We start from the raw sequence: 56,193 nt of genomic DNA, 5'->3' as shown, positions 1-56,193 counted from the left end.
TCGAAGGCCCGATGCCTGGGCACTACCCCGGCATGCCGGTCCACTACGACCTGCACGTCTGGCTCTGGAAGCACAACCCCGATGGCCTGTTCAACCGGTGGAACCCCCGGGTGTCGTGTCCGGCCGTCTCGGCGCACTCCGCGCCGTCGGCCCACACGGCCCACACGGCCCACTGAGAACGGCTCGGGCCCCCCCCCCGGGAAGGAGCGGGGCCCGAGCCGCAGGCGGTCCCGGTCAGCGGACGAAGACGCCCGCCTGGCTCGCCAGGTCGAGGAAGTACTGCGGCGCGACTCCCAGCACCAGCGTGACCGCGACGCCGAACGCGATCGCCGTCATGGTCAGCGGCGAGGGCACCGCGACCGTGGGCCCCTCCGGCTTCGGTTCACTGAAGAACATCAGCACGATCACCCGGATGTAGAAGAACGCCGCGATCGCCGACGAGATCACACCGACCACGACCAGCGCGCCCGCACCGCCCTCCGCCGCCGCCTTGAACACGGCGAACTTTCCGGCGAAGCCCGAGGTCAGCGGGATGCCCGCGAAGGCCAGCAGGAAGACCGCGAAGACGGCCGCCACCAGCGGGGAGCGGCGTCCGAGGCCCGCCCACTTGGACAGGTGTGTCGCCTCGCCGCCCGCGTCGCGGACCAGGGTCACGACCGCGAAGGCCCCGATCGTCACGAACGAGTAGGCAGCCAGGTAGAAGAGGACCGACGAGACACCGTCCGGCGAGGCCGCGATGACACCCGCGAGGATGAAGCCCGCGTGCGCGATCGACGAGTACGCCAGCAGGCGCTTGATGTCGGTCTGGGTGATCGCGACGATGGCACCGCCCAGCATGGTGACGATCGCGACGGCCCACATGACCGGCCGCCAGTCCCAGCGCAGGCCGGGCAGGACGACGTACAGCAGACGCAGCAGCGCCCCGAAGGCGGCCACCTTCGTCGCCGCCGCCATGAAGCCGGTGACCGGTGTCGGCGCTCCCTGGTAGACGTCCGGCGTCCACATGTGGAAGGGCACCGCGCCGACCTTGAAGAGCAGGCCCATGACGACCATCGCGGCGCCGATCAGCAGCAGCACGTCGTTGCCCATGGTCCCGGCGAGTGCCGGGTCGACGTTGGTGACCGTGCCGTCGACGACCTGCGCGATCCTGGCGTACGACACCGAGCCCGCGTAGCCGTAGAGCAGGGCGATGCCGAAGAGGGTGAACGCGGAGGCGAAGGCGCCGAGCAGGAAGTACTTGACCGCGGCCTCCTGCGACATGAGCCGCTTGCGGCGGGCCACGGCGCACAACAGGTACAGCGGCAGCGAGAAGACCTCCAGCGCGATGAACAGCGTCAGCAGGTCGTTGGCCGACGGGAAGACCAGCATGCCGCCGATCGCGAAGAGCAGCAGCGGGAACACCTCGGTGGTGGTGAACCCGGCCTTCACCGCGGCCTTTTCACTGTCGCTGCCGGGCACGGAGGCGGCCTGCGCGGCGAACGAGTCGACGCGGTTTCCGTGCGCCTCCGGGTCGAGCCGGCGCTCGGCGAAGGTGAAGACGCCGAGGATGCCCGCCAGCAGGATCGTGCCCTGCAGGAACAGGGAGGGCCCGTCGACGGCGATCGCGCCCATCGCCGCGATGTGTGCCTTCGTCGTCCCGTATCCGCCGGCCGCCATCGCGACCACCGCGGCGAAGGCGGCGGCGAGCGCGACGACGGACACGAACACCTGGGTGTAGTAACGGGACTTGCGCGGGACGAAGGCCTCGATCAGCACCCCGACGAGCGCCGCCCCGATGACGATCAGGGTGGGCGACAATTGCCCGTATTCGATCTTCGGCGCGTCGATCTTCGCGATCGGCTCCGCCGCGGTTGTCCACAGGCTGTGGACGGCTGCTGCGCTCACTTGGCCGCCTCCACCTCGGGCTGGGGGTCCTTTTTGTGTACATCCGACATGGTCTGCTGGACCGCGGGGTTGACGATGTCGGTGACGGGCTTCGGATAGACGCCCAGGAAGATCAGCAGAGCGATCAGCGGAGCGACCACCAGGAGTTCGCGCACCCTGAGGTCGGGCATCTCGGCGACCTCGGCCTTCACCGGGCCCGTCATCGTCCGCTGGTACAGGACGAGCGTGTAGAGCGCGGCGAGCACGATGCCGAAGGTGGCGACGATGCCGACGGCCGGGTAGCGCGTGAACGTGCCGACCAGGACGAGGAATTCACTCACGAAGGGCGCGAGCCCGGGAAGGGAGAGGGTCGCGAGGCTGCCGACCAGGAAGGTGCCGGCGAGCACCGGGGCGACCTTCTGCACCCCTCCGTAGTCGGCGATCAGACGCGAGCCGCGCCGCGAGATCAGGAAGCCCGCCACCAGCATCAGGGCGGCCGTCGAGATCCCGTGGTTGACCATGTAGAGCGTCGCGCCCGACTGGCCCTGGCTGGTCATCGCGAAGATGCCCAGGATGATGAAGCCGAAGTGCGAGATCGACGCGTACGCCACCAGCCGCTTGATGTCCCGCTGGCCGACCGCGACCAGAGCCCCGTAGACGATGCTGATCAGGGCGAGGACGAGGATGGCCGGCGTCGCCCACTTGCTGGCCTCGGGGAAGAGCTGGAGGCAGAAGCGGAGCATCGCGAAGGTGCCGACCTTGTCGACCACCGCCGTGATCAGGACCGCGACCGGCGCCGTGGCCTCCCCCATGGCGTTGGGCAGCCAGGTGTGCAGCGGCCACAGCGGTGCCTTCACCGCGAACGCGAAGAAGAAGCCCAGGAACAGCCACCGCTCCGTACTGGTCGCCATGTGCAGCGAGCCGTTGGCGCGGGCCTGCACGATCTCCTGGAGCGAGAAGTTCCCGGCGACCACGTAGAGGCCGATGACCGCGGCCAGCATGATCAGACCGCCGACCAGGTTGTACAGGAGGAACTTCACCGCGGCGTACGACCGCTGTGTCGCCGCGACCTCGTCGCCGTGCTCGTGGGCCTTGTCCCCGAAGCCGCCGATGAGGAAGTACATCGGGATCAGCATGGCTTCGAAGAAGATGTAGAAGAGGAAGACGTCGGTGGCCTCGAAGGAGATGATCACCATCGCCTCGACGGCCAGGATCAGGGCGAAGAAGCCCTGGGTCGGCCGCCAGCGCGTGTTCCCGGTCTCCTGCGGGTCGGCGTCGTGCCAGCCCGCGAGGATCACGAACGGGATCAGCAGCGCGGTCAGCGCCACCAGCGCCACCCCGATGCCGTCCACACCCAGCTCGTACCGCACCCCGAAGTCCTTGATCCAGGAGTGGGATTCGGTGAGCTGGTAGCGGTTGCCGCCGGGGTCGAACCGTACGAGCACGATCGCGGCCAGGGCGAGTGTGGCGAGCGAGACGAGCAGCGCCAGCCACTTGGCGGCGGCACGGCGCGCGGCCGGCACGGCGGCCGTGGCCACCGCTCCGAGGGCCGGGAGCGCCGCCGTCGCTGTCAGCAGAGGAAAGGACATCGGGATCAGACCGCCCTCATCAGCAGGGTCGCGGCGATGAGGACCGCCGCACCGCCGAACATCGAGACCGCGTAACTGCGGGCATAGCCGTTCTGCAGCTTGCGCAGTCGCCCGGAGAGGCCGCCCATCGAGGCCGCCGTACCGTTGACGACCCCGTCGACCAGGGTGTGGTCGACGTACACCAGGGAGCGCGTGAGGTGCTCCCCGCCGCGCACCAGGACGACGTGGTTGAAGTCGTCCTGGAGCAGGTCGCGCCGGGCGGCCCGGGTGAGCAGGGAACCGCGCGGGGCGACGGCCGGGACGGGGCTGCGCCCGTACTGGAGGTAGGCGATTCCGGCGCCGACGACGAGGAGGACCATCGTGGCCAGCGTGACCGTGAGGGCGCTGACGGGCGAGTCGCCCTCCGAGTGCCCGGTGATCGGCTCCAGCCAGTGCAGGAAGCGGTCGCCGATGCTGAAGAAGCCACCCGCGAAGACCGAGCCGAAGGCCAGCACGATCATGGGGATCGTCATGGACCGGGGCGACTCGTGCGGGTGGGGCTCGTGGCCCTCCGCATCGGGCTGCCAGCGCTTCTCGCCGAAGAAGGTCATGATCATCACGCGCGTCATGTAGAACGCGGTGATCGCCGCGCCGAGAAGGGCGGCGCCGCCGAGGATCCAGCCCTCGGTACCGCCCTTGGCGAAGGCCGCCTCGATGATCTTGTCCTTGGAGAAGAAGCCGGACAGACCCGGGAAGCCGATGATGGCGAGGTAGCCGAGGCCGAAGGTGACGAAGGTGACCGGCATGTATTTCCTGAGGCCGCCGTACCTCCGCATGTCGACCTCGTCGTTCATACCGTGCATCACCGAGCCGGCGCCGAGGAACAGCCCCGCCTTGAAGAAGCCGTGCGTCACCAGGTGCATGATCGCGAAGACATAGCCGATCGGGCCGAGGCCCGCGGCCAGCACCATGTAGCCGATCTGCGACATCGTCGAGCCGGCGAGCGCCTTCTTGATGTCGTCCTTCGCGCAACCGACGATCGCACCGAACAGCAGGGTGACGGCACCGACCACGGTGACGACCAGCTGCGCGTCGGGCGCCGCGTTGAAGATCGCGCCGGAGCGGACGATCAGGTAGACGCCCGCGGTCACCATCGTCGCCGCGTGGATGAGGGCCGAGACCGGGGTCGGGCCCTCCATCGCGTCCCCGAGCCAGGACTGCAGCGGCACCTGGGCGGACTTGCCGCAGGCGGCGAGCAGCAGCATCAGCGCGACGGCGGTGAGCTTGCCCTCCGTGGCGCCGCCGACCAGCCCCGGGTGCCCCTCGCTGCCGAGCACCGGTCCGAAGGCGAAGGTGCCGAAGGTGGTGAACATCAGCATGATGGCGATCGACAGGCCCATGTCGCCGACGCGGTTGACCAGGAAGGCCTTCTTCGCGGCGGTGGCGGCGCTGGGCTTGTGCTGCCAGAAGCCGATCAGCAGGTACGAGGCGAGGCCCACGCCCTCCCAGCCGACGTACAGCAGCAGGTAGTTGTCCGCGAGGACGAGCAGCAGCATCGCCGCGAGGAACAGGTTCAGATAGCCGAAGAAGCGGCGGCGCCGCTCGTCGTGCTCCATGTACCCGATGGAGTACAGGTGGATCAGGGAGCCGACGCCCGTGATCAGAAGGACGAACGTCATCGACAGCTGGTCCAGCTGGAGGGAGACGTCCGCCCGGAAGCCCGCGACGGGGATCCAGCTGAACAGGTGCTGGCCCAGGGGCCGGTCGGCGGCGCTCTTGCCCAGCATGTCGGCGAAGAGGACCGCGCCGATCACGAAGGAGGCCGCCGCGAGCGCCGTGCCGATCCAGTGGCCGACGGCGTCGAGCCGCCGGCCGCCGCACAGCAGTACGGCCGCTCCGAGCAGAGGCGCCGCTACCAGCAGCGCAATCAGATCTTCCACGATTCAGCGACCCCTTACAGCTTCATCAGGCTGGCGTCGTCGACCGAGGCCGAGTGGCGGGAACGGAACAGCGACACGATGATCGCGAGCCCGACCACGACCTCCGCGGCGGCGACGACCATCGTGAAGAAGGCGATGATCTGGCCGTCGAGATTGCCGTGCATGCGGGAGAACACGACGAACGCGAGGTTGCAGGCGTTGAGCATGAGCTCGACACACATGAACACCACGATCGCGTTGCGCCTGATCAGCACGCCGGTGGCGCCGATCGTGAACAACAGGGCGGCGAGATAGAGGTAGTTGACCGGATTCACTGGGACGCCTCCTCCGTCTTCGTGCGCTCCAGGCGTTCTTCGGCGCGCTGCTCCAGGGCCTTCAGATCGCTCAGTGCCTCGGTGGACACGTCACGGACCTGGCCGCGCTCCCGCAGTGTCTTGTTGACGGTCAGCTCCGAGGGGGTGCCGTCCGGGAGGAGACCCGCGATGTCCACCGCGTTGTGCCGGGCGTAGACACCCGGGGCCGGCAGCGGCGGCAGGTGCTTGCCCTCCCGCACCCGCTGCTCGGACAGCTCGCGCTGGGTCTTGGGGCGCTCGGTGCGCTCCCGGTGCGTGAGCACCATGGCGCCGACGGCGGCCGTGATGAGCAGCGCGCCGGTGATCTCGAAGGCGAACACGTACTTCGTGAAGATGAGGGCCGCGAGACCCTCCACGTTCCCGTTGGCGTTGGCCTTGCCCAGGCCGTTGAACTCCGTCAGCGACGCGTGGCCGATACCCGCGATCAGCAGGGCACCGAAGCCGAGACCGCAGACCAGGGCCAGCCAGCGCTGCCCCTTGATGGTCTCTTTCAGGGAGTCCGCCGCGGTGACACCGACGAGCATGACCACGAACAGGAACAGCATCATGATCGCGCCGGTGTAGACGACGATCTGCACGATGCCCAGGAAGTACGCGCCGTTGGCGAGATAGAACACCGCCAGGACGATCATGGTCCCGGCGAGACAGAGCGCGCTGTGCACGGCCTTCTTCATGAAGACGGTGCACAGGGCACCGATCACGGCGACGGTGCCGAGCACCCAGAACTGGAAGGCCTCTCCGGTAGAGGTGGAGTAGGCGGCGAGCTGCGCGCTCATGCTTCCACCCCCTCCTCATGGGGCTTCTCGCCCTTGGAGACGGCCACTTGGCGTACGGTGCCGGGCGCCGCCTCCGTGACCAGGCCCTGGTAGTAGTCCTGCTCGTCCGTCCCGGGGAAGATCGAGTGCGGTGACTCCACCATGCCCTCCTCGAGACCGGCGAGCAGCTGCTCCTTGGTGTAGATGAGGTTGGCACGGCTGCTGTCCGCGAGCTCGAACTCGTTCGTCATCGTCAGCGCGCGCGTGGGGCACGCCTCGATGCACAGACCGCACAGGATGCAGCGTGCGTAGTTGATCTGGTAGACGCGGCCGTAGCGCTCGCCGGGCGAGTAGCGCTCCTCCTCGGTGTTGTCCGCGCCCTCCACGTAGATGGCGTCCGCGGGACAGGCCCACGCGCACAGCTCGCAGCCGACGCACTTCTCCAGCCCGTCCGGATGGCGGTTGAGCTGGTGCCGGCCGTGGAACCGCGGGGCCGTGGTCTTGTGCTGCTCCGGGTACTGCTCCGTCAGCCGCTTCTTGAACATGGCCTTGAAGGTCACGCCGAAGCCGGCGACGGGGTTCTGGAAACCGGGTTTGGTCTCCTTCGGCTCCTCAGACATCGGACCCCTCCTTTCCGTCACGAGATCCGCCGTCCGATCCGTCACTCGCAGTATCGGACCCACCACTGACAATCAACTCCCGCTCGCGATGCGGGCGGCGCCGCGGCACCGGCGGCAGCTCCTGCCCCGGCAGCGGCGGCACCGGGAATCCGCCGGCCATCGGGTCGAAGGCGACGGCCTCGGCCGGCGCCTCCCGGGCCTCCGGCTTCTCTCGGAAGATGTCCACGGCGAACGAGATCAGCAGCAGCACGAGGACACCGCCGCCGACGTACAGCGCGATGTCGGCGAAGTCGTAGTGCTGGTTCTTCAGGGTCCGTACGGTCGCGACGAGCATCAGCCACACCACGGAGACCGGGATGAGGACCTTCCAGCCGAGCTTCATCAGCTGGTCGTAGCGGACGCGCGGGAGCGTGCCGCGCAGCCAGATGAAGAAGAACAGCAGCAGCTGCACCTTCACCACGAACCAGAGCATCGGCCACCAGCCGTGGTTGGCGCCCTCCCAGAAGGTGCTGATGGGCCAGGGGGCCCGCCAGCCGCCGAGGAAGAGCGTGGTCGACACGGCCGAGACCGTCACCATGTTCACGTACTCGGCGAGCATGAACAGCGCGAACTTGATGGACGAGTACTCGGTGTTGAAGCCGCCGACGAGGTCGCCCTCGGACTCCGGCATGTCGAAGGGGGCGCGGTTGGTCTCACCGACCATCGTGATGATGTAGATCACGAAGGAGACCGGCAGCAGCAGGACGTACCAGCGGTCGTGCTGCTGCTCGACGATCGTCGAGGTCGACATCGACCCGGAGTAGAGGAACACCGAGGCGAACGCGGCGCCCATGGCGATCTCGTAGGAGATCATCTGCGCGCAGGAACGCAGTCCGCCGAGGAGCGGATACGTCGACCCGGAGGACCAGCCCGCGAGCACGATCCCGTAGATGCCGACCGAGGCGACCGCGAGGATGTAGAGCATCGCGATCGGCAGGTCGGTGAGCTGCATCGTGGTGCGGTGCCCGAAGATCGAGATCTCGTTGCCCGCGGGTCCGAAGGGGATCACCGCGATCGCCATGAAGGCCGGGATGGCCGCGACGACCGGTGCGAGGACGTAGACCACCTTGTCCGCGCGTTTGACGACGAGGTCTTCCTTGAGCATCAGTTTGATGCCGTCGGCGAGCGACTGGAGCATGCCCCAGGGGCCGTGCCGGTTGGGGCCGATGCGCAGCTGCATCCAGGCGACGACCTTGCGCTCCCACACGATGGAGAAGAGCACGGTGATCATCAGGAAGGCGAAGCAGAAGACCGCCTTGACGACGACCAGCCACCAGGGGTCGCGGCCGAACATGGAGAGGTCTTCTGTGGCGAGGTACGGCGTGTACGGCGTCATGCCTCCACCTCCTTGGGGGCCTCGGTGGCGAGCGTCGCCGGGCCGATGCGGACGAGTGCGCCGGGCAGCGCCCCCGTGTCGGAGGCGACGCCCCCGCCGGCGGAGTTCAGCGGAAGCCAGACCACACGGTCGGGCATCTCGGTGATCTGCAGCGGGAGGGCGATGGTCCCGGCGCTGCCGGTGACGGCGAGGAGGTCGCCCTCCTTGACACCCGCCTCGGCGGCCGTGGCGGCCGACACGCGTGCGCGTGCCGCGTGCCGGGTCCCGGCGAGCGCCTCGTCGCCCTCCTGGAGACGCCCCAGGTCGAGCAGCAGCCGATGGCCCGCGAGCACGGCCTCCCCGGCGGCGGGACGCGGCAGCGACGCCGCGATCTCGACGGGTTCGGCGGAACGTGGACCGCCCCAGGCGCCGAGCCGGTCCAGCTCGCCGCGCGTGGTGCGCAGGTCCGGCAGACCGAGGTGTACGTCCATGGCGTCGGCCAGCATCTGCAGCACCCGCGCGTCGGTGGGTGCCGGGGTGCGTGTCATCTGCTCGGGCTTGAGCGCGGCCTCGAAGAGGCGGGCCCTGCCTTCCCAGTTGAGGAAGGTGCCGGACTTCTCGGTGACCGCGGCCACCGGGAGGACGACATCCGCGTGTTCGGTGACCTCACCGGGACGCAGTTCGAGCGACACCAGGAAGCCGATCTCCGAAAGTGCCGCACGCGCGCGTGCCGGGTCGGGCAGGTCGTTGACCTCCACACCCGCCACCACCAGGGCCTGCAGCTCGCCTGCCGCGGCGGCCTCGACGATCTGGCCGGTGTCGCGCCCGTAGCGGTGCGGGAGCTGGGATACGCCCCAGGCGACGGCGACCTCCTCCCGCGCGCGCGGGTCGGTGGCCGGGCGCCCGCCCGGCAGCAGCGACGGCAGAGCGCCCGCCTCGATGGCGCCGCGCTCCCCTGCCCGCCGCGGGATCCACGCCAGCGCGGCGCCGGTCGCGGCCGCGGCTCGTACGGCGGAGGTGAGTCCGCCCGCCACCGCGGCGAGCCGCTCGCCGACGACAATCACGGCGCCTGCTCCGCGCAGTGCCTCGGCGGCCCCGGCTCCGTCGCCCTCCAGACCGACCCCGCTCGCGAGGGCGTTCAGCCACTCGGTCTCGGTACCGGGCGCGGCGGGCAGCAGCGTGCCTCCCGCCTTGGCCAGGCCGCGCGTCGCGTGCGTGGCGAGGGAGAAGGTCTTCTGCCCGTGTCCACGCCAGGCCTTGCGCAACCGCAGGAAGACTCCGGGCGCCTCCTCCTCGGACTCGAAGCCGACGAGCAGAACCGCGGGCGCCTTCTCCAGGGAGGTGTACGTGACGCCCGTACCGTCGAGGTCCCGTCCCCGGCCGGCCACGCGGGCCGCCAGGAAGTCGGCCTCCTCGGCGCTGTGCACGCGCGCGCGGAAGTCGATGTCGTTGGTGTCGAGGGCCACGCGCGCGAACTTGCTGTAGGCGTAGGCGTCCTCGACGGTGAGCCGGCCTCCGGCCAGGACACCGGTCCGGCCCCGGGCCGCCAGCAGTCCCCGGGCCGCGGCCTCCAGGGCCTCCGGCCAGGAGGCGGGCTCCAGTTCACCGGAGGCGCCGCGGACCAGAGGCGTCTCCAGCCGGTCACGCTGCTGCGCGTACCGGAACCCGAAGCGCCCCTTGTCGCACAGCCACTCCTCGTTGACCTCCGGGTCGGGAGCCGCGAGGCGTCGCATCACCTTGCCGCGCCGGTGATCCGTGCGCGTCGCGCAGCCGCCCGCGCAGTGCTCGCACACCGAGTGCGAGGAGACGAGGTCGAAGGGGCGGGAACGGAAGCGGTACGCCGCCGAGGTCAGCGCTCCGACCGGGCAGATCTGGATCGTGTTCCCGGAGAAGTACGACTCGAAGGGATCGCCCTCGCCGGTGCCGACCTGCTGGAGCGCCCCGCGCTCGATCAGCTCGATCATCGGGTCGCCCGCGATCTGGTTGCTGAACCGGGTGCAGCGGGCGCACAGCACGCACCGCTCGCGGTCGAGCAGCACCTGGGTGGAGATGGGGACCGGCTTCTCGTACGTCCGCTTCTTTCCGTCGAAGCGGGATTCGGCGCCGCCGTGCGACATCGCCTGGTTCTGCAGCGGGCACTCGCCGCCCTTGTCGCAGACCGGGCAGTCCAGCGGGTGGTTGATGAGCAGCAGCTCCATCACGCCGTACTGGGCCTTCTCGGCGACGGGTGAGGTGAGCTGTGTCTTCACCACCATCCCGTCCGTGCACGTGATCGTGCAGGACGCCATGGGCTTGCGCTGTCCCTCGACCTCGACGATGCACTGGCGGCAGGCGCCGGCGGGGTCGAGCAGCGGGTGGTCGCAGAAGCGGGGGATCTCGATGCCGAGCTGTTCCGCGGCGCGGATGACCAGGGTGCCCTTGGGCACGCTGATCTCGGCGCCGTCGATCGTCAGCGAGACGAGATCCTCCGGCGGAACCGCCGCCTCTCCCCCTCCCGAGGGAGCGCTGGTGGTCACCGTCATGCGTTCACCTCCGTGTGCTTGTCCGCCCAGGCCGTCGACCTGGCCGGGTCGAAGGGGCAGCCGCGGCCCGTGATGTGCTGCTCGTACTCCTCGCGGAAGTACTTGAGCGAGGAGAAGATCGGCGAGGCGGCACCGTCGCCGAGGGCGCAGAACGACTTGCCATTGATGTTGTCGGCGATGTCATTGAGCTTGTCGAGGTCGGACATGACGCCCTTGCCGGCCTCGATGTCGCGCAGCAACTGCACCAGCCAGTAGGTCCCTTCGCGGCACGGGGTGCACTTGCCGCAGGACTCGTGCGCGTAGAACTCGGTCCACCGGGTGACCGCCCGGACTACGCAGGTCGTCTCGTCGAAGCACTGGAGCGCTTTGGTGCCGAGCATGGAACCCGCGGCGCCCACTCCTTCGTAGTCAAGAGGGACGTCGAGGTGTTCTTCGGTGAACATCGGTGTCGAGGAGCCGCCCGGCGTCCAGAACTTCAGCCGGTGTCCGGCGCGCATCCCGCCGCTCATGTCGAGGAGTTGACGGAGCGTGATACCGAGCGGGGCCTCGTACTGGCCGGGACTGGTGACGTGGCCGCTGAGCGAGTAGAGCGTGAAGCCCGGGGACTTCTCGCTTCCCATCGACCTGAACCATTCCTTGCCTTTTTGCAGGATTGCGGGAACTGACGCGATCGACTCGACGTTGTTCACCACAGTTGGGCACGCATAGAGCCCTGCGACGGCTGGGAAGGGGGGACGAAGCCGCGGTTGACCACGGCGGCCTTCGAGCGAGTCGAGCAGTGCGGTCTCCTCACCGCAGATGTACGCGCCCGCGCCCGCGTGCACGGTGAGCTGGAGATCGAGTCCGCTGCCCAGGATGTTCTCGCCGAGGTAGCCGGCCGCGTAGGCCTCACGGACGGCCTCGTGCAACCGCCGCAACACGGGGACGACTTCACCGCGGAGATAGATGAAGGCATGCGAAGACCGGATGGCATAACACGCGATCACAATGCCCTCGATGAGGCTGTGCGGGTTCGCGAAGAGGAGCGGGATGTCCTTGCAGGTGCCCGGCTCCGACTCGTCGGCGTTGACAACTAGATAGTGGGGTTTTCCATCGCCCTGCGGAATGAACTGCCACTTCATTCCCGTGGGGAATCCCGCGCCGCCCCGGCCGCGCAGACCGGAGTCCTTGACGTACGCGATCAGGTCGTCCGGCGACATGGCCAGCGCCTTGCGCAGCCCCTCGTACCCCTCGTGCCTTCGGTAGACGTCCAGCGTCCAGGACCGCTCCTCGTCCCAGAAGGCCGACAGTACGGGTGCGAGCAGCTTCTCGGGGCTGGTCTCTCCGCCGCGTTCGAATGCGCTCGCGCGGGCGGTGCCCCCGTTCTCGGGTGCCAATGTCATCACTCCCCCTCCTCGGCTGTGGGACCCGCCGGGTGCGACGGATCGGAGGCCGACGTGTCCTGCGGCGCGTCGTGCGAGCTCAGGTGCTCGGCCGGCGGCTGGTCCTGCGGAGCGCCTCCACCTCGCGGATGGACCACGCGCGCGGCACCGCTCTCCCCCTTGGCCAGGCGGAGGCCGGTCAGCGAGGCGGGGCCCGCGCCGCCACCCGCTTCGACGGCCCCGGCGCGCTCGTCGGGGAAGCCCGCCAGGATCCGGGCGGTGTCCTTGAAGGTGCAGAGGGGGGCGCCGCGGGTGGGCTCGACCGCCGCTCCCGCGCGCAGGTCGTCGACGAGGCGCTTCGCGGAGGCCACGGTCTGGTTGTCGAAGAACTCCCAGTTGACCATCACGACGGGCGCGAAGTCGCAGGCCGCGTTGCACTCGATGTGCTCCAGGGTGACTTTGCCGTCACCGGTGGTCTCGCCGTTGCCGACGCCCAGGTGGTCCTGGAGGGCCTCGAAGATCGCGTCGCCGCCCATGACCGCGCACAGGGTGTTGGTGCACACACCCACCTGGTAGTCACCGCTCGGCTTGCGCCGGTACATCGAGTAGAAGGTCGCGACCGCGGTGACCTCGGCGGTGGTCAGGCTCAGTACGTCCGCGCAGAACTGCATCCCCGTGCGCGTGACATGGCCCTCCTCCGACTGCACGAGATGCAGCAACGGAAGGAGCGCCGAGCGGGAGTCCGGATAGCGGGCGATGATCTCGCGCGCGTCCGCTTCGAGCCGGGTCCGAACGTCGTCCGGGTAGTCGGGCGCGGGCAGTCGGGGCATGCCCAGGCTGACGCCCTCGGGGGTGGTGGTCACCGGTCGACGCCTCCCATCACGGGGTCGATGGACGCGACGGCGACGATGACGTCGGCGACCTGGCCGCCCTCGCACATCGCCGCCATGGCCTGCAGGTTGGTGAAGGACGGGTCCCGGAAGTGGACCCGGTAGGGGCGGGTGCCTCCGTCGGAGACGACGTGCACCCCGAGTTCGCCCTTGGGCGACTCGACCGCCGCGTACGCCTGTCCCGGCGGGACGCGGAAGCCCTCGGTCACCAGCTTGAAGTGGTGGATGAGGGCCTCCATGGAGGTGCCCATGATCTTCTTGATGTGGTCGAGGGAGTTGCCCAGACCGTCGGGACCGAGCGCGAGCTGCGCGGGCCAGGCGATCTTCTTGTCGGCGACCATGACCGGCCCCGGCTGCAGCCGGTCCAGGCACTGTTCGACGATGTGGAGCGACTGGCGCATCTCTTCGAGGCGGATCAGGAAGCGCCCGTAGGAGTCGCAGGTGTCGGCGGTGGGGATCTCGAAGTCGTACGTCTCGTAGCCGCAGTACGGCTGGGACTTGCGCAGGTCGTGCGGCAGGCCCGCCGAGCGGAGGACGGGTCCGGTGGCGCCGAGGGCCATGCAGCCGGCCAGGTCGAGATAGCCGACGTCCTGCATACGGGCCTTGAAGATGGGGTTCCCGGTGGCGAGCTTGTCGTACTCGGGAAGGTTCTTCGTCATCTTCTTCACGAACTCGCGGATCTGGTCCACCGCGCCGGGCGGCAGGTCCTGGGCGAGTCCGCCGGGGCGGATGTACGCGTGGTTCATCCGCAGGCCGGTGATCAGCTCGTAGATGTCGAGGATCAGTTCACGGTCACGGAAGCCGTAGATCATGATCGTGGTGGCGCCGAGCTCCATGCCGCCGGTGGCGATGCACACCAGGTGGGAGGAGATCCGGTTCAGCTCCATGAGGAGCACGCGGATGATCGAGGCACGGTCGGGGATCTGGTCCTCGATGCCGAGGAGTTTCTCGACCGCGAGGCAGTACGCCGTCTCGTTGAAGAACGGCGTCAGGTAGTCCATGCGCGTCACGAACGTGGTGCCCTGTGTCCACGTACGGAATTCGAGGTTCTTCTCGATGCCGGTGTGGAGGTAGCCGATGCCGCAGCGGGCCTCGGTGACCGTCTCGCCGTCGATCTCCAGGATGAGCCGGAGCACGCCGTGCGTGGACGGGTGCTGCGGGCCCATGTTGACGATGATGCGCTCGTCGTCGGACCTCGCCGCGGACTGCGCGATCTCGTCCCAGTCGCCACCGGTGACCGTGTAGACGGTGCCCTCGGTCGTCTCGCGGGCGGATGCGGCAGAAGAAGGGGTCTGCGTGCTCATGAGTACGACCTCCGCTGGTCCGGAGCCGGGATCTGGGCGCCCTTGTACTCGATGGGGATGCCACCGAGGGGATAGTCCTTGCGCTGCGGGTGGCCCTGCCAGTCGTCCGGCATCATGATCCGCGTCAGTGCCGGGTGACCGTCGAAGATCAGGCCGAAGAAGTCGTACGCCTCGCGCTCGTGCCAGTCGTTCGTCGGATAGACGGGGACGAGTGACGGGACGTGCGGGTCGGCGTCGGGGGCGCTGACCTCGATGCGGATCAGCCGGTTGTGGGTGATCGAGCGCAGGTGGTAGACGGCGTGCAGCTCGCGGCCCTTGTCGCTGGGGTAGTGCACTGCGCTCACGCCCGTGCACAGTTCGAAGCGGAGGGCCGGGTCGTCGCGGAGGGTCTGGGCGACCCGGACCAGGTACTCGCGTTCGATGTGGAAGGTGAGCTCGTCGCGGTCCACGATCGTCTTCTCGATCGCGTTCCCGGGGACGAGTCCCTGTTCCTCCAGGGCGCCCTCGAGCTCGTCGGCGACCTCGTCGAACCAGCCGCCGTAGGGGCGGGCGGCCGGGCCGGGCAGCCGGACGGAGCGGACCAGGCCGCCGTAGCCGGAGGTGTCGCCGCCGTTGTTGGCGCCGAACATGCCGCGCTGGACGCGGATCTCCTCGCCGCCGTCGCCACGCTGGCCGGGGAGGTTGGACGCGCCGAGGTCCTTCTCCGGGTTCACGCCGTCGCCGGCGCCGTTCGCGTCGCTCACCGCAGCAGGCCCTTCATCTCGATGGTGGGCAGCGCCTTGAGCGCCGCTTCCTCCGCCTCGCGGGCCGCCTCCTCGGCGTTCACGCCGAGCTTCGAGGACTGGATCTTCTGATGGAGCTTGAGAATCGCGTCCATCAGCATCTCGGGCCGCGGCGGGCAGCCGGGCAAATAGATGTCGACCGGAACAATGTGGTCGACACCCTGCACAATGGCGTAGTTGTTGAACATTCCGCCCGATGAGGCGCAGACGCCCATGGAGATCACCCACTTGGGGTTGGGCATCTGGTCATAGACCTGCCGCAGTACGGGCGCCATCTTCTGGCTGACGCGCCCGGCGACGATCATGAGGTCGGCCTGGCGCGGTGACCCGCGGAAGACCTCCATGCCGAAGCGCGCCAGGTCGTAGCGGCCCGCACCGGTCGTCATCATCTCGATGGCGCAGCAGGCGAGTCCGAACGTGGCGGGGAAGACGGACGCCTTGCGTACCCAGCCCGCGGCCTGCTCGACGGTGGTCAGCAGGAATCCGCTCGGCAGCTTTTCTTCGAGTCCCATGTCTTAGAGGCCCCTCAGTCCCATTCCAAGCCGCCGCGCCGCCATACGTACGCGTACGCGACGAAGACGGTGAGCACGAAGAGCAGCATCTCCACGAGCCCGAAAACACCCAGGGCGTCGAAGGTGACGGCCCAGGGGTAGAGGAAGACGATCTCGATGTCGAAGACGATGAAGAGCATCGCCGTCAGGTAGTACTTGATCGGGAAGCGCCCGCCGCCGGCCGGCGTGGGGGTCGGCTCGATACCGCACTCGTAAGCCTCGAGCTTGGCCCGGTTGTATCGCTTTGGACCGATAAGCGTGGCCATGACCACGGAGAAGATCGCAAAGCCTGCCCCGAGGGCTCCCAGTACGAGGATCGGCGCATACGCGTTCACGCTCCTCGCTCCTCTCAGTCGGCACTGACTGCTGGCGGTTGTGTCGGGCCAGCACTTCCGCCCACCCGTTCCACGAGCCCCGTGCGTCCCGACGAAGATCGCGTACATGTGAAGCAGGTCACAAGCCCAACTGCCTCGCATCCTATGCCCGCCGGTCTGTGATCTGCGACACGGGGTATTGCACTAGCTTTGTGATCTCCACCACCTGACGAAGGATCATGAAGTCGGATGAGCGGTGATCTTCACACGCGAAGCGTCCGCACGGTCACCAGAGGTGACATTTCCGCTCGTCATCGCAGGTCCGGGGCGACGTCTCCATATCAAGAGACTTCCTTCGCATGCAAATTGGCGATGGACGGGACGGCTTGATAGAGGACCCCGTTCACACGTCGGGGGGAGGGGTGTGGACGGATGTGGACGACATCCACGCGTGCACGCGTTCACGAGCGGGGGACTCTCGGGATCTACGCGCGCGGCATGCCGTCCGTGAGACGGCTGTGTGACCTGTGCCACATCTGTCTATGCGCCAGATAAGCGGGGCTTGGCCACTGGCCGCAACCAGTGGTAGGCGGAGGGCAATTCGGACGTATTACGGAAACAGCATGATCACAGGCTTGATCATCCCTGTCCGCAATGCCCGTTACGGCGTCAATAAGGAGTGACGCGCCCCGGATTCGGCCGCCGATTGAACAACTGTGGCGCACCACACGTTTCTTGAAGGTATGAGGGAGCCCCTGATACCGGTTGTACCCATGTCCCACACCGCTCACATACGTAGCCACCGGAAGCCCCGCCGCAACGCGTCGACGCTCGCGATGCGCGCCGGAGTTGCCGGTGGCGTTCTCAGCACCCTGGCCGTCGCCGGTGCGGCCGGCTCTGCGAGCGCGGCCGAGCCCGTGACGCAGACCCTTGAACTGCCGACCCTGACGGCCGACCTCGCGACCCAGGTCGCCCAGTCCGCGGACGCCACCCAGCAGGCCGCGGCCAACTACGAGTTGCAGGCCGAGCGCGACGCGGCAGCCGCAAATGCCGCGAAGCAGGCCAAGGCGGACCTCGCCGACGCCAAGAAGAAGGCGGAGGCCAAGAAGAAGGCCGAGGCCGCGCGCAAGGCCGCGGCCGAGCAGGCCGCCTCGCGCTCCGCCGCGCGGACCACCCTGTCCGCTTCGGCGTCCACGACCTCGACCGTCTCGGCGCCGGCCAGCGGCAGCGTCGCGACCGTCATCGCCTTCCTCAAGGCACAGGTCGGCGACGCGTACGTGATGGGCGGTACGGGACCCAGCGCGTGGGACTGCTCCGGTCTCGTGCAGGCCGCGTTCAAGCAGGTCGGTGTCGACCTGCCGCGCGTCTCCCAGGACCAGTCGACGTCCGGTACGCCGGTCTCGCTGTCCAACGTCCAGGTCGGCGACATCCTGTACTGGGGTTCGGCCGGTTCGGCGTACCACGTGGGCGTGTACATCGGTAACGGGCAGTACCTGGACGCCGCCAACCCCTCCAAGGGTGTCGTGATTCAGAACCTGTCGGGCTACCCGGCCACCGGCGCGGTACGCGTTCTCTGAGCCGCACCCGCGTCTGAAGTCCTACGGCTTGAGGGCCGCCGCCTGAAGGCGGCGGCCCCCGTCGTCGTATCCGCGGGGCGACCGCGGCCCGTTCGGGCCTCAGAGGGCCCTCACAGCGACGGGAAGAGCCTGCCGCCGACGGCCACCGGATGCGCCTCCGGCCGCCGGACGGACGGGCGCCGGTCGCGGACCCGACAGCGCACCGTCCCCGAAGCCGAGCCGCACCCCGCTCCCGCAAGCGGGCTCGCGCCCGCACCCTCGTCCGCCGCTGCCCGCCACGGACGCCACGGACGCCACGGACGCCACGGACGCCACGGACGCCACGGACGCCACGGACGCCACGGACGAGCGTGCCCGCTGGTGCGCGAGGTCCCGCCCGGGATGCACGAAACGGGTCAAGTGCCGCAGATGGAACGAGAGTGCGTGCCGCGCGCGCAGCGGGCACGTCCGTCCGCGCCGGCTCTTCCGACGCGACCGCGTGGACGTGCCGAGGGCGCGCCGAGTACGCGCCGCGGTTCACGGAGGACCGGCGTGAGGCGTCCTCGCGCGCGGGGGCACCACGGAGGCCGAGCCGAAGGGCAGGCCTCCCGCGCGCGGCGGACCCGGCCTCAGGCCTTCGGTGCCACCTTCGACAACCCGTTGATGATCCGGTCCATCGCGTCGCCGCCGGTCGGGTCCGTCAGGTTCGCCAGCATCTTCAGGGTGAACTTCATCAGGAGCGGGTGGGTCAGGCCCCGCTGCGTCGCGATCTTCATGACCTTCGGGTTGCCGATCAGCTTCACGAAGGCGCGGCCGAGGGTGTAGTACCCGCCGTAGGTGTCCTTGAGGACACGGGGGTAGCGCTCGAGGGCCAGTTCGCGCCCGGCGGGAGTCGAGCGGGCGTGGGCCTGGACGATGACGTCCGCGGCGATCTGACCGGACTCCATGGCGTACGCGATGCCCTCGCCGTTGAAGGGGTTCACCAGACCGCCGGCGTCGCCGACCAACAACAACCCCTTCGTGTAGTGCGGCTGGCGGTTGAAGGCCATCGGCAGGGCGGCGCCGCGGATCGGGCCGGTCATGTTCTCGGGCGTGTAGCCCCAGTCCTCCGGCATCGAGGCGCACCACGCCTTCAGGACCTCGCGCCAGTCCAGCTCCTTGAAGGAGTCGGAGGTGTTGAGCACACCGAGGCCGACGTTCGACGTGCCGTCGCCCATGCCGAAGATCCAGCCGTAGCCGGGCAGCAGACGGTCCTCGGGGCCCCGGCGGTCCCACAGCTCCAGCCAGGACTCCAGGTAGTCGTCCTCGTGGCGCGGGGAGGTGAAGTACGTACGGACGGCGACGCCCATCGGGCGGTCCTCGCGGCGGTGCAGGCCCATCGCCAGCGAGAGGCGGGTGGAGTTGCCGTCGGCCGCGACGACCAGCGGCGCGTGGAAGGTGACCTCCCGCTTCTCCCCCGAGTCGCCGAGCTTGGCGTGCACGCCCGTGATGCGGCCCGTGCGGTCGTCGATGATCGGGGCGCCGACGTTGCAGCGCTCGAACAACCGGGCGCCCGCCTTCTGCGCCTGCCGTGCCAGCTGCTCGTCGAAGTCGTCGCGCTTGCGGACGAGCCCGTAGTCCGGGTACGAGGCGAGATCCGGCCAGTCGAGCTGGAGGCGGACACCGCCGCCGATGATGCGCAGCCCCTTGTTCCGCAGCCAGCCGGCCTCTTCGGAGATGTCGATGCCCATCGAGACGAGCTGCTTGGTCGCGCGCGGGGTCAGCCCGTCACCGCAGACCTTCTCCCGGGGGAACGCGGTCTTCTCCAGGAGCAGGACGTCGAGTCCGGCCTTCGCCAGGTAGTACGCGGTCGTGGAACCGGCTGGCCCAGCCCCGACGACGATCACATCTGCGGTGTTTTCGGAGAGGGGTTGGGGCTCGGTCACGGCGGGGTCTCCCCAAGACTCGAAATCTGCGTGCTGACGGGCACTGGACATGGGCAGTCTATGCAGCGGTACTGACTGACCTGGCTGAAGGGCTGCCCCCGTGAACCGAGCTCTCCCCGACGTCCGACTCCGTGTCCCCACCGACGAGGACGCGTTCGCCTGGCACCGGATCTTCGCCGACCCGGAGGTCATGGAGTTCCACGGCGGCCGGGCGGCCGAGTTGTCCGTGTACGAGGAGCTCACCGCACGGCAGCGACGGCACGACGCCGAGCTCGGATTCTGTCTGTGGACGATCGTCGACTCCGAGGGCGAGGTGCTCGGCTTCACGGGCGCGCAGCCGTGGCCGGGCGAGTGGGGGCCCAGGGGTGAGATCGAGATCGGCTGGCGGCTCGGGCGCGCGCACTGGGGCAAGGGGTACGTCACCGCGGCCGCGGTGACCACCCTGGAGCGGGTACGGGCGGCGGGCGTCCCCCGGGTCGTCGCCATGGTCAGACCCGGCAACGAGCGGTCGATCGCCGTGACCCGACGCGTGGGCATGGAACTGGCCGAGGTCTTCGCCCATCCCACGCAGGAGGACGCCGCGCACTGCTACCGGCTCACCCTCTGACGGTTCGCGCGAGGGGCTCCCGCGAGGGCCCCGGACGAAGGGCTGTGAGCGGCTCCCGCACGAGCCGCTCACGGCCCGCGCGGAGGCCGCCGGCAGCTCGCGCGAGGACCGCCGACGCCTTCCGCAAGGGACCGGCCGGGGCTTACCCTGCCGGTACCGCTGGGGGGTGACGTCCGTGCGCCTGACACCCGAGACACCCGAAGTGCGCGTACCGCGACTCATCGGTCTGATGGCTGTGGACGCGCGGGAGAGGGCCGAGGCGCGAGGCGTGCTGCTCGCCGCGCCCGACCGGCCCGACTTCCCTCTCACCGTCGTCGACTACGTCGTACGCCAGTACCCGCCGCCCGGCTCCGAGATCCCCCGCGGTGCCGTGGTCACCGTGTGGTTCGACCTCGGTGACGCCGAGGGAGGCGCCGGGGTGCGTGAACCCCGGTTGCCGCTCCCGCCGTCGGGCGGTCTGCGCCGTGAGCTCGACGAGCCGGGCGACCCGTTCGAGGCGCTGAGATCCGTCAGGCCTTGAAGCCCCGGTGCAGGGCGACCACGCCACCCGTCAGGTTCCGCCACGCCACCTTCGACCAGCCGGCCTTGCGCAGCCGCTCCGCCAGGGCGGGCTGGTCGGGCCACTCCCGGATGGACTCGGCGAGATAGACGTACGCGTCGGGGTTGGACGACACCGCGCGGGCGACCGACGGCAGCGCCCGCATCAGGTACTCGGTGTAGACCGTGCGGAAGGGTGCCCAGGTCGGGTGCGAGAACTCGCAGATCACGACCCGGCCGCCCGGCTTGGTCACCCGGTACAGCTCGCTCAGCGCCGTGTCGGTGTCCTGGACGTTGCGCAGACCGAAGGAGATCGTCACCGCGTCGAAGGTGTCGTCCTTGAAGGGCAGCTTCGTCGCGTCGCCGGCGGTCAGCGGCAGCCAGGGGTGGTTCTTCTTGCCGACCCGGAGCATGCCGAGGGAGAAGTCGCACGGCACGACGTACGCGCCGGTGCGGGCGAAGGGGAGCGACGAGGTCGCCGTGCCGGCCGCCAGGTCCAGGATCTTCTGCGCGGGGCGCGCGTCGACCGCTTTCGCGACCTCTCTGCGCCACACCCGGTCCTGGCCGAGCGACAGCAGGTCGTTCGTCAGGTCGTACCGTTCCGCCACGTCGTCGAACATCGAGGCGACTTCGTGCGGCTGCTTGTCCAGGGATGCGCGGGTCACGGTCCCATTGTGGCAGCACGGGACGGACGGCCCTCCGGCGCCCGGCCCGTACACAGGTCTTTTACGACCACTCAGGGGAACGGTCCCGGCTTCTTCCGGGCCGCCACGTCCCCGCCCCGGCCGCACAGCGGGATCGCGATCCGGATCAGCACCCAGCCGACCCCGAACATGAACCACGGGCTCTCCAGCGGCGGCCACTTCTCGAAGGCGGGCACCTTCCAGAACCGGTCGATTCATGTGTCCAATTCCCTGGTTCTCATGTGCGTCGCCCAGGAAACTCGGCCCAGCCCGTCCGTTCTCCGTGAGAATCCCTGAACGACCGCACGGCTCGAAGCCGACGCATATGAACCCTATGCCCCGATCACATGTCCGACTCTTCCGATTCGGGACACCTTTCCCGTGGGCTGCTCATAGACCCCTTGCATTCAGGGACAGTCATCGAATGTGCCACCTTTGAACTCCGGAATCGCATTTGTTTCCGTCCGGGGACGGAAACAACAAAAGCGGGTGCATACGCAATGAGGAGTTTCCTGAGGCCGGCCGGAGCGGCTCAGCGGCGTCGGTGCACCAGGCGGCCGGCGCAGACGGTGGCGACGCACGCCCCGTCCGTGTCGAAGACCGCGAGGTCGGCGCGTCCGGTGTCGACGATCGCCGTCTCGCGGGTACGGGGAAGCACGGCCACCTCGTTACGGACGGCCGCGGCACGCAGGTCGGGGGTGCCCGCGTACCGCTCCAGTACGGCGGTGGAGCCCGACTTCAGTACCGCGTGCAGCCGTTCGCGCGGGGACGGCGCCTGCGGCAGCGGGCCCTCGTGGACCAGCGCGGGCCCGAGCACACCGGGCCAGCGCCTCAGCCGTGCCCCCGGAAAACGCTCGAGCAGCTCGCCCAGGGACCCGGTCCCCACGACCCGGTCCCCCCGCACGGCGACCGCGCCGTCCCGCACGGGCTCCGCGTCCCAGCTGAGCCGCAGCTCGTCGGCGGCGTGAATGGTCAGCACAGCGGGGTCAGTTGGACGCGAGCAGCTTCAGCTCGGGGTGGGCGGTGCCGCCCGCGATCGCGGTGGACGAGATGTGCGACATGACCCGCTCGTCGACCGGGTCGTCCGCCGGGTCGTCGTGGACGACGATGTGCTCGTACGTCGTGGTCCGCTGGGCGGGCACGCGTCCGGCCTTGCGGATCAGGTCGATGATCTCCATGCGGTTGGAGCGGTGCTTGGCGCCCGCCGAGGAGACCACGTTCTCCTCCAGCATGATCGAGCCGAGGTCGTCCGCGCCGTAGTGCAGCGAGAGCTGGCCGACCTCCTTGCCGGTGGTCAGCCAGGAACCCTGGATGTGGGCCACGTTGTCGAAGAAGAGCCGGGCGATCGCGATCATGCGCAGGTACTCGAAGAGCGTGGCCTGCGTACGGCCCTTGAGGTGGTTGTTCTCCGGCTGGTAGGTGTACGGGATGAAGGCGCGGAAACCGCCGGTCCGGTCCTGTACGTCACGGATCATGCTCAGGTGCTCGATGCGTTCGGCGTTGGTCTCGCCGGTGCCCATGAGCATCGTCGAGGTCGACTCGACCCCCAGCCCGTGCGCGGTCTCCATGATCTCCAGCCAGCGTTCGCCGGACTCCTTGAGCGGGGCGATCGCCTTGCGGGGGCGGGCCGGGAGCAGTTCCGCGCCGGCGCCCGCGAAGGAGTCGAGGCCGGCGGTGTGGATCCGCTGGATGGCCTCCTCCACGCTCACCTTGGAGATCCGGGCCATGTGCTCGACCTCGGACGCGCCGAGGGAGTGGATGACCAGCTGGGGGAAGTTCTCCTTGATCGCGGAGAAGTGCTTCTCGTAGTACTCCACGCCGTAGTCGGGGTGGTGTCCGCCCTGGAACATGATCTGGGTGCCGCCGAGTTCGACGGTCTCCGCGCAGCGGCGCAGGATGTCGTCGAGGTCGCGGGTCCAGCCCTTGGCGGTGTCCTTGGGCGCGGCGTAGAAGGCGCAGAACTTGCACGCCGTGACGCACACGTTCGTGTAGTTGATGTTCCGCTCGATGATGTACGTCGCGATGTGCTCGGTGCCGGCGTACCTGCGGCGGCGTACGGCGTCGGCGGCGGCGCCCAGCGCGTGCAGCGGGGCGTCACGGTAGAGGTCGAGCGCCTCTTCCGGGGTGATGCGCCCGCCCTCGGCGGCACGGTCGAGGACGGACTGAAGGTCGGCCTTCTCGGTCACCGGGAGCGTCCCTTTCATAAGGGTGTGGACGGACCTGGCCAGCCTACGCCAGCCCCACCAGGAGCCCGACGTCAGGCCGCGTACGCCCCCATCAGGAGCCCGAGGTACGCCCCCGCGATCAGGAACGGTCCGAACGGGATCGACGTCCTGCGCCCCGCGCGGCGCGCGAGGACGAGGCCCAGTCCGTACAGCCCCCCGAACAGGAACCCGGCGAAGGTCCCGAGGACGACGGTCCCCCATCCGTACCAGCCGAGCACCGCCCCGAGTCCCAGCGCGAGCTTCACGTCCCCGAACCCCATGCCGTTCGGATTGACGAGGAAGAGGAGGAAGTAGGCGCAGCCCAGCGCGAGTGCCCCGAACAGCGCGGTCGGCCAGTTCCCGGCGTGTTCGGGGAGGACGGCGGCGGCCCCCAGCAGCGCGAGCGCGAGGCCGGCGAGCGGCAGGGTGAGCACGTCCGGCAGCCGCTGCACCCCGAAGTCCACGACCGCGAGCAGCACACCGAGCGGCGCGAGCAGCAGCCAGGCGCCCAGCTCGGGGCGGATGCCGGTGGCGAGGGCGAGACCGGCGCAGACCAGCGCGGTGGTGAGGGACACGAGGGGGGTGCGCGGTCCGTACGACGCCGCGGCGGCGAGCCGTGCCGGGCGCCCCGCCGCGCCGGACGCCGCCGGCACCGTACGGCCGGCGCACTCGGCGCAGCGGGCGGGTCCGAGCCAGCCGCCCGCGACCCCCGTGAGGGCGTGGCCGCCGGGACAGCGGTCCCGCCACGCCTCGTCCGGCTCGACGGAGAAGCGGTGGGCGGCCCGTGGGACGAGCACACCCACCGCCGCGCCCCAGGCGGCGGCGACGGCGGTCAGCCAGAGAACGGGGTCCACCCGGACACCCTACGCAGCCGGCCGCGGTCCGGGCAGGGCGCGCCTTGCGCGGTCCGTCGCCTCCCCCCGGGCTCCATGGCCCGCGCGTGGTCGGTCAGTTGGGCGATTTCGACATCCGCGCGACCGGATCGCCCGCGTCCGGGTTGTCGGTCTCGTACTTGAGGTCGCCCTTGGCGGGTGTCAGCCGGACCTCGTGGCTGCCCGTCGTGCAGGTGCCGGGGTTGGACTTCCTGGCGATGCTCGTCGCGGTGAGCCGCTGGTCCGTGACCTTCTTCAGGACGAGTACGTCGTCGCAGACGCCGCCGATCAGGTCGGTCGACCGGAACGTGCCCAGTTCCTTGCCCACGGCGGCCCGGTGCAGGGTGACGCGGAAGGTGCCCGCGGGCAGGCTCCCGTCCAGCGCGAAGGCGTCGCCCTCCCAGGTGCCGAGGTACTTCGCGGGCACCGAACTCAGCTCCGTGTCCGCCCGGCCGGACGGGTCCGGCGACGCCGCCGGACGGCTCGCCGCCGAGTCACCGCCGGAGTCCGAGGGGTGATCGCCGCCCGGCAGCAGGTCGAAGAGGAACGCCGAGCCCACCGTCACCGCCGCGAGGGCTCCGGCGACCGCGAGGGCAACCGTGCAACTGAGCCTGCGCCCGCGGCCGTTCGCGTCGGAGGCGGAGGTCGCGGCCATGCTGACGGAGAGTCTGCCGGGGTCGTGGCCGGGACCGGCGGAGTGGTCGGCCCGGACCTCGGCCGCGTCCCGCGGCTCGCGCTGGTCGGGTACGTACGTGGGGTGCGTGGGATACGGGGGCATCGCGGGCGGCGGCCCGAAGACCCCGCCGGTCGCATGCGTCCCTGCGCCCGGCGTCCCGGAGCCGGAATCCGTGCCCACCGAGGGGCTGTCGAACCCCACCGGTCCGGACGGCGCGGCCGCCGTCGCCTCCAGGTTCAGCAACTGCACGGCACTGCGGCTGACCTGCTCGACCAGCGGCCCCGGCAGCCATCCCGCCGTCACCGAACGGGCCGCCCCGCCGGGGGCCAGTCGCGCGGCCACCTCGGCGGGGGCCGGCCGCCCGTCCGGGTTCTTCGCCAGACAGGCCGCCGCCAGGTCCCGCAACTCGCCCTCCAGGGAGCCGAGCCGGGGTTCCTCGTGCACCACCTTGTAGAGGAGCGCGGCCGAGGAGTCACCGGGGAAGGGGGACTCCCCCGTCGCCGCGTACACCAGCACCGCGCCGAGCGAGAAGACGTCGGCCGCCCCCGTGACCGCCTTGCCGAGGATCTGCTCCGGCGACATGTAGCCGGGAGAGCCGACGGAGACGCCCGTCGAGGTGAGCGAGGCCGTGCCGTCGGTCGCGCGGGCGATGCCGAAGTCGATGAGGAGGGGGCCGTCGAGGGTCAGCAGGACGTTGGAGGGCTTGACGTCGCGGTGGACGAGGCCGAGCACGTGAACCGCCCCGAGCGCCTCGGCGAGGCCCGCGCCCAGCACCCGTACGGACGCCACGGGCAGGGGGCCGGTGTCCGCGACGGCGGCCGCGAGCGAGGGACCGGCCGCGTATCCCGTCGCCACCCAGGGCACGGGGGCCTCCGGGTCCGCGTCCAGGACCGGGGCCGTCCACGCGCCGCCGACCCGTCGCGCGGCCTCGACCTCGCGACGGAACCGGGCGCGGAACTCCTCGTCCAGCGCGAAGTGCGGGTGCACGATCTTGACCGCGACCGTGCGCCCGCCCGCGCTGCGGCCCAGGTACACGCGCCCCATGCCGCCGGAGCCGAGCCGGCCGAGCAGCCGGTAGGGCCCCACGACCGTGGGTTCGTCGACTCCGAGCGGCTGCATGACACTCACAGCTCATCCCTCCCCCGTACGCACTGGACGCACTGCCCAGCAGGGTAGTTCCGTACGCCTCCGAGCGCGCGGGGCCCTTGGGCTTCCGGACCTCAGGGCTTCAGCAGCTCCACCCGTACGTCCGCGGGGAACCCGGTGGTCGAGCCGACCCGCCGGGCGAACTCCCGCACGGCCGCCAGCTGTGGGGCGCCGAAGCGGAAGTCGAGCGTGGTGAAGTACCGCTCCAGGACCCGCTCGTCGAAGGCCTCCCAGCGGGCGGCCTGCTCGGCGACCTTGGAGACCTCGTCGAGGGAGAGGTCCCGGGAGGAGAGGAAGGCCTCGTGCACCTTGCGGGTGACGAGCGGCTCGCGCTCCAGGTAGTCGCGGCGGGCGGCCCACACGGCGAAGACGAACGGCAGCCCCGTCCACTCCTTCCACAGGGTGCCGAGGTCGTGCACCTCCAGACCGAACTTCGGCCCGTCGAGCAGATTGGCCCGCAGTGCCGCGTCACCGATGAGTACGGCGGCGTCCGCCTCCTGCATCATCAGGCTGAGGTCCGGCGGGCACGTGTAGTAGGACGGCTGGACCCCCACGCTCTCGGCCAGCAACAGCTGTGCCAGGCGCACTGATGTACGAGAGGTCGAGCCGAGGGCGACCCTGGCGCCGTCCAGCCGGTCCAGCGGGACCTGGGAGACGATCACGCAGGACATCACCGGACCGTCGCAGCCGACCGCGATGTCGGGGAAGGCCACCAGCTCGTCGGCGTGCTTGAGGAACTCGACGAGCGTGATGGGCCCGATGTCGAGATCGCCCTGCACCAGCTTCTCGCTGAGCTTCTCCGGGGTGTCCTTGGTGAGCTCGAAGTCGAGGAGCGTGCCCGTTCTCGCGAGCCCCCAGTAGAGGGGCAGGCAGTTCAGGAACTGGATGTGGCCGACGCGCGGCCGGGTGCGAGAATTGTCCACATCGCGAGGCTAGACCCCATGCGGTACGGTGCAGTCCTCAGGGTCCCCGCGAGGCTTCTCCGGCCGTTTCGACCCCCTGTGTCCGCCCTCGCGCCGACGGGCCGACACCACGACGTCAACGCATACACCGGACGGGTCAGACATCCGGGTGACGAGATCTTTCCCCCTATTGCTTTCGGCTGCCTGCGTGCTAGGCTCGCCGCAAGTTGCAGTTTGGTTTCCCTTGCAGTACAGAGCCTGCGGAGCATGTGACCGCGGGCTCTCGTCGTTTTCAGACGTATGCAGTTGTTTACACAATCGCAGGTTCTGGAGCAGGGCAACCCTTTGGGCCCAAGGAGGGCTTATGGCTACCGGAACCGTGAAGTGGTTCAACGCCGAAAAGGGCTTTGGTTTCATCGCCCAGGAAGGCGGCGGCCCGGACGTCTTCGTCCACTACTCCGCGATCAACGCGAGCGGATTCCGCTCTCTCGAAGAGAACCAGGCGGTTTCCTTCGACGTCACGCAGGGTCCGAAGGGCCCGCAGGCGGAGAACGTCACCCCGCTCTAAGCCTTCGGCTCCATGAGCCCAATGCTTTGATCCGGAACGGATAGCAGTACCCAAGGAGCCCCGCGCCAGCCGGTCGCGGGGCTCCTGCCTTTCCCGCCGCCCGCCGCTCCGCCGGATCCCCCGCCGCTCCACGGCGTCCCGGCGCCAGACCTCACGGCTTCAGGGCTTCACGGCTTCACGGCTTCACGGCTTCAGGTACAGGCTCTCGATCTCCTTGCCGAAGTCGCGTTCGATCGCGGCCCTCTTGAGCTTCAGGGTGGGGGTCACATGGCCGGCCTCCTCCGTGAAGTCCACCGGAAGGACGGCGAAGCGGCGGATGGACTCGGGGCGGGAGACGAGCTTGTTGGCCTCGTCGATCGCGCGCTGGATGATGACGTTCAGTTCGGGATCGTCGACCAGCAGCTCCGGTGGCACGGGGTGCTTGCCGATCATCTGGCGCCAGTGGGTGATGCCGTCGAGGTCGAGGGTGACGAGGGCGCTGACGTAGGGCCGGCGGTCGCCGAGCACGATGCACTGGGCGATCAGGGGGTGCGAGCGCAGCCAGTTCTCCAGCGGCGCGGGGGCCACGCTCTTGCCGCCCGCGGTGATCAGGATCTCCTTCTTGCGGCCGGTGATGGACAGATAGCCCCCGTCGTCCAGCTCGCCGATGTCGCCGGTGGCGAACCAGCCGTCGGGAGCCGCGTCGACCACTCCGCCCGCGTGCGGATCCCAGTAACCGCGGAAGATCTGTGAGCCGCTCAGCAGCACTTCGCCGTCGCCCGCGATCCGTACCCGGGTGCCCGGCAGCGGCCATCCCACCGTTCCCAGCCGGGGTTTGAGCGGGGGCGTGACCGTGGCGGCCGCGGTGGCCTCCGTCAGGCCGTAGCCCTCGTAGATCTCGATACCGGCACCCGCGTAGAACGCGGCGAGGCGGCGGCCGAGCGGGGAGCCGCCGCAGATCGCGTAGCGGACCCTGCCGCCGAGCGCCTTGCGGATACGCCGGTAGACCAGCGGATCGTAGAGAGCGCGGGCCGCCCGCAGGGAGCGGGAGGGACCGGGGCCGGTGCCGTGCTGCCGGGCCTCGACCGCCTCGCCGTAGCCGCACGCGATGCGCGCCGCCCGGTCGAAGGACGCACCGCGGCCCATCTTCTCGGCCGTCGCCCGGCCGGTGTTGAACACCTTCTCCAGCACGTACGGGATGGCCAGCAGGAACGTGGGCCGGAAGCTCGCCAGGTCGGCGAGCAGGTCCTCGGTGCGCAGGCTCGGCGCATGCCCCAGCCGTACCCGGGCCCGCAGACAGGCCACCGCGACCATCCGTCCGAAGACGTGCGAGAGGGGCAGGAACAGGAGCATGGACGCGGCGTCCGACGTCTTGGTCCTGAAGATCGGGTAGAGCAGCTCGATCGCGTTGTCGATCTCGGCGAAGAAGTTGCCGTGGGTGAGCGCGCAGCCCTTGGGGCGGCCGGTCGTGCCCGAGGTGTAGATGAGCGTGGCGAGCGTGGCGGGGCCCAGCACGCCCCGGCGTACGGCGACTTCCTGGTCCGGAATGTCCCGGCCCCGCTCGGCCAGCCGCTCCACGTGCCCCTTCTCGAAGACCCACATGTGCCGCAGGTCGGGGATCCGGTCGCGCTCCGGGCCGAGTGCGGACGCCTGGGCCACGGTCTCCGTGGCGAGCGCGACGGCTCCCGAGTCCTGGAGGATCCAGCGGACCTGGAAGACGGAGGAGGTGGGGTAGACGGGCACGGTGACGAGCCCGGCGGCCCAGGCGGCGAAGTCCAGCAGCGTCCACTCGTAGGTCGTCCGGGCCATGATCGCGATGCGGTCGCCCGGTGCCAGGCCCTCGGCGATCAGTCCCTTCGCGACCGCCAGCACCTGGGCGGCGAACTCGGCCGCCGTCACGTCCTGCCAGCCGCCGTCGGAGTCCTTGCGGCTGAGGACCGGTTCCCCGGGGGCCTCGGTGGCGTTGTCGAACGGGATGTCGGCGAGTGAGCCGTGGGTCACCCGGGCGACCAGAGGCGGCACGGACACCTCGCGCACGACACCGTCCAACCGCCTGATCTCGGGCTCCACGAGGGAGGGCGGGGAGTGGTACGGGCTGGGCACGGGGCGACTCCTTTGTCTGCCGGGACCAGGTCGGTCCGAGGGCCGAAGCCTCATACGGGCCTGGAGGGTGGGGGGTTCATGCGAGGCAGGGGTGAGCGGGATCGTACGGGGCCGGGGTGTGGGGTTTGTGGGTGTTTGGGGCGGGCGAGGTGCGAGTTACCCGAGGTAGCCCTTTCCTTCGCCCCCGCCGCCCCTACCCGTCCCTCCACGGGGGCTCCGCCCGGAGACCCCGCCGGGAGCCGCGCCCCCGAACCCCCGCGGGGCTCCGCCGCCGCACCCCGCCAAGGGGCTCTGCCCCCTGGACCCCCGCATCCGCCCGAAGGGCTCGTCCTCAAGCGCCGGACGGGCTGAAAAAGCATGACCACGGCGCCGGTCCGATCGGCGAATGACGAGCCGCCTCTGATCCGTAACGTAGCCTTACCCTGGGTAACTTACTCTGGAGTAAATCTACGTCCCCGCAGGGGAGTTGGACCATGGCCGACCGCCACATGCCCTCCATGACCCCCCACCTCGTCCGCGGCGCCCTCCTCTCCCCCTTCAAGCGCCCCCGCCCGAACGCACCCGTTCCCCCGGCCCGCCTCGTCCTCCAGAACCTGCGCGTCGACCTCGCCCACCTGGCCGGCTACGAACGCATCTGCGGCTTCGCCACTGGTTCGGACGCGCTCCCGATCACGTACCCGCACCTCCTCGGCTTTCCGCTCGCCATGCGGGTCATGGCGAGCCGTCCCTTCCCGCTGCCACTGCTCGGGCTCGTGCACACGTCGATCGAGATCAGGCAGCGGCGGGCGCCCGACGCCACCGAGACGTACGAACTCACCGTGTACGCCGAGGGACTGGCACCGCACCGCCGCGGGACCGAGGCCCTCGTCGTGACCGAGGCGAGAGCGGGCGGCGCACTCGTGTGGGCGTCGAGAAGTACGTACCTGGCACGGCACCGGACGACCGGGGGCTCCCCCTCAGCGGCTCCGGAACCGGCACCGTCACCGTCCAGGAACGCCGGCGTGGCGAGGGGCCCGTTGCCCGCCCGCGCCGAATGGCGTCTCGGCGGCGACGTCGGACGCCGCTACGGCGCCGTGTCCGGGGACCGCAACCCCATCCATCTGCACCCGTTCACCGCCCGTCTCTTCGGATTCCCCCGAGCCATCGCCCACGGGATGTGGACCGTCGCCCGCTGCCTCGCGGAACAGGGACCGCAGGGACCGGTGTACGTGCGCGCGGACTTCAAGGCCCCCGTCCTCCTGCCGGGCACCGTCACCTACGCCGCCGACGGCCCCGCCTTCGAACTCCGCGCCCCGGGCGGCAACCCGGTCCGCCGGCACCTCACCGGGGAGGTGCACCCCGGAGACCCTGACCGGGTCTAAGGCGTGGCGAGGTCCGCGCCGGGGCGGGTCTGCTCCCGGTCGTCGAACGGCGGCGGCGACCAGGGGCGGTTGTCCATGAGGTCGCCCAGGCCCGCCCAGGCGAAGTTCATCAGGGTCGCCGCGGCCTGCTTCGCGGAGACGCCCGGCGTGGCGTTGGCCCAGGCCGCCAGGGACTCCGCGGCACCGACGAGGGCCTCGGCGAGCCCGGCGACCTCGCGTGCGGGCAGGGACGGATCGCGATGCGCCTCGCGCGCGGCGACCACGATCAACTGGGTGACGAACGCGACGAGTTCCTCGCGCATCGTGGCGACCTCGGCCGCGAACGGCTCGCCGTGCGTGCGCGCCTGACGGTGCAGCACCGACCAGCCGTCGGGGTTCCGCGCCGTATGGGTGAAGAACGCCCGCAGGCCTTCCCACAGTTGGCGGTCGGCGGTCAGGCCCGGTCCGACGCCCGCGCGCACCGCCGCGGTCAGTGCCACGGCCTCACGCCGGATGCAGGCGGTGAACAGGTCTTCCTTCGAGTTCAGGTACAGGTAGACCAACGGCTTGGACACGCCTGCCAGATCGGCGATCTCGTCCATCGACGCGGCCCGGTATCCCCGCTGCCCGAAGGTCCGCACAGCGGCGTCCAGCATCTGCTGCTCACGCACCGCACGCGGCATCCGCTTGTTCTTCACAGCACCCATACGGGCAAGCGTACGATCGGCCGCCGCCGGACCGGCGCCGAGGAAGCCGGGGTCCCCGGCCGCGCGGCCGGCGGTGCGGGGGTGTCAGGAGGGCTGGCTCTGCGCGCCGCGGGCGGCGTCGTCCGCGTGGTCCTCCTGGCTGCGGTTCTGCTCCAGGTTGGCCCGGGCGCGGTCCACGCGCGCGACGACCTGGGCGGAGGCCCGGTCGCGCTCCTTGCGCAGCACGACGAAGCTGATCGGCGCGGAGATCACCAGGGCGAGCAGGACCACCCACATGTAGTTGGAGTCGCCCAGACCGCGCGGCGCGATGCCCGAGTAGACGAGGCCCCAGACGACCACGAGGCAGCCTGCGAAGATACCGAGGCGCATCAGCGTGTAGCGGCCCATGTCAATCCACTCTTCCGTTCCGAATCCGTTTCGAACGTTCCCAAAGGGCACCGTCCAGTGAAGCACGCCGGGAGTGCGGATCACTCAGGGGGGCCTCACTCACCGCGCGGCAGGGGCAGCAGCATGCTGATGTCGTCCCGGTCGTCGCCCGGTGCGACGCGTATCGCCTCGGGCACCCGGCCGACCTCCTTGTAGCCGCAGGAAGCGTAGAAGCGCTCCAGCCCCTCCCCGCCCCGGCAGGTGAGCCGGAGCGCGTCGAGGCCGAGGTCGCGGGCCTGCCGCTCGGCCTCCTGGAGCAGCTCGGCGCCGTAGCCGCGGCCCTGGAGCGCGGGGTCGACCATGACGGTGTAGAGCCAGGCCCAGTGCCGCATCAGGGGGTGGTCGTTGAAGGAGAGGAAGGCGGTGGCGGCGAGCCGCCCGTCGGCGGTGAAGGCGGCGAGGAGCCGGGTGCGGCCCTCGGCCACGGCGCCGAGGTGGGCCTCGGCGCGGGGGCGTATGTCGGCGGGGGTCACCGGCGGCACGAATCCGACCGCGCCGCCCGCGTTGGTGACGTCCGTCCAGAGCGTGAGCAACTGGTCGGGCAGGGCCGGGGTCGGCTTCGTGTCCTCGGTGAAGAGGGTGAACGTCAGTGGCACGGTCACCCAGGCTAGAACATCGAGGTCAGAGCCCCTCAACCGCAGAGGTCGCTCCGTCGGACCGCGGCCGGCGCGCGCCGGTACGTCACACGCGCATCGGCTGCGGGGCCTCCCGGCGCGCCGGGTCCGGTCCGTCGTACTCGCGGATGATCTCGTAGCGGGTGTTGCGCTCCATGGGGCGGAAGCCGGCGTCGCGGATCAGGTCGAGCAGATCCTCGCGGGTCAGCTTGTTCGGGGTGCCGTAGTTGTCCGCGTCGTGCGTGATCTTGTACTCGACGACCGAACCGTCCATGTCGTCCGCGCCGTGCTGCAGGGCGAGCTGCGCGGTCTGTACGCCGTGCATGACCCAGAAGACCTTGACGTGCGGGACGTTGTCGAACAGGAGGCGGGAGACCGCGAAGGTCTTCAGCGCCTCGGCGCCGGTCGCCATCTGGGTGCGGGCCTGGAGCTTGTTGCGGACCTTTCCGTCCTTCATGTCCACGAAGTCGTGCTGGTAGCGCAGCGGGATGAAGACCTGGAAGCCGCCGGTCTCGTCCTGCAGCTCGCGGAGCCTCAGGACGTGGTCGACACGGTGGCGGGGCTCCTCGATGTGCCCGTACAGCATGGTCGCGGGGGTCTTGAGGCCCTTGGAGTGCGCGAGGCGGTGGATGCGCGACCAGTCCTCCCAGTGGGTGCGGTGGTCGACGATGTGCTGCCGCACCTCCCAGTCGAAGATCTCCGCGCCGCCGCCGGTCAGCGACTCGAGGCCCGCCTCGATCAGCTCGTCCAGGATGTCGGAGGCCGACATGCCGGAGATCGTCTCGAAGTGGTGGATCTCCGTCGCGGTGAACGCCTTCAGCGAGACGTTCGGCAGCGCCTTCTTCAGCTCGCTGAGGGAGCGCGGGTAGTAGCGCCACGGGAGGTTCGGGTGCAGGCCGTTGACGATGTGCAGCTCGGTGAGGTTCTCGTTCTCCATCGCCTTGGCGAGGCGGACGGCCTCCTCGATACGCATCGTGTACGCGTCCTTCTCGCCCGGCTTGCGCTGGAACGAGCAGTAGGCGCACGACGCGGTGCACACGTTCGTCATGTTGAGGTGACGGTTGACGTTGAAGTGGACGACGTCGCCGTTCTTCCGCGTGCGCACCTCGTGGGCGAGCCCGCCCAGCCAGGCCAGATCGTCCGACTCGTAGAGCGCGATGCCGTCCTCGCGGGTCAGCCGCTCACCGGCCCGGACCTTGTCCTCCAGCTCGCGCTTGAGCCCGACATCCATGCTCACACCTTTCTCCGACAGACCCCCCAACCGTACGCCCAGGCAGGTCGCCGCCGGTTCACGGCCCCGCCGGAGGGGACCGGCGGGGCCGCGGGAGGGGGCGCGCAACGTGCGAAGATCTGCCACCGTCACTCCGGGTGAGCAGGGGCCACCCGGGTCCTGTCGCCGGGTGGCCCCTGCTCACCTCACGGCAGGGTCAGAACCGACCGTAGTAGCCGGTCAGGTCGGCCTCCGGGCAGGCGACCGAACCGATCAGGCACGCGGTGCTGGCGTACCTCCGCGTGACGACGTCGGTGACGCGCCCGCCGTCGTAGATGTAGATGTAGGTGTTCGGGTACAGCCGGTGCTTGCCGGAGCGGATGGCGTAGTTGCCGCTCGTGGCCAGGTTCATCGTCAGGGCCCCGTCCGCGGCACCCTTGACTCCGCCCAGGCCCCTGCAGAACGGGTTCGTGGCGTGCACGACCATCCGTACGTCCACGCTCCTGCTGCTCGACCCCAGCTTCTTGGCGTAGGTGTTCCGGGCGCTGGCGGTCTTCTGGGCGACGAGCCTGCCGGTCCTCTTCAGGTACACGTGACTGGCCTGTATGTGCTTGTTCGCCACGACCTTCTTGGTGTTCCACGTGACGGTCGCGTTCAGGGCGAAGCGGTACTTGTCCGACTTCCAGTTGAAGTCGGAGTGCCCGTCGCCGCCGAACTGGTAGTTCGTGCCGTAGTCACAGCCCGCCGGGGGAGCGTTGACCTTCTTCTGCGGAATGAAGCCCAACCAGGTCACCGTGGACGTCCTGGCCACGGCCGCGGCTGTCGCCCGCTCGGCCGCCTGCGCGCGCAGCCCCGTCAGCGAGCCGGAGGCCGGCACGGACACCCGCACGCCGTACAGCCGGGCCTGCGGGGCGCCGCCCTCGGGCAGCACCGGCACGACCTGGTAGTGGTACCCGGCGCCCGGCTTCACGTGCGTGTCGCGGAAGGAGGTGACGCCCGCGGCCAGGGCGGCCACGTTCCTGCCGTCCCGGGTGATGACGTAGCGGGCACCCTTCTCATAGCCCTTCCAGGACAGTGTCACGAAGTCCTTGCCGGCCGCCGAGGTGATGCCCTCGCGGGCGAGAGAGGTGTCGACGACCGCCGTCTCTCCCGAGGCGGCCCGCAGGACACCGAACCCCTGCGCCTGAAGCGTCCTGCCCACCGCGCTCTTCGCACTGACGCCGGACACGTCGCTCAGCGAGTCGGAGGACAGCGCGGACAGGGAGAACGCCGCAGCGCCCGGCCGTGGGTCCTGTCCGGCGGAGGCGGACGCGTCGAACCCGGTGGCGACCAGCATGAGGGGGGCCACCGTCAGCATTGCCATCTTGACGGAACGCGAGAGATACATCAGTTTTTCCCTTTCGTCATCTTCTGTGCCGCCGGCCGCGGCCACCTCGCCCTGCTGACGGGCCCACGAGAGTGGCGCCCGACGCCTTCGCGGTCAGGACAGGCCCCACTCCTGCTGCTTGCGCTTCGCGGAGCTGTACTTGTCGATGACGGGGTAGGTGTTGGCGTCGCTGCTCTTCGCAGTGATCACCTTGTTCGCCTGCTTGCTGATGATCCGGCTGCTGCCCAGGACCCACTGCTGGCTCTTGGCGGAGGCGTTGCAGGGGTGCTGGGTGACGCGCGTGCCGGCCGCGCTGCTCCTGATGCCGAGGCACTTGCCGGACTTCTTGTTCTTGATGGTGTAGACGCCGCTGGAATTGCCCTTCAGGGTCCACTTCTGTGTGGAGTCCGCGTTGCACTTCTGAAGGGTGAGTTGGGCACCGGTCCCGGTGCTCCCCTTCATGGAGAGGCAGCGGCCAGTGGGTCCCCAGACCTTTTCGAGGCGGACGTTGGTGTAGGCCGCGGCGGACCTGACGGCCGCAGGTTTCGCGGTGGTCGCCGCGGCCGTGACGGCGGTGGCGGGAGCTACGGTGGCTGCGGCGGCGGCTGCGACCGCTCCGGCGATGACAAGGCCGCGAATGGCTTCGCGCATGATGCTTTCTCCTTTTGCGAAAGGGTTGTTGGTGTTGAACGGTTGGTCCCGTAGGTCCTGGGCTTCTGTCGGTCTGGCCCTCGCGGCACTGGTGACAGGAGGAGTTCTGGTCGCACGTGAGGTGACTTCGCCGGTGTTCGCCCTCGAGCAGGGCCCGTTGGCGGACACGCCGGAGTGCGCGCGGATCGCCGGGAACTATCCGTCGAGCCTGGCCGGCAACGAGCGCGACCGGGTCTCGTACGAGGGGCTCGCCGCGTGGGGCCGAGGGGCGGTGGAGTTGCGGTGCGGCCTGTATCCGCCGGCGCCGACCACTGACATGTGTGTGACCGTCGACGGTGTGGACTGGGTGCTGAGAGAGGCTCAGTCGCGGGACGGGCGCAAGTACTTGGTCACCTATGGAAGGCGGCCCGCGGTGGAGGTGTCGATCTCCGACGACGTACGGGAGACCGATGCCGTACTGGTCGAGATGAGCCACCTCGTCGCGCCGGTGAAGCAGCGCGCGAGGTGTATCGCTCCGGACGCCTGATGGACCGCACGCCTCTCCCTCCCCACCATCGACTCACCTTGCCCGGGGGCCCGTTCGGCTCCCGGCGACATCGAAAGTAGCGCTGCCCGGGCGGGGCGCGCGACGTCCGGAAGGGAGGTGTCCCAGAGGGAACTGCCCCTCGGGGAGGTGGCCTTCCGGGAGGTCAGCGCACCGATTCGCGCAACAGCGGAGCAGTGACGCGGCGCACGTCGGCTTCCGTGAGGGTGCTGACATAGGTGGCGGCGATCCTGCCCCGGCGGTCGATGAAGAGCGTGAACGGCAGGGCTTGGTACAGATAGCCCTTCGGCAACCGTGACAACTGCCGGTGGCTGGGATCGTGGAGGCTGGGATAGGCGAGATGGTGCTCGCGCTGGAAGGCGCGGCCCTTGCTCCTGTCCGCGTCGGTGCTGACCCCCAGCACCTGGATTCCCTCGGCTTTCAAGTGCTCCTGCGCGCGGGAGAGTTCGGGTGACTCGGCGCGACAGGGACCGCACCAGGAGGCCCAGACGTTGAGCACGACGACCTTGCCCCGATAGTCGGCAAGGTGAACAGGTGAGCCGTCGAGGGTGGCACCGCTGAGATCGGGCGCGGAGCGGCGATCGGCCACCGGAATGCTGTCGAGCATGGAGGCCGGGGAGCCGCCGGACTGGCGCTGGGGAGCGCAGGCTGTGAGGGCGAGCAGGACCAGGGCCAGAACCATCGATCGACGGGGGTACTCCATGGTCATGAGTATTCCAACACCTCCCGACAGAGCGGCGGTTGGGTCGCCGACCCGCGTGGCGCCGTTTACTCGCAGCACCGCCTCGCCCGGGTCCGTCGCGGTCGAACGCCTCAACCGAACCCTGTTCGACGCATGGGCCTATGCCCTCCCCTGCCCGAGCGCCGAGAGGCATTCCCCGGCAGGCCGCACAACTACTTATGCCATGGCTGCTCGGGGACTCCGATTACGCACAACAAGTTTATGAATCAAAGAAGTTGGCAGAAATTGCTTCTCCGGACAGTTCCCTCGAGACACCCGAAGGAGTCGCCATTTTCTGACGTGCCCGTGTCAGTGCCCGGTGCTACGTTGACAGAGATCACCGCAGCAACCAGGGCACGGGGCTCTGCTGGAAACGCGGGATCAGGAAGGACCGAAATGTTTGAGCGGTCCTACGCGCACCACACGAATGACCCGTCATGTCCCTACCAGTGGTCCGAGAGGGATCCGGCCTCCGGCTCTTGGGCAGCGAGGCTGGAGAGGCTGACAGGGCGGGAGAAGGAAGTCCTGCTGCTGCTCGGCACGGGGCTGGGCAACCGGCAGCTGGCGCGCGAGCTGAGCATCGCGGAGCGGACGGTGAAGGCGCACATCGCACGGATCATAGAGAAGCTGGGGCAGGAGACGCGGTTGCAGGCCGCCATGCTGTCGGTGCTCGCCCATGGCCTGCTCTGCTCCCATCCGGGCTGCGCGCAGGACGATGTCATCCCGCCGCGGAGACGACGCGAGCCCTGTGTCGCGTAAGGCCCGGGGGCTGGTTCGCCGGCGGCCGGGTGTCCGGTAACTGACCCAGGCCGGAGAACTCCCCAGGAAGGCCGAGGAATTCGCTACGGACAGGGTCCGCCGCGCACCGACCGGGTGCCGCGGGTCGACTCGGGCCCTGTCGCTTCGCCCCGCCGACCGTCCGGACGGCGGGGCGAAGCGCTGCGCGGCCGCGGGACGGGCCACGGCGAGGCCGGCTCCCCACCGCACCGGCGGCGTCAGGAAGCGAAGGCGATGATGGCGAAGACCGGGTAGAGCACGCCCACGGAGCCGGTGGCGAGTCCGATGACGCTCCGGCCCCGGTGGGGACCGCGGGTCAGGCCGAGGATGCCGAAGGTGACGGCGAGGCTGCCGGCCAGGAGCGGGATCGCGATTCCGATGAAGCCGGAGAGCGCCACGGCGATCAGGGCGACGATGCCGAGGCCGAGCGACACCGGCCCGTAGAGGGCCGCGGGGCTGTCGGCAGAGGTGGTTCCGGTTCCAGTGGCCATGTCGGCTTCCTTGCTGTCGGGCGTCGGAGTCTCCGGCGCGCAGGTGTGAAGATCCTGCACGCCCCATCATGGCACTCCCGGAAATCCGGCAGGCCGAAACCCCGAACGCCCGCGCGACCTCATGAGGTGCACGGGCGCGACCACTTGGCCCCCGCCGACCACGAGGAACCGCCGGCGACGAGGTACCACCGGCGGGTGCGAGGAACCACCGGCGGTACGAGTACCACCGGGTCGGCCACGAGGCGTCCCCGGCGGCCGCGGAACCGGGTCCTACTCCTCCTCGGGCAGCTCCCCCACCCGGTTCTCCCACTTCGTCGAGAGCACGATCGTCGTACGGGTCCTGGAGACGCCCTTCGTTCCCGACAGCCGCCGGATGGTCTTCTCCAGGCCGTCCACGTCGCTCGCCCGCACCTTGAGCATGAACGAGTCGTCGCCCGCGATGAACCAGCAGTCCTCGATCTCGCCGAGGTCCCGCATGCGGTGGGCCACGTCCTCGTGGTCGGCCGCGTCGGACAGCGAGATGCCGATCAGGGCGGTGACGCCGAGACCGAGCGAGGCGGAGTCGACGGTGGCGCGGTATCCGGTGATGACCCCGGCCGCCTCCAACCGGTTGATGCGGTCGGTGACGCTGGGCCCCGACAGACCGACGAGGCGCCCCAGCTCGGCGTAGGAGGCTCTGCCGTTCTCTCTCAGGGCCTGGATGAGCTGCCTGTCCACCGCGTCCATGCGATCGCTAGCCTTCCGCTGAAGTGTGTGAGTCCTGAAGTGTGCGAGTCCGCTGAGTCGTGCGAGGTCGTTCGGTCGTGTCGAGGTGGTGCTGAGGCGGTGCCGGGTGCTGCCGGGAGGTACTGCCGCCGGTGCTCAGGTCGCGCGGGAGCCACCGCCGAGTTCGCCCTCCCACCGGCGGTACAGCCGGTGTTCGACGCCCGCCGCGTCCAGCACCCGCCCGGCGACGAAGTCCACCAGGTCCTGGATGTGCGTGGCGCCCGCGTAGAAGGCCGGCGAGGCGGGCAGTACGGTCGCGCCCGCGTCGTCCAGGGAGACCAGGTGCCGCAGCGTCTGCCCGTTCAGCGGGGTCTCGCGTACGGCGACGACCAGCCGGCGCCCCTCCTTCAGGGTCACGCTCGCGGCGCGCTGCAGCAGGTCCTTCGACAGACCGAGGGCGACTCCCGCCACACAGGCCGTCGAGGCGGGCACGATGAGCATGCCCTTGGAGGGGTACGAACCCGAGGACGGTCCCGCCGCCAGGTCGCCCGCGCTCCAGTGCCGCACGGCGTCGAGGTGCCCCTCGAAGGCGTCGAAGGTGCCGGGCTTGCCGTCCGCGCCCCGCGCCAGCCATTCCCGCAGGTCGTCCCGCCAGTGCGCGTCGCGGAAGGAGAGCCCGGTCTCGTCGAGGAGCGTGAGCCGCGAGGCCCTGCTGACGACCAGGTCCACGCTCTCGCCCGCCGCCAGCAGCGCACGCAGCACGGCGGCGGCGTACGGCGTACCGGACGCGCCGGACACCCCCACGATCCAAGGCCGGCGCTGCGTCTGTCCTGGCTTCATGGTGTCGAGGGTATCCGGCGACTGACGGGATTCAGACCGTGAGCCCGCGGACCAGCAGATCGAGCAGGGCGCACACGAACAGAGCGATGCCGATGAACCCGTTGACACTGAAGAACGCGCGGTTCAGCCGGGACAGGTCGTGCGGCTTGACGATGCTGTGCTCGTAGAGGAAGGCGCCCGCGACGATCACCAGGCCGAACCAGAAGAAGGCACCGGCGCCGGTGGCGAGGGCGTACCAGACGAAGAGCGCCGTGGTGACGGCGTGGCAGACCCGGGCCCCCCGGACGGCGGCGGGGATGCCGAAGCGCGCGGGTACGGACATGACGCCGACCTCGCGGTCCGTCTCGACGTCCTGGCAGGCGTAGATCAGGTCGAAGCCGCCGATCCAGACGCCGACCGCGAGTCCCAGGATCACCGAGTCCCAGGACCACTCGCCGGTGATCGCCAGCCAGCCGCCGATCGGCCCCATCGCCTGCGCGAGACCCAGGATGGCCTGCGGGAAGTTCGTGAACCGCTTGCCGTACGGGTACACCACCATCGGGATCACGGCGATGGGCGCGAGCGCCAGGCAGAGCGGGTTCAGCAGGGCCGCCGCGCCCAGGAAGAAGACCAGGGCGACCAGCGCGCCGGTCCAGGCGTGCTTCACGCTCATCGCGCCGGTGACCAGCTCGCGGTGGGCGGTGCGCGGGTTGCGGGCGTCGATCTCGCGGTCGATGATCCGGTTCGCCGCCATCGCGAAGGTGCGCAGCCCGACCATCGCGACGGTGACCAGGAACAGCCGTCCCCAGTGGATGTTCCCGTCCAGTTCGTACATCGCGGTGAGCGCGGCGATGTACGCGAAGGGCAGCGCGAACACCGAGTGCTCGATCATGACGAGGCGCAGGAACGCCTTGGTGCGGCCCGGCTGCGGGAGCGCCGCGGAAGCTGAACTCACAGCCCGTACTCCTTCCAGCGGCGGTCGACCGTCGCTGCCGTCTGTGGGTCGGACAGCACCATCTCGGGCCAGCCGCCGTCCCGGGTGTAGCCCTCCTCGGGCCATTTCCTCGTCGCGTCGATACCCGCCTTGCCGCCCCAGAACTGCTGGTAGGAGGCGTGGTCGAGGTGATCGACGGGACCCTCCACGACCGTGAGGTCACGGGAGTAGTCGGTGTTGCCCAGGGCCCGCCACGCGACCTCGTGGAGGTCGTGGACGTCACAGTCCGAGTCGACGACCACGATGAGCTTCGTGAGGGACATCATGTGGGCGCCCCAGACGGCATGCATCACCTTCTGGGCATGTTTGGGGTATTTCTTGTCGATCGCGACGATCGCGCAGTTGTGGAAGCCGCCCGCCTCGGGCAGGTGGTAGTCCACGATGTCCGGCACGATGATCTTCAGCAGGGGCAGGAAGAAGCGCTCGGTGGCCCGGCCCAGCGGGCCGTCCTCGGTCGGCGGCCGGCCCACGACGATGGACTGGAGCAGCGGCCGCTTCCGCATGGTCACGCAGTCGATGGTCAGCGCCGGGAAGGGCTCCTGCGGCGTGTAGAACCCGGTGTGGTCGCCGAACGGCCCCTCGGGCAGCGTCTCGCCCGGCTCCAGCCACCCCTCCAGGACCACCTCGGCCTGCGCGGGTACCTGGAGCGGGACGGTCTTGCAGTCCACCATCTCGATCCGCTTGCCCTGGATGAACCCGGCGAAGAGGTACTCGTCGATGTCACCGGGCAGCGGGGCGGTGGAGGCGTACGTCACGGCGGGGGGACAGCCGAAGGCGATCGCGACGGGCAGCCGCTCCCCCCTGCGCGCCGCGACCTGGTAGTGGTTCCGGCTGTCCTTGTGGATCTGCCAGTGCATACCGATGGTGCGCTTGTCGTGGCGCTGCAGACGGTAGAGCCCGAGGTTGCGGATGCCGCTCTCGGGGTCCTTGGTGTGGGTCAGCCCGAGATTGAAGAAGGAGCCGCCGTCCTGGGGCCAGGTGAAGAGGGCGGGCAGCGCGTCGAGATCGACGTCGTCGCCGCGCAGGACGACCTCCTGCACCGGCGCTTCCTTGACCTTCTTCGGCGGTACGTGGGCCATCGCGCCGAGTTTGCCGAAGGCCTCGCGCACCCCCACGAATCCGTGCGGCAGCTCGGGCCTGAGCAGTCCGCCGATCTTGTCGGAGATCTCGCCGTACGACTTCAGCCCGAGGGCCTTCAGCAGGCGCCGGTCGGTCCCGAAGACGTTCATGGCGAGCGGCATGGCGGAACCGCGCACGTTCTCGAAGAGCAGCGCGGGGCCGCCGGCCTTCTGCACACGGTCGACGATCTCCCCCACCTCCAGGTACGGGTCCACCTCGGCCTTGATGCGCTTGAGGTCACCCTCGCGCTCCAGTGCCCGCAGCAGGGAGCGAAGATCGTCGTAAGCCATGCGTTCCAGTATCGCCGAGGCCCCCTGGGCGGCTGCGTGCGCCCCACCGTCGCCGGGCGGGCGGCGGCCGCCCCGTCCGGCGGTCGGGGCCGGTCCGGTTCGCCCCGGTGGGGCCAACCGCTACCCTGGCCGCGTCACCGGGGCCCTGTGCCGCCCCGCCGTCGCTCACTGGGGGACCGTTCGGCCATGCTCAGGTATCTGCCCTTCCTGCTGGTCCTGGCGCTGTGGATCTACGCCTTCATCGACTGTCTGAACACCCCCGAGGAGGAGGTCCGCGGTCTGCCGAAGGTGGTGTGGGTGATCATCATCCTGCTCTTCGGCGAGGTACTGGTCGGACCGGTCGCCTGGCTCGTCGCGGGCCGGACGCGCCGCGGGGGCCCGGCGGGCGCCGCGGCCACCGGATGGCGTCGCGAACAGGGCGCGCCGTATGTCGCCCCCGACGACAACCCGGAGTTCCTCGACTCCCTCAGGACCGAAAAGGCCGAGCGGCCGGACCGTGACGAGGCACTCCTGAAGGACTGGGAGGCCGACCTGCAGCGCCGCGAGGAGGAGCTGCGGCGGCGGGAGCGGCTGAACAAGTCCGACGACGAGCCCCGGGACTGACGAACGGCCGGGCGGGCGCCCGCGGTTGGGGAAGGGTTGTCAGTGACTCGGGCTACTGTCCGCCGCCATGGACTCTCGCCTTGACGCCACCAGGGCGTCGTACGACACCGTCGCCGACGACTACGCCGAGCTGCTCAGGACGGAGCTGGCGGACAAGCCGTTCGACCGGGCCATGCTCGGGGCCTTCGCGGAGAAGGTGAGGGACGGCGGGGGCGGGCCGGTCGCGGATCTCGGGTGCGGGCCGGGGCGGGTGACCACGTATCTGGACGGGCTCGGGCTGGACGCGTACGGGATCGATCTGTCACCGGGGATGGTGGCGGTGGCCCGCCGCCGCCATCCGGAGCTGCGGTTCGAGGTGGGGACCATGGCCGCTCTCGACATCGCGGACGGCGCACTCGCCGGAGCGCTGACCTGGTACTCCACCGTGCACACGCCGCTGGAGGAACTCCCCCTGTTCTTCGGTGAGTTCCACCGCGTACTGGCTCCCGGCGGCCATCTCCTCCTCGCCTACAAGGTGGGGGACGAGCGGGTGCACCTGGACCACGCGTACGGGCACGACCTCGACCTCGACGTCCACCGCTTCCCGCCCGAACGCGTCGCGGGACTGCTGCGCGCCGCCGGGCTCGTCGAGGTCGCGCGTCTCGTCCGCGAGGCCGACGTGCGGGAGAACACGCCCCAGGCGTTCGTACTGGCCCGCAGGGAGCGGGAGTAGCCGGAGAGCGCCGGCGCGCCACCCGTGCCGATGGTCTACGCGTCCCGCCCCGGCTCATACCTTCGGCAGCCGCCCGTAGACCATCGGCGGACGGCGCCGCGGCGGACCGCTTCCCAGACTGGGTCGGGACGACGACACGGGGAGGCGCGATGCAGGGGATCAGCCGGGCACGGTTCCTGGGGATGGCCGCGGCGGGGACGGCGGCGGCGGTGCTGCCCGCGGGGCGGGCCGGGGCGACGGCTTACCGACGGGAACTGACCTACCGGGGCGCGGTCTACGAGGTGGCGGACGGGGAGACGCCCGGCACGGGGTGGAGCGCCCGGCGGATGCGCGGCGATCTGCGCGCGCTCGCGCACGACCTGCACGCCAACTCCGTGAAGGTCACCGGCGACGGTGTCGAACGGCTCGCCGCCACGGCCACCGAGGCGGCCGAGCGGGGTCTGCACGTCTGGCTCGAACCGACCCTGGGCGACGTGCCCGAACGGGACATCCTCGACCACCTCGCCGAGACGGGCCGGTGCGCGGAGCGGCTGCGCCGGCAGGGGGCCGGGGTGCACCTCAGCGTGGGGTGCGAGTTCGTGCTGTACGTACCCGGGATCGTGCCCGGCGCCAACGCCCAGGAGCGCGTCGAGAACCTCCTCAACGGCACGTTCGACCCCGTGACGACGGCGCGGCGTCTGCACCGCTTCACGGCGCGGGCGGCGGGCGTGGGCCGCTCCGTCTTCCGCGGACGGCTGACGTACGCCGCCGCTCAGGACGAGGACGTCGACTGGGGCCTCTTCGATCTCGTCGGCCTCGACTACTACGGGTTCTTCCGGCACCGGGACGCCTACGTCCGCGATCTCGCCCGGTACACCCGGTTCGGGAAGCCCGTCGCCGTCATGGAGTTCGGCTGCTGCACCTTCGAGGGCGCCCCGGAGCGCGGCGGCATGGGCTGGGACGTCGTCGACTACGGCAAGGAGCCGCCGGAGATCAAGGAGGGCGTCGTCCGCAGCGAGCGCGCGCAGGCCGCGTATCTGACGGACGTGCTGTCGGTGTTCGAGTCGATGGGCCTGTACTCGGCGATGGCGTACACCTTCGTCACCCCGGACGCCCCGCACCGCCCCCGCGATCCGCGCCACGACCTCGACACGGCGAGCTACTCCCTCGTCAAGGCGGTCGAGGACCGTCGGCCCGGCGCTCCGGAGGCCGCCGGATGGCACTGGGAGCCGAAGGAGTCCTTCCGCGCGCTGGCCCGGCAGTACGCGCGCCACTGCCGCTGACGGTCCGTCCGGGGCCGGGTCCGGGCGCCGGGAGGGCCTTCGCGCGTTGCCCTCGCGCTCCGGCCACAGGAGAGTGGAGTCATGGAGCGCATCGATCAGGCAGTCGACCCGGCACGGGCCCGCGCGTGGCTCGCCACCGCCGTCGAGGAGGCCCGCGCCGGGCTCGCGGAGGGCGGCATCCCCATCGGCGCCGCGCTGTACGACGCCGACGGCACCCTCCTCGGGCGCGGCCACAACCGGCGCGTCCAGGACGGCGACCCGTCCATGCACGCGGAGACCGCGGCCTTCCGTGCCGCCGGACGGCGGCGGACCTACCGCGGTACGACCATGGTGACCACCCTGTCGCCGTGCTGGTACTGCAGCGGTCTGGTCCGCCAGTTCGGCATCTCCCGGGTCGTGATCGGGGAGGCCGGGACCTTCCACGGCGGCCACGACTGGCTGGCCGGGCACGGTGTGGAGATCGTCCGGCTGGACGATCCCGAGTGCGCGGCCATGATGCGCGACTTCGTCGAGAAGAACCCGGCCCTGTGGAACGAGGACATCGGTGAGTGAGGCGAGTGAGGCGAGTGATCCCCGGGCCCCCCGCCGGGCGGAGCCCCCGGCCCGCTCCCGTATCCCGACCGTCGACCTGCGCCCGTGGCTGTCCGGCGACCGGGCGACCCGCGCGCGGATCGCCCGTACCGTCGACGACGCCCTGCGGACCGCGGGCTTCCTCCTCGTCACCGGCCACGGCGTCGACCCGTCCCTGCGCGCCCGGATCCGGGCGGCGGCGCGCGCCTTCTTCGTCCTGCCCACGGAGACGAAACAGCCGTACGCCGCCCGGGTCGGCGGACGCGGCTGGCTCGGATCGGGCGCCGAGGCCAACGGGTACGCCGAGGGCACCGAGACCCCGCCGGACCTCAAGGAGTCGCTGACCTTCGCGACGCACGAACCGTTCGAGGACCCGGAGACCAACGCGGAGTGGTACGCGCCCAACGTGTGGCCGGCACAAGCCCCCGGGCTGCGGGAGCTGTGCGAGGAGTACCTGGCCCGGATGGGCGAACTGGAGAACCACCTCCTCGCCCTCCTCGGCGAGGCGCTCGGCCTGGAACCGGACTTCTTCACCCGGCACATGGACCACCCGACCTACGGCTTCAACATCAACTGGTATCCGGGGACGGAGGTCGTGGGCGCGCCCGAGCCGGGCCAGTTCCGTATCGGCCCGCACACCGACTTCGGCACCGTCACCCTGCTCGACCGGCAGGCGGGCAAGGGCGGGCTGCAGGTCTTCACGGACGAGGACGGCTGGCGGGACGCACCCTTCGATCCCACTGCCTTCACCGTCAACATCGGTGATCTGATGGCCCGTTGGACGGGCGACCGGTGGCGTTCGGGGCGGCACCGGGTACTGCCGCCGCCCGCGGACGCGCCCGCCGAGGAGCTGATGTCGCTGGTCTACTTCGGCGAGTGCACGCCGGGGACGGTGGTGGAGTCCGTACCCGCTCCGGTGGGGCGCGTCGCGTACCCGCCGGTCGACTCCCACACGTACCTGCGGAACAAGCTCGATTCGATCACTGTGGGCTAGCCGCCGGAAAGGATGCGGACGAATTCCGTAACCAAACGGACATCACACACCCTAGTCCGAAGCAACTCCCCCTTTTTACACTGGTATTGATACACCTCACAGCAGCACAGGCAGGACCGGACCGCGCCAGGGGGAGATGCGGTGCACAGAGGGCTGCACGGACGCGGGGCGTTGTTCGACACCGACCCGCCCGGTCTCGCTTCACGTCTCGTCGGGCTGCGCCCGTACCAACTGCGCTCGGCCCCCGTCGAACATGCGAAGGAACTGCCCTTCGTGGTGTTCACGGGCGGCCGGGGCCTGGGCAGGAGCGCGGTGCTGCGCGAGCTGCGGGACGCCTACCGCGGCCATACGCCGGTCGCGCTCGTCGACGGCGAGGACCGCCAGTTCACCGCTCCCGCGCCCGAGCGGCCCGCGGAGTCCTGGTCACCGGTCGGGCAGGCGCTCACCACGATCGCCGAGCAGCTCGCCGAGCCGGTGACCGGCGCCGGACGGATCGGCTTCCCGCGGCTGGCCTCCGGGCTGCTCGCGGTGGCGGCGGGCGGCTGGAGCGACCGCGACGTGCCGCGCATCCGGCAGGAGGCGGAGCGCATCCTGCTCCTGAACGAGACGGGCTCACGGCTGTCGGGCTTCGCGGGCCGCTGGGTGAGCAAGGTCGTCGCCAAGCTCATCGCCTCGATGAGCAGTACGGGCCCGGTGGTGGAGCCGATCATCGAGGCGACCCTGGAGGCCTTCGCCGAGGGGATCGCCCCCACCCACCGCAGACTGCGCAGGGCCGCCACCTGGTACCGCGACTATCCGAACGCGGGCGGCAACGCCAAGCTCGGACTGATCCTGCTCTCCGCGCACTTCCGCGCCGGCGGCGACTCCCGCACGCACGCCGAACGCCATCTCGTCCGGGCCCTGCTGGCCGATCTCGACGACGCGTACGCGGGGGTCATGCAGCGCTCGCACCGGCTGGGCCGCCCGGTCGTACTGATCGACAACATGCGGGAGCCGGCCGGCCTCGGCCTGCTGGAACCCGTGCTGCGCGACCGCGCCGACGGCATCGCCGACCAGGTCGTCTTCTTCGCCGCCCTGCGCGGGGACACCCACCCGGCGCTGCGCAACGCGGGCCGGCGCACCCTCCCCGAGGTGATCCGGCACACCGGCTGGGAGCCGGGTACCTCGCCGTCCTCGCGGGCACTGCTCGTCTCGCTGCCGCCACTGACCCCGGACGACACCCTGCACCTGCTGGGCGGCACCGCCCAGGGCCTGGACGTGCCGCCGCACCTGCCGCACGCGACCCACCGGCTGACCGGCGGCAGCCCGCTCGGCGTGACCCTGCTCGCGGAGTCCGCCCGGCAGAACCTGCCCCGCGGAGCCACCTCGCTGGGCCCGTTGCTCACCGCGGACGTCGTCGTCCACGAGGACCACGACGGTCGCCCCACCTATCTGGAACTGCTGGACCGGCTGGTGCCCGGCGGCCGGCTCGACGAGCTGACCGTGCTCGCCGCCGCCCACGACCGCGACTCGGCGTGCGCCCTCGCGGAGGTCCAGCTCCCGGACGACTTCGGCGCCTCGGGCGTCCTCGACCTGGAGGAGCGGCTGGCGCGGGAGGGCCTGCCCACGGTCGCCGGGCAGTTCGTGGGCGATCCGTTCCTGCGCGCGCTGCTCCTGCTGCGCCTGCACCACGACGACCCGGACCACGAGCGGTGGCGGGCCGTGCACCGCACTCTCGTCGACCACTACGGCGACGGGGAACTCCCCGACCGGGACCGCTACCGGCTGCACCACGAACTCGCCCTGGGCAAGGCGGACTTCGCGGTGGCGCACCTGCGCGACACCTTCCCGCGCACCGACACCAGGAGCTGGCTCGCGACGCTGCTCTTCATCGCGTCCGCGCCGTACTACCACGCGCACGGCCCGGACGGCCGGGACGCCGACAACCCCGCCGGCCACGACGACCGGGCGTCGATCGCGCTCGGCCGCACGGACGCGGCCCAGCGGCCGCCGGACAGCGTGGACGCCGTACTGCATCTGCGGGTACGACGGCTGCTGCACGCCGTCTGGCAGCTGACCGATCCGCTGGTGCTGCCGGACCCGAAGGTGGGTGAGCGGCTCCGCTTCGAACTGGAGCAGCTGTCGAACCTTCGGCCCGCGGGCAACCCGCTGCTGTGGCGGGCCTCGCGGGAGTGGCCGTCGCACGCGCTGGCCGGACGCCCTCTGCGCGTCCCGGACGACGACGAGAACGGGACCGGGGGGCAGTGATGACAGGGGACGGGGACCGATGATGGCGCGTTGGTGGCGGTGGCTGCGCGAGGACGTCTGGGAGATCCGTTTCCGCCGGTACGTGGCGCTGACGCTGGCCGCCGCCCTCACGGGCCTCGGCGTCTGGGGCGGCATGACGGCCACCAAGGAGAATCGGTCCTGCGCACCGGGCGTCGTCCAGCCCGAGGGCAGCGGCGAATGTGTGGGCGTCTCGTGGTCCACGTACGCCTTCGGCCGGCCGCAGTTCGCCGACACCGTACGGGCGATCCACCGGGAGAACGCCCGTCTGGAGCCCGGCAGTTACGTCACCGTCGCCCTGCTGGAGCCGTTCACGGCGACCGACGCCGACAACCTGGGCGACGTGCTGCACGAACTCCAGGGCGCCTACCTGGCCCAGTACCAGGCCAACCACGACACCACCGGGCTGAAGCCGAAGATCCGCCTGGTGCTGGCCAACCCCGGTTCCACCGGTACGTACTGGCAGTACACGGTCGACCGGCTGGAGAGCATGGCGAAGGGACCCGACCGGCTGCGCGCGGTGACCGGGGTCGGACAGAGCACCGACAACAACAAGAAGGCCGTCGCGGAGCTGACCGCCCGGGGCATCCCGGTGATAGGGAGCTCGATCACCGCCGACGACCTCGCCAACGGGCAGCACGGGAAGGACCCCTTCCCCGGCCTCGCCCGCGTCTCCCCCACCAACACGGACGAGGCCCGCGCCCTCGCCTCGTTCGCCAAGGTCTCGGCCGTCAACGCCTTCCTGGTCTACGACCGGACGGGCGACCCGTACACGCGCACGCTGCAGGGGTCCTTCGAGAAGATGCTCACAGGCTCGCGCTACGAGGCCCAGCCCTTCACGCCGCCCGCCGACCGCAGCAAGGAGGGCAGCACCTCCAACGTCTTCGCGCAGATCACCAACATCCTGTGCAACACGCCGGCCAGTACCGACACCGTCCTCTTCGCGGGGCGCCACACCCAACTGCGCCAGTTCATCAACACGCTGGGCCAACGCGGCTGCCACGACCGCCGGTTCACCGTGCTCACCGGCGACGAGGGTTCCTACCTCGCCGGTGACAAGGACCTCGACCCGGCCGCCCTCAAGGACCCGCTGCTGACCGTGCGCTACACGGCCCTCGCCCACCCGGACGCCTGGCTGAAGGACTCCGCGAAAACCGGGGGCGCCGCGGCCGACGCGAAGGCGCTCCGGGCGCTGCTGGCCGGCGCCACGAAGGAACCGGTCGGTCCCGTCGGCCCGATCGCCCTGGACGACGGCCAGCTGATCATCGCCCATGACGCCATGCGGCTCGCCGTGCGAGGCATTCGCGGGGCGTCACCGACCGGGAGGATCCCGGCCCTGGCGGACGTGGGGCTCCAGTGGCCGCAGGTCAAGGGCAGGGAGCTGCGGGTGAACGGGGCGAGCGGGTGGATCTGCCTGGACGCCCACGGCAATCCGTACGACAAGGCCGTACCGATCGTGCAGCTGACCCCCGAGTCCCGCGCCCGCTTCGTGAAGATCGCCTGGCCGGAGGGGAAGCCGCCGGCGAAGGAGTGCCTGCCGCCGTCGTAGCGCCGTCACGCCCTAGTCCGTCAGCAGGGTCAGCAGCCGTTCGAAGCGGATCCGCCAGGGGCCGGGCTCGTAGTCGCCCTCGTACTCGTGGGTGAACCGGACGGTGGTGCCGGTGCCGGTGCCGGTGTCGTCCGGCGGCGCGGGCTCCAGGTGGAACCGGACCCGGCCGCGGCTCTCCATCGTGTACTCGGCGACCCGCTCGACGTCCCAGGCGGTGATCCGGCCGGTGCCCAGTCCACGCAGGTCGACCGCCCCGCCGAGGCGCGGCTCGAACACCTCCGCACGCGCCAGCCACCCCACGAGTCCCTCGGGGGTGGCCATCGCCGCCCAGACCTCGTCCACAGGCTGGGGAAGACGCAGCAGCCAGTGCCGTACCTGCGTGTCCCCCCGGGTCTCGACGGCTCCCTCTTCGATGGTTCCGGTCATGACACCAGCGTGGCCCGGGGCGGAGGGTTCCGCACCCGTGGTCACGCCGGTGCGGGCGTCAGACCCCGGCGTAGGAGTGCTTGCCGGAGACGAAGATGTTGACGCCGTAGTAGTTGAAGAGGAAACACGCGAAGGCGATGAGCGCGATGTACGCGGCCTTGCGGCCCTTCCAGCCGGCCGTGGCACGGGCGTGCAGATAGCAGGCGTAGGCGACCCAGGTGATGAACGCCCAGGTCTCCTTCGGGTCCCAGCCCCAGTAGCGGCCCCACGCGTCACCGGCCCAGATCGCGCCCGCGATGATCGTGAAGGTCCACAGCGGGAAGACGGCGGCGTTGACCCGGTAGGAGAACTTGTCGAGGGAGGCCGAGGAGGGCAGCCGCTCCATGACGGAGGTGGCGAAGCTCCCGGGCCTGCCACCGCCCGCCAGCTTGTTCTCGTAGGAGTCCTTGAAGAGGTACAGCAGGGTGCCGACCGCGCCCACGTAGAAGATCGCGCCGCAGAGGATCGCGGTCGAGACGTGGATGTAGAGCCAGTACGAGTGGAGTGCGGGAACCAGCTGGTCGCTGGCGGTGTACAGCACCGTGACGGCGAGACCGAGGTCGAGCAGGACCGTGGTGACCAGCGGCAGACCCAGCCAGCGGATGTCCTTCCTCGCCAGCAGGAACGCCAGGTACACGGTCACGGCGACGGTCGAGAAGGTGACGCTGAACTCGTACATGTTGCCCCACGGCGCACGCTGCACCGACAGGGCGCGGGCCACCACGCCGGCCGTCTCGACGGCCCAGGCGACCACGGTGAGGGACACCGCGATGCGGCCGTACAGGTCGCCCTGTTCGTCCCCGCCGTGGGCCCCCGGCCCGTCGGGCACGTCACGGGCGCCGGCCGCGGACCGGGTGACGACCTGCGGCCGCTCCAGGACGGCGGTACCGCCCGCCGACTTCACGGTGACCGCGGGAGTCGCCGCCTCGGTGCCGGAGGTGAGCGCGGCCGCCGTGCGGGCGACCTTGCTGCGGCTGCCGAAGATCCACTCGGCGATGTACGCGAAGAAGGCCAGGGTGTAGACGGCCATCGAGGAGTAGACCAGCGTGTTGCTGATGTTGGCGAGGTGTTCGTTGGTTGCGGTGGCGAGAGTCACTGCTTCTCAGCCCCTTCGGCGGCAGGTACGGCGTGAGGGTCGGGGTCGGTGGTGTCCGAATCGGCGTCCGGCTCGGCTGCGGGGTCCGTCCCGGCGTCGGGGTCCGTCCCCGCGTCGGGTTCGTCGGTCTTGGTGGGTGCCTGTTCGTGCACGAGCGCGGCCAGGTCGCCGAGCTCCTCGGGAAGCTTCGCGGACTCGCTGCGGCCCAGGCCCGCCATCTCCACGACGGTCACACCGTCCGCGCCCGTGGTGGCGCGCACCCAGACCCGGCGGCGCTGGATGAAGAGCGAGCCGGCGAGACCGAAGATCGCGGTGAAGGCTCCGGCGAGCGCCCAGTCACTGCCGGGCTGCTGGGTGACCTGGAAGTTCGCCCACTGCTTGACGCCCTTGTCGAAGGTGATCGAGCCGGCACCGTCGGGCAGCTTCATGGTCTCGCCGGGCAGCAGACGCGCCGCGAGGGGGTTGCCCTTCGCGTCCTTGAACTGCGTCATCTTGGACTTGTCGAGCTGGTACACGTTCTGCGGGATGCCCGCGTCGACCCCCAGGCTGCCGTGGTATCCGGTCAGCGCGAGCACGGGGAAGTCGAGCGCGGGGAACTGCGAGAACATCGTGCCCTTGCCCGCGCCCGCGAAGGTCGGCACGAAGACGCCGGAGAAGCCGAGCTGCTCGGGCTGCCCCCGCCCGTTCCGGTAGCCGTCCATGACCTTGATCGCGCCCTGCGAGGTGACGTTCGGGTCGAGCGGCAGCATCGGCACGGCGTCGTGGAAGACGACGTCGCCCCTGCCGTTGCGGACCGTGACGACGGGCGCGTAGCCGTGGGCGGTGAGGTAGACCTTCGAGTCACCGATCCTCAGCGGCTCGTTGACCTTGACGAGGGTCTTCCGGTCCTTGCCGTAGGCGCCCACGCTGTAGGTGACGGCCGCCTGGTAGGTCCGCGGGGTGCCCTTGTTGGGACCGGTCCGCTCGTAGGTACCCGTGAACTTCTTCAGGTCGAAGCTGAACGGCGTGAGGTCGTCGCTGCCGAAGAGGTTGCCCGACTTGAAGTCGTCGTACTGCGAGAGCGTGTTGGAGAAGCCGTCGCCCTCGACGATCAGCTTGTTGCCCTCGGACTTGAAGAGCTGGCCCCAGGCGAAGGAGACGAGCATCACGACGAGCGCGATGTGGAAGAGCAGGTTGCCGGTCTCGCGGAGGTAGCCCTTCTCGGCGGCGACGGCGTCCTTCTCCACGTGCGCCCGGAAGCGGCGCCGCCCGAGCACCTGGAGCGCGGCCTCGCGGACCTGCTCCGGCTCGGCGGCGGTGCGCCAGGTCGCGTACGCGGGCAGCCGGTCCAGCCGCTTCGGCGCGCCCGGCGGACGGCCGCGCAGCTGCCCCACGAACTGCCAGGTGCGGGGCACGATGCAGCCGATGAGCGAGACGAAGAGCAGGATGTAGATCGCCGAGAACCACACCGAGCTGTAGACGTGGAAGAGGCCCAGCCGGTCGTAGAACGGACCGAGGAGCGAGTGCGCGTCCTTGAAGTCCGCGACCTTCTGCGCGTCGGTCCCGGACTGCGGGATCAGCGACCCGGGGATCGCGCCGAGCGACAGCAGGAAGAGCAGGATCAGCGCGACCCGCATGGAGGTCAGCTGCCGCCAGAACCAGCGCGCCCAGCCGACGGCCTCACGGCCGGTCCATGCCAGCGCCCCGATGGGGCCGGGCGCCCGCATCCCGCCGAACGAACCGGGCACGGCCGTGTCGACGGGCGCCGTGGACAGCTGGGATCCGGCCTCGCCGAGTTCGCCGTCGGCGCTCACCCCGATGTGCCGCTTGGCGGCCACCGGTTCCGCCGCCGTCCTACCGGTGCCGTCGTCGGTATCGGTGTCGGTCGTGCTCATCGATCAGATCCCTACCGTGAAGCCGTTGGACCACGTCTGCATCTGCTGCACCAGACTGTCCCAGGCACCCGTCAGCAGGAGCACACCGGTCACGATCATCATGGTGCCGCCGATGCGCATGACCCAGACATAGTGGCGCTTGACCCAGCCGAAGGCGCCGAGCGCCTTGCGGAAGGCGACGGCGGCGAGCACGAAGGGCACGCCGAGTCCGAGGCAGTACGCGACGGTCAGTATGGCCCCGCGTCCCGCGCTCGCCTCGTTGGAGGAGAGCGCCAGCACGGAGGCGAGGGTCGGGCCGATGCAGGGCGTCCAGCCGATCCCGAACAGCGCGCCGAGGAGGGGCGCCCCGACCAGACCCGCCACCGGCCGCCTGTGGAAGCGGAACTCGCGCTGGGTCAGCCAGGGCATCATCCCCATGAAGAAGACGCCCATCAGGATCATGAGCACGCCGAGCACCTTGGACAGAGCGCCCTGCTGCTCGTACAGCGTCGACCCGAAGTACCCGAACAGTGCCCCGCCGGAGACGAACACGGCGGTGAAGCCGAGTACGAACAGGCTCGCGCCCGCGACCATCCGCCCCCGTCTGGCCTCCGCCAGATCGGTACCGGTGACACCGGTGACGTACGACAGATAGCCCGGTACGAGCGGCAGCACACACGGTGAGAAGAAGGAGACGAGCCCGCCGAGCACGGCGACGGGCAGGGCGAGCAGCAGGGCCCCGCTGTAGACGGTGCCGTTCATTCCGTCGGCGGAGGCGGCGAGAAGGGACACGTCAGGTCACTTCTCCGCGATGATCGGGGCGAGCATCTCGCGCAGCTTGTCCTCGCTGAGGGCCTGCAGCGTCCGCGCCGCGACCTTCCCGTCCCGGTCGATGACGAGCGTGGAGGGAATCGTCTGCGGGTTGAGCGTGCCCTTCTTGAAGCGGAGCATCAGCTTGCCCGTCGGGTCGTAGAGGCTGGGGTACGTGACCCCGAACTCCTTCTCGAACGCGCGGGCGAGCGAGGTCTCGGAGTCACGGGTGTTGATACCGACGAACTGCACGCCCTTCGCCTCGGTGTCCTTGGCGACCTTGACGAAGTTCGGTGCCTCGGCACGGCACGGCGGGCACCAGGAACCCCACACGTTCAGGACGACGATCTTGCCCTTGTAGTCCGCGACGTCGAGCTTCCTGCCGTCGACGGTCGCGCCGGAGAGGTCCGGTGCGTCGACCCGTGACCCCTTCGCGACGGTGGAGATGCCGTCCTTGCCCGCGACGAAGTTGGTGTTGCCCGACCCTCCGGAGGTCCCCCCGGACCCGCACGCGGACAGGACGAGCGTGGCGACGGCGGCCCCGGCGGTGAGCAGGGCGACGCGGCTACGGGTGCGGTTCGAGCGTGGTTCGGCGCGACAGGCGGCACTCATGTGAAAAGTTTCGCATGCCCGTTTCGGGGATCTTCCGCACCCCCCTCGCGGGCGGAGAACACCCTTTCAGGTGGCGCTCCCCGACGCGCTGGACGAGGCACCGGCGGAGGCGCCGGCGGTCGCCTTGTCCGTGTCGCCCAGGAACGTCTTCCAGCCGCCGGCCGGCCGCCGGCCCACGTCCAGGGACTGCAGCTTGGCGACGATCTCGGGCGGCTGTACGTCCAGCCAGTCCACGAACTGCCGGAAGGAGACGAGCCGCACGTCCTCGCCCTTCTCCTTCTCCCGCGCGATGTACGTGAAGGCCTGCTCGACGGCGTCCATGTAGATGCCGCCGTTCCACTCCTCGAAGTGGTTGCCTATGAAGAAGGGCGCCCGGTTCGACTCGTACGCCCGCCGGAATCCGGCGATGTAGGCCTCGGCGGCCTGCTTCCGCCAGCCCGGGTAGTTGTACGACGGCGCCTTCGTCGAGTTGACCGACTGGTTGGCGAGCATGTTGTAGTCCATGGAGAGGACTTCGAAGCTGTGGCCCGGGAACGGGACGGCCTGCAGTGGGAGATCCCACACGCCCCGGTTCTTCTGCGGCCAGCGCTGGCGTCCACCGGGCGAGGAGGCGTCGTAGCGCCAGCCGAGTTCCTTGGCGGTGGGCAGCAGGTTGTTCTGCCCGAGCAGACACGGGGTCCGGCCGCCTATGAG

55 protein-coding genes and 1 pseudogene (2 of these 56 running past the window's edge) are annotated in these 56,193 nt (G+C 70.1%); 15 read left to right on the top strand and 41 right to left on the bottom strand.

Translation table 11 applies throughout. From position 1 onward, the window contains the following. A protein-coding gene (locus HEP85_RS23290; protein ID WP_168529540.1) for a hypothetical protein crosses the window boundary here: on the top strand, positions 1-176 show its 3' portion. It extends 424 nt beyond the left edge of the window; only the last 176 of its 600 coding nucleotides appear in the window; the start codon falls outside the window, past its left edge; its stop codon occupies positions 174-176. Positions 177-234: 58 nt separating this feature from the next. On the opposite strand, the gene nuoN is transcribed toward HEP85_RS23290, so the two are convergent. The 14 genes from nuoN to HEP85_RS23220 are packed head-to-tail and all read right to left on the bottom strand — an operon-like array spanning position 235 to position 16,198. Further along, positions 235-1,884: an NADH-quinone oxidoreductase subunit NuoN gene (nuoN, locus tag HEP85_RS23285; protein WP_168529538.1), complete on the bottom strand. Its 1,650-nt coding sequence runs from the start codon at positions 1,882-1,884 to the stop codon at positions 235-237. Beyond that, on the bottom strand, positions 1,881-3,452 hold the full coding sequence (locus HEP85_RS23280; RefSeq protein ID WP_329289649.1) for an NADH-quinone oxidoreductase subunit M: 1,572 nt from the start codon (positions 3,450-3,452) through the stop codon (positions 1,881-1,883). The genes nuoN and HEP85_RS23280 overlap by 4 nt, the downstream gene beginning before the upstream one ends. Positions 3,453-3,457: 5 nt before the next feature. After that, complete coding sequence (gene nuoL / locus HEP85_RS23275) at positions 3,458-5,371, bottom strand: NADH-quinone oxidoreductase subunit L (RefSeq protein WP_168529534.1); 1,914 nt, start codon at positions 5,369-5,371, stop codon at positions 3,458-3,460. A gap of 14 nt (positions 5,372-5,385) precedes the next feature. Then, the gene (nuoK, locus tag HEP85_RS23270; RefSeq protein ID WP_018568277.1) at positions 5,386-5,685 is read right to left on the bottom strand and encodes an NADH-quinone oxidoreductase subunit NuoK; all 300 of its coding nucleotides are present in this window, start codon (positions 5,683-5,685) and stop codon (positions 5,386-5,388) included. Then, on the bottom strand, positions 5,682-6,500 hold the full coding sequence (locus HEP85_RS23265) for an NADH-quinone oxidoreductase subunit J (protein ID WP_168529532.1): 819 nt from the start codon (positions 6,498-6,500) through the stop codon (positions 5,682-5,684). Before HEP85_RS23265 ends, nuoK begins: the two co-directional genes overlap by 4 nt. After that, on the bottom strand, positions 6,497-7,099 hold the full coding sequence (gene nuoI / locus HEP85_RS23260) for an NADH-quinone oxidoreductase subunit NuoI (protein WP_168529530.1): 603 nt from the start codon (positions 7,097-7,099) through the stop codon (positions 6,497-6,499). Before nuoI ends, HEP85_RS23265 begins: the two co-directional genes overlap by 4 nt. Then, complete coding sequence (nuoH, locus tag HEP85_RS23255) at positions 7,092-8,474, bottom strand: NADH-quinone oxidoreductase subunit NuoH (RefSeq protein ID WP_168529528.1); 1,383 nt, start codon at positions 8,472-8,474, stop codon at positions 7,092-7,094. Before nuoH ends, nuoI begins: the two co-directional genes overlap by 8 nt. Beyond that, the gene (locus tag HEP85_RS23250) at positions 8,471-10,975 is read right to left on the bottom strand and encodes an NADH-quinone oxidoreductase subunit G (protein ID WP_168529526.1); all 2,505 of its coding nucleotides are present in this window, start codon (positions 10,973-10,975) and stop codon (positions 8,471-8,473) included. The genes nuoH and HEP85_RS23250 overlap by 4 nt, the downstream gene beginning before the upstream one ends. Further along, positions 10,972-12,357 carry an NADH-quinone oxidoreductase subunit NuoF gene (gene nuoF, locus HEP85_RS23245; protein WP_168529524.1) on the bottom strand — a complete coding sequence of 462 codons (1,386 nt, stop codon included), beginning with the start codon at positions 12,355-12,357 and terminating at the stop codon, positions 10,972-10,974. Before nuoF ends, HEP85_RS23250 begins: the two co-directional genes overlap by 4 nt. Beyond that, a complete protein-coding gene (nuoE, locus tag HEP85_RS23240; RefSeq protein WP_168533933.1) occupies positions 12,357-13,166 on the bottom strand; it encodes an NADH-quinone oxidoreductase subunit NuoE in 810 nt (269 codons plus the stop codon). The genes nuoF and nuoE overlap by 1 nt, the downstream gene beginning before the upstream one ends. Positions 13,167-13,195: 29 nt before the next feature. Beyond that, positions 13,196-14,530 carry an NADH-quinone oxidoreductase subunit D gene (locus tag HEP85_RS23235; protein ID WP_168529522.1) on the bottom strand — a complete coding sequence of 445 codons (1,335 nt, stop codon included), beginning with the start codon at positions 14,528-14,530 and terminating at the stop codon, positions 13,196-13,198. Continuing rightward, entirely contained in the window at positions 14,527-15,273 is a 747-nt protein-coding gene (locus HEP85_RS23230; RefSeq protein WP_168529520.1) for an NADH-quinone oxidoreductase subunit C, read from the bottom strand. Before HEP85_RS23230 ends, HEP85_RS23235 begins: the two co-directional genes overlap by 4 nt. Continuing rightward, positions 15,270-15,824 (bottom strand): NADH-quinone oxidoreductase subunit B family protein, encoded by a 555-nt coding sequence (locus HEP85_RS23225; RefSeq protein WP_007383964.1) that lies wholly within the window; start codon positions 15,822-15,824, stop codon positions 15,270-15,272. The genes HEP85_RS23230 and HEP85_RS23225 overlap by 4 nt, the downstream gene beginning before the upstream one ends. 14 nt (positions 15,825-15,838) lie before the next feature. Continuing rightward, the gene (locus HEP85_RS23220) at positions 15,839-16,198 is read right to left on the bottom strand and encodes an NADH-quinone oxidoreductase subunit A (protein WP_007383963.1); all 360 of its coding nucleotides are present in this window, start codon (positions 16,196-16,198) and stop codon (positions 15,839-15,841) included. Between the two features lie 722 nt (positions 16,199-16,920). Here HEP85_RS23220 and HEP85_RS23215 point away from each other — a divergent pair. Then, complete coding sequence (locus tag HEP85_RS23215) at positions 16,921-17,754, top strand: C40 family peptidase (protein ID WP_168529518.1); 834 nt, start codon at positions 16,921-16,923, stop codon at positions 17,752-17,754. Between the two features lie 608 nt (positions 17,755-18,362). On the opposite strand, the gene HEP85_RS23210 is transcribed toward HEP85_RS23215, so the two are convergent. Then, entirely contained in the window at positions 18,363-19,658 is a 1,296-nt protein-coding gene (locus HEP85_RS23210) for a geranylgeranyl reductase family protein (RefSeq protein WP_168529517.1), read from the bottom strand. 100 nt (positions 19,659-19,758) lie between these two features. Between HEP85_RS23210 and HEP85_RS23205 the strand changes: the two genes are divergently transcribed. Together HEP85_RS23205 and HEP85_RS23200 are read left to right on the top strand one after the other, a co-directional pair. Beyond that, positions 19,759-20,265, top strand: coding sequence for a GNAT family N-acetyltransferase (locus HEP85_RS23205; RefSeq protein WP_168529515.1), 507 nt, complete (start codon positions 19,759-19,761; stop codon positions 20,263-20,265). A gap of 175 nt (positions 20,266-20,440) precedes the next feature. Beyond that, positions 20,441-20,785 carry a PASTA domain-containing protein gene (locus tag HEP85_RS23200; RefSeq protein WP_168533932.1) on the top strand — a complete coding sequence of 115 codons (345 nt, stop codon included), beginning with the start codon at positions 20,441-20,443 and terminating at the stop codon, positions 20,783-20,785. Here HEP85_RS23200 and HEP85_RS23195 read toward each other — a convergent pair. The 7 genes and pseudogenes from HEP85_RS23195 to HEP85_RS23165 all read right to left on the bottom strand — a co-directional run bounded on the left by HEP85_RS23195 (position 20,775) and on the right by HEP85_RS23165 (position 27,306). Continuing rightward, positions 20,775-21,467, bottom strand: coding sequence for a demethylmenaquinone methyltransferase (locus HEP85_RS23195; RefSeq protein ID WP_168529513.1), 693 nt, complete (start codon positions 21,465-21,467; stop codon positions 20,775-20,777). The two genes, HEP85_RS23200 and HEP85_RS23195, sit on opposite strands and share 11 nt — an antisense overlap. A gap of 71 nt (positions 21,468-21,538) precedes the next feature. Beyond that, positions 21,539-21,700: pseudogene (locus HEP85_RS23190) on the bottom strand (acyltransferase); the annotation flags it as partial. Between the two features lie 317 nt (positions 21,701-22,017). Beyond that, on the bottom strand, positions 22,018-22,464 hold the full coding sequence (locus HEP85_RS23185; RefSeq protein ID WP_168529511.1) for a hypothetical protein: 447 nt from the start codon (positions 22,462-22,464) through the stop codon (positions 22,018-22,020). 7 nt (positions 22,465-22,471) lie between these two features. Then, entirely contained in the window at positions 22,472-23,671 is a 1,200-nt protein-coding gene (gene mqnC, locus HEP85_RS23180) for a cyclic dehypoxanthinyl futalosine synthase (protein ID WP_168529509.1), read from the bottom strand. Between the two features lie 71 nt (positions 23,672-23,742). Then, positions 23,743-24,543, bottom strand: coding sequence for a prepilin peptidase (locus HEP85_RS23175; RefSeq protein WP_369657811.1), 801 nt, complete (start codon positions 24,541-24,543; stop codon positions 23,743-23,745). A gap of 94 nt (positions 24,544-24,637) precedes the next feature. Next, entirely contained in the window at positions 24,638-26,356 is a 1,719-nt protein-coding gene (locus tag HEP85_RS23170; protein ID WP_329529146.1) for a serine/threonine-protein kinase, read from the bottom strand. Positions 26,357-26,457: 101 nt separating this feature from the next. Beyond that, complete coding sequence (locus HEP85_RS23165; RefSeq protein WP_168529507.1) at positions 26,458-27,306, bottom strand: menaquinone biosynthetic enzyme MqnA/MqnD family protein; 849 nt, start codon at positions 27,304-27,306, stop codon at positions 26,458-26,460. Between the two features lie 343 nt (positions 27,307-27,649). Between HEP85_RS23165 and HEP85_RS23160 the strand changes: the two genes are divergently transcribed. After that, entirely contained in the window at positions 27,650-27,853 is a 204-nt protein-coding gene (locus tag HEP85_RS23160) for a cold-shock protein (RefSeq protein WP_148009945.1), read from the top strand. 183 nt (positions 27,854-28,036) lie between these two features. On the opposite strand, the gene HEP85_RS23155 is transcribed toward HEP85_RS23160, so the two are convergent. Beyond that, complete coding sequence (locus HEP85_RS23155) at positions 28,037-29,935, bottom strand: long-chain fatty acid--CoA ligase (protein WP_168529505.1); 1,899 nt, start codon at positions 29,933-29,935, stop codon at positions 28,037-28,039. 473 nt (positions 29,936-30,408) lie between these two features. Between HEP85_RS23155 and HEP85_RS23150 the strand changes: the two genes are divergently transcribed. Next, complete coding sequence (locus HEP85_RS23150) at positions 30,409-31,296, top strand: MaoC/PaaZ C-terminal domain-containing protein (RefSeq protein ID WP_248002045.1); 888 nt, start codon at positions 30,409-30,411, stop codon at positions 31,294-31,296. Here HEP85_RS23150 and HEP85_RS23145 read toward each other — a convergent pair. From HEP85_RS23145 to HEP85_RS23120, 6 genes are all read right to left on the bottom strand, one after another. Continuing rightward, complete coding sequence (locus HEP85_RS23145; protein ID WP_168529503.1) at positions 31,293-31,982, bottom strand: TetR/AcrR family transcriptional regulator; 690 nt, start codon at positions 31,980-31,982, stop codon at positions 31,293-31,295. The two genes, HEP85_RS23150 and HEP85_RS23145, sit on opposite strands and share 4 nt — an antisense overlap. Before the next feature lie 84 nt (positions 31,983-32,066). Next, positions 32,067-32,369, bottom strand: coding sequence for a DUF4229 domain-containing protein (locus HEP85_RS23140; protein ID WP_168529501.1), 303 nt, complete (start codon positions 32,367-32,369; stop codon positions 32,067-32,069). Between the two features lie 95 nt (positions 32,370-32,464). Further along, complete coding sequence (locus HEP85_RS23135; RefSeq protein ID WP_168529500.1) at positions 32,465-33,004, bottom strand: GNAT family N-acetyltransferase; 540 nt, start codon at positions 33,002-33,004, stop codon at positions 32,465-32,467. An 85-nt stretch (positions 33,005-33,089) separates the two neighbouring features. Beyond that, the gene (gene mqnE / locus HEP85_RS23130; RefSeq protein ID WP_168529498.1) at positions 33,090-34,253 is read right to left on the bottom strand and encodes an aminofutalosine synthase MqnE; all 1,164 of its coding nucleotides are present in this window, start codon (positions 34,251-34,253) and stop codon (positions 33,090-33,092) included. Between the two features lie 196 nt (positions 34,254-34,449). Next, a complete protein-coding gene (locus HEP85_RS23125; RefSeq protein WP_168529496.1) occupies positions 34,450-35,619 on the bottom strand; it encodes a hypothetical protein in 1,170 nt (389 codons plus the stop codon). Between the two features lie 93 nt (positions 35,620-35,712). Then, the gene (locus tag HEP85_RS23120) at positions 35,713-36,249 is read right to left on the bottom strand and encodes an RICIN domain-containing protein (RefSeq protein WP_168529494.1); all 537 of its coding nucleotides are present in this window, start codon (positions 36,247-36,249) and stop codon (positions 35,713-35,715) included. On the opposite strand from HEP85_RS23120, the gene HEP85_RS23115 reads away from it, so the two are divergent. Beyond that, the gene (locus tag HEP85_RS23115; RefSeq protein WP_329289628.1) at positions 36,221-36,775 is read left to right on the top strand and encodes a DUF3515 family protein; all 555 of its coding nucleotides are present in this window, start codon (positions 36,221-36,223) and stop codon (positions 36,773-36,775) included. The two genes, HEP85_RS23120 and HEP85_RS23115, sit on opposite strands and share 29 nt — an antisense overlap. Positions 36,776-36,938: 163 nt before the next feature. On the opposite strand, the gene HEP85_RS23110 is transcribed toward HEP85_RS23115, so the two are convergent. Next, positions 36,939-37,502: a TlpA disulfide reductase family protein gene (locus HEP85_RS23110; RefSeq protein WP_248002044.1), complete on the bottom strand. Its 564-nt coding sequence runs from the start codon at positions 37,500-37,502 to the stop codon at positions 36,939-36,941. 408 nt (positions 37,503-37,910) lie between these two features. Here HEP85_RS23110 and HEP85_RS23105 point away from each other — a divergent pair, with 408 nt between their 5' ends. Then, positions 37,911-38,273: a helix-turn-helix transcriptional regulator gene (locus HEP85_RS23105; protein WP_168529490.1), complete on the top strand. Its 363-nt coding sequence runs from the start codon at positions 37,911-37,913 to the stop codon at positions 38,271-38,273. A gap of 236 nt (positions 38,274-38,509) precedes the next feature. Here the strand turns inward: HEP85_RS23105 and HEP85_RS23100 are convergent, their stop codons facing one another. From HEP85_RS23100 to HEP85_RS23080, 5 genes are all read right to left on the bottom strand, one after another. Beyond that, a complete protein-coding gene (locus tag HEP85_RS23100) occupies positions 38,510-38,782 on the bottom strand; it encodes a hypothetical protein (RefSeq protein WP_168529488.1) in 273 nt (90 codons plus the stop codon). 270 nt (positions 38,783-39,052) lie between these two features. Then, positions 39,053-39,508, bottom strand: a complete 456-nt coding sequence (locus tag HEP85_RS23095) for an Lrp/AsnC family transcriptional regulator (protein ID WP_148009934.1) — start codon at positions 39,506-39,508, stop codon at positions 39,053-39,055. A 135-nt stretch (positions 39,509-39,643) separates the two neighbouring features. Then, complete coding sequence (locus HEP85_RS23090) at positions 39,644-40,327, bottom strand: UbiX family flavin prenyltransferase (RefSeq protein WP_168529486.1); 684 nt, start codon at positions 40,325-40,327, stop codon at positions 39,644-39,646. Positions 40,328-40,358: 31 nt separating this feature from the next. Beyond that, complete coding sequence (mqnP, locus tag HEP85_RS23085) at positions 40,359-41,261, bottom strand: menaquinone biosynthesis prenyltransferase MqnP (RefSeq protein ID WP_168529484.1); 903 nt, start codon at positions 41,259-41,261, stop codon at positions 40,359-40,361. Then, on the bottom strand, positions 41,258-42,709 hold the full coding sequence (locus HEP85_RS23080) for a menaquinone biosynthesis decarboxylase (protein WP_168529482.1): 1,452 nt from the start codon (positions 42,707-42,709) through the stop codon (positions 41,258-41,260). The genes mqnP and HEP85_RS23080 overlap by 4 nt, the downstream gene beginning before the upstream one ends. A gap of 186 nt (positions 42,710-42,895) precedes the next feature. On the opposite strand from HEP85_RS23080, the gene HEP85_RS23075 reads away from it, so the two are divergent. The 7 genes from HEP85_RS23075 (at position 42,896) to HEP85_RS23045 (ending at position 50,664) form a co-directional block, all read left to right on the top strand. After that, positions 42,896-43,312 (top strand): PLD nuclease N-terminal domain-containing protein, encoded by a 417-nt coding sequence (locus tag HEP85_RS23075; protein ID WP_168529480.1) that lies wholly within the window; start codon positions 42,896-42,898, stop codon positions 43,310-43,312. 67 nt (positions 43,313-43,379) lie between these two features. Then, a complete protein-coding gene (locus HEP85_RS23070; RefSeq protein WP_168529478.1) occupies positions 43,380-44,024 on the top strand; it encodes a class I SAM-dependent methyltransferase in 645 nt (214 codons plus the stop codon). A gap of 149 nt (positions 44,025-44,173) precedes the next feature. Further along, on the top strand, positions 44,174-45,286 hold the full coding sequence (locus HEP85_RS23065) for an abortive phage infection protein (protein ID WP_369657810.1): 1,113 nt from the start codon (positions 44,174-44,176) through the stop codon (positions 45,284-45,286). An 81-nt stretch (positions 45,287-45,367) separates the two neighbouring features. Next, a complete protein-coding gene (locus HEP85_RS23060) occupies positions 45,368-45,838 on the top strand; it encodes a nucleoside deaminase (RefSeq protein WP_168529474.1) in 471 nt (156 codons plus the stop codon). A gap of 61 nt (positions 45,839-45,899) precedes the next feature. Next, a complete protein-coding gene (locus HEP85_RS23055; RefSeq protein ID WP_248002511.1) occupies positions 45,900-46,850 on the top strand; it encodes an isopenicillin N synthase family oxygenase in 951 nt (316 codons plus the stop codon). 141 nt (positions 46,851-46,991) lie between these two features. Next, positions 46,992-49,097 (top strand): hypothetical protein, encoded by a 2,106-nt coding sequence (locus tag HEP85_RS23050; protein WP_168529470.1) that lies wholly within the window; start codon positions 46,992-46,994, stop codon positions 49,095-49,097. Between the two features lie 22 nt (positions 49,098-49,119). Further along, on the top strand, positions 49,120-50,664 hold the full coding sequence (locus tag HEP85_RS23045) for an ABC transporter substrate-binding protein (RefSeq protein WP_211118244.1): 1,545 nt from the start codon (positions 49,120-49,122) through the stop codon (positions 50,662-50,664). A 12-nt stretch (positions 50,665-50,676) separates the two neighbouring features. On the opposite strand, the gene HEP85_RS23040 is transcribed toward HEP85_RS23045, so the two are convergent. The 6 genes from HEP85_RS23040 to HEP85_RS23015 all read right to left on the bottom strand — a co-directional run. After that, on the bottom strand, positions 50,677-51,090 hold the full coding sequence (locus tag HEP85_RS23040; protein ID WP_168529467.1) for a hypothetical protein: 414 nt from the start codon (positions 51,088-51,090) through the stop codon (positions 50,677-50,679). A 58-nt stretch (positions 51,091-51,148) separates the two neighbouring features. After that, the gene (ccsB, locus tag HEP85_RS23035; protein WP_168529465.1) at positions 51,149-52,225 is read right to left on the bottom strand and encodes a c-type cytochrome biogenesis protein CcsB; all 1,077 of its coding nucleotides are present in this window, start codon (positions 52,223-52,225) and stop codon (positions 51,149-51,151) included. Then, positions 52,222-54,099 (bottom strand): cytochrome c biogenesis protein ResB, encoded by a 1,878-nt coding sequence (locus HEP85_RS23030; RefSeq protein ID WP_168529463.1) that lies wholly within the window; start codon positions 54,097-54,099, stop codon positions 52,222-52,224. The genes ccsB and HEP85_RS23030 overlap by 4 nt, the downstream gene beginning before the upstream one ends. Before the next feature lie 3 nt (positions 54,100-54,102). Continuing rightward, positions 54,103-54,840, bottom strand: a complete 738-nt coding sequence (locus tag HEP85_RS23025) for a cytochrome c biogenesis CcdA family protein (protein ID WP_168533929.1) — start codon at positions 54,838-54,840, stop codon at positions 54,103-54,105. A 36-nt stretch (positions 54,841-54,876) separates the two neighbouring features. Further along, positions 54,877-55,500: a TlpA disulfide reductase family protein gene (locus HEP85_RS23020; protein ID WP_168529461.1), complete on the bottom strand. Its 624-nt coding sequence runs from the start codon at positions 55,498-55,500 to the stop codon at positions 54,877-54,879. Positions 55,501-55,566: 66 nt separating this feature from the next. Continuing rightward, a protein-coding gene (locus tag HEP85_RS23015) for a hypothetical protein (RefSeq protein WP_369657809.1) crosses the window boundary here: on the bottom strand, positions 55,567-56,193 show its 3' end. 693 nt of this gene lie beyond the right edge of the window; the window shows 627 of its 1,320 coding nt (coding positions 694-1,320); its start codon lies beyond the right edge, outside the window; the stop codon is at positions 55,567-55,569.

It is taken from the genome of Streptomyces sp. RPA4-2, assembly GCF_012273515.2.
Classification (GTDB): domain Bacteria; phylum Actinomycetota; class Actinomycetes; order Streptomycetales; family Streptomycetaceae; genus Streptomyces; species Streptomyces kaempferi.
Note: the sequence above shows the minus strand (reverse complement) of the source record. Positions and strands in the feature narration are given on the sequence as shown.

What these genes read in the sequence shown, in the direction of transcription:
- HEP85_RS23120 (WP_168529494.1), bottom strand. Translation starts at nt 36,249, where the DNA reads ATGCGCGAAGCCATTCGCGGCCTTGTCATCGCCGGAGCGGTCGCAGCC.
- HEP85_RS23025 (WP_168533929.1), bottom strand. Translation starts at nt 54,840, where the DNA reads ATGAACGGCACCGTCTACAGCGGGGCCCTGCTGCTCGCCCTGCCCGTC.
- HEP85_RS23145 (WP_168529503.1), bottom strand. Translation starts at nt 31,982, where the DNA reads ATGGGTGCTGTGAAGAACAAGCGGATGCCGCGTGCGGTGCGTGAGCAG.
- mqnE (WP_168529498.1), bottom strand. Translation starts at nt 34,253, where the DNA reads ATGGATGTCGGGCTCAAGCGCGAGCTGGAGGACAAGGTCCGGGCCGGT.
- HEP85_RS23070 (WP_168529478.1), top strand. Translation starts at nt 43,380, where the DNA reads ATGGACTCTCGCCTTGACGCCACCAGGGCGTCGTACGACACCGTCGCC.
- HEP85_RS23125 (WP_168529496.1), bottom strand. Translation starts at nt 35,619, where the DNA reads ATGTATCTCTCGCGTTCCGTCAAGATGGCAATGCTGACGGTGGCCCCC.
- HEP85_RS23140 (WP_168529501.1), bottom strand. Translation starts at nt 32,369, where the DNA reads ATGGGCCGCTACACGCTGATGCGCCTCGGTATCTTCGCAGGCTGCCTC.
- nuoI (WP_168529530.1), bottom strand. Translation starts at nt 7,099, where the DNA reads ATGTCTGAGGAGCCGAAGGAGACCAAACCCGGTTTCCAGAACCCCGTC.
- nuoE (WP_168533933.1), bottom strand. Translation starts at nt 13,166, where the DNA reads ATGCCCCGACTGCCCGCGCCCGACTACCCGGACGACGTTCGGACCCGG.
- HEP85_RS23080 (WP_168529482.1), bottom strand. Translation starts at nt 42,709, where the DNA reads ATGGCTTACGACGATCTTCGCTCCCTGCTGCGGGCACTGGAGCGCGAG.
- nuoH (WP_168529528.1), bottom strand. Translation starts at nt 8,474, where the DNA reads ATGACGCCGTACACGCCGTACCTCGCCACAGAAGACCTCTCCATGTTC.
- HEP85_RS23065 (WP_369657810.1), top strand. Translation starts at nt 44,174, where the DNA reads ATGCAGGGGATCAGCCGGGCACGGTTCCTGGGGATGGCCGCGGCGGGG.
- HEP85_RS23060 (WP_168529474.1), top strand. Translation starts at nt 45,368, where the DNA reads ATGGAGCGCATCGATCAGGCAGTCGACCCGGCACGGGCCCGCGCGTGG.
- HEP85_RS23150 (WP_248002045.1), top strand. Translation starts at nt 30,409, where the DNA reads ATGGCCGACCGCCACATGCCCTCCATGACCCCCCACCTCGTCCGCGGC.
- HEP85_RS23090 (WP_168529486.1), bottom strand. Translation starts at nt 40,327, where the DNA reads ATGAAGCCAGGACAGACGCAGCGCCGGCCTTGGATCGTGGGGGTGTCC.
- HEP85_RS23075 (WP_168529480.1), top strand. Translation starts at nt 42,896, where the DNA reads ATGCTCAGGTATCTGCCCTTCCTGCTGGTCCTGGCGCTGTGGATCTAC.
- HEP85_RS23235 (WP_168529522.1), bottom strand. Translation starts at nt 14,530, where the DNA reads ATGAGCACGCAGACCCCTTCTTCTGCCGCATCCGCCCGCGAGACGACC.
- HEP85_RS23280 (WP_329289649.1), bottom strand. Translation starts at nt 3,452, where the DNA reads ATGTCCTTTCCTCTGCTGACAGCGACGGCGGCGCTCCCGGCCCTCGGA.
- HEP85_RS23215 (WP_168529518.1), top strand. Translation starts at nt 16,921, where the DNA reads ATGAGGGAGCCCCTGATACCGGTTGTACCCATGTCCCACACCGCTCAC.
- nuoF (WP_168529524.1), bottom strand. Translation starts at nt 12,357, where the DNA reads ATGACATTGGCACCCGAGAACGGGGGCACCGCCCGCGCGAGCGCATTC.
- HEP85_RS23170 (WP_329529146.1), bottom strand. Translation starts at nt 26,356, where the DNA reads ATGCAGCCGCTCGGAGTCGACGAACCCACGGTCGTGGGGCCCTACCGG.
- HEP85_RS23020 (WP_168529461.1), bottom strand. Translation starts at nt 55,500, where the DNA reads ATGAGTGCCGCCTGTCGCGCCGAACCACGCTCGAACCGCACCCGTAGC.
- HEP85_RS23100 (WP_168529488.1), bottom strand. Translation starts at nt 38,782, where the DNA reads ATGGCCACTGGAACCGGAACCACCTCTGCCGACAGCCCCGCGGCCCTC.
- HEP85_RS23110 (WP_248002044.1), bottom strand. Translation starts at nt 37,502, where the DNA reads ATGACCATGGAGTACCCCCGTCGATCGATGGTTCTGGCCCTGGTCCTG.
- HEP85_RS23105 (WP_168529490.1), top strand. Translation starts at nt 37,911, where the DNA reads ATGTTTGAGCGGTCCTACGCGCACCACACGAATGACCCGTCATGTCCC.
- HEP85_RS23265 (WP_168529532.1), bottom strand. Translation starts at nt 6,500, where the DNA reads ATGAGCGCGCAGCTCGCCGCCTACTCCACCTCTACCGGAGAGGCCTTC.
- HEP85_RS23045 (WP_211118244.1), top strand. Translation starts at nt 49,120, where the DNA reads ATGGCGCGTTGGTGGCGGTGGCTGCGCGAGGACGTCTGGGAGATCCGT.
- HEP85_RS23160 (WP_148009945.1), top strand. Translation starts at nt 27,650, where the DNA reads ATGGCTACCGGAACCGTGAAGTGGTTCAACGCCGAAAAGGGCTTTGGT.
- HEP85_RS23030 (WP_168529463.1), bottom strand. Translation starts at nt 54,099, where the DNA reads ATGAGCACGACCGACACCGATACCGACGACGGCACCGGTAGGACGGCG.
- HEP85_RS23225 (WP_007383964.1), bottom strand. Translation starts at nt 15,824, where the DNA reads ATGGGACTCGAAGAAAAGCTGCCGAGCGGATTCCTGCTGACCACCGTC.
- HEP85_RS23040 (WP_168529467.1), bottom strand. Translation starts at nt 51,090, where the DNA reads ATGACCGGAACCATCGAAGAGGGAGCCGTCGAGACCCGGGGGGACACG.
- HEP85_RS23095 (WP_148009934.1), bottom strand. Translation starts at nt 39,508, where the DNA reads ATGGACGCGGTGGACAGGCAGCTCATCCAGGCCCTGAGAGAGAACGGC.
- HEP85_RS23115 (WP_329289628.1), top strand. Translation starts at nt 36,221, where the DNA reads ATGACAAGGCCGCGAATGGCTTCGCGCATGATGCTTTCTCCTTTTGCG.
- HEP85_RS23250 (WP_168529526.1), bottom strand. Translation starts at nt 10,975, where the DNA reads ATGACGGTGACCACCAGCGCTCCCTCGGGAGGGGGAGAGGCGGCGGTT.